The following is a 53,963-nucleotide window of genomic DNA, read 5'->3' as shown; positions in this document are numbered from 1 at the left end:
CCTGGCTGCCCGAGCCGTACCTCACCGAGTTCGGCGACACGGTCCCGGACACCGCGGACCGCGCCGTGCTCGCCGACACGGTCTCCCTCGCCGTCCTGGTCGTCCTGGAGTCCCTGTCGCCGCTGGAACGGGCCGTCTTCGTGCTCCGGGAGGCCTTCGGCTATCCGTACGCCGAGATCGCCACCCTGCTCGACCGCGGCGAGGCGGCGGTACGGCAACTCGCCGGGCGGGCCCGCCGGCACGTGGCCGAACGGCGACCGCGCTACGAGGTCGACCCGGCCCAGCGCCGAGACCTGACCGAACGTTTCCTCGCCGCCGCGGGCGACGGCGACCTGGAAGGGCTCATGTCCCTGCTCGCCCCGGACGTCCGCCTGGTCGGCGACAGCGGCGGCAAGGCCAAGGCGCCGGTGCGGACCCTCCACACCGCCGACAAGGTCGGCCGCTTCCTCGTCGGTGCCGCGCGTACCGCCCCGGCGCTGTCCTTCCGCTTCCTCGAGGTCAACGGCGGCCCCGCCGTGCTGGCGCTGGCCGGTGACAAGCCCGACAGCCTGTTCCAGGTGGACGTCGCCGACGGTCGCGTCAGCACCCTGTACGTCGTGCGCAACCCCGACAAGCTGCGGCATCTCGTCGAGCGCTGAGCCGCGCCCGCGAGCCCCCGTCGTACGACGGGGGCTTTGCCGCGATGTCACACACACCCTGCCGTACGAACGCCTCGTGAACGCTGTGCGGCAGGGCGGCTGTGCGTTGTCCAAGGGATCGAGGATTGGTCTTGACCAAGGGTCTCGGCAGCCCTATGGTCGCAGAGAAGTGCAACAACCTTTAATAAACAAGGGCGCTAAAAGCCGCCGGACCACGGCTCTTGCGGAGGAACAGGGTGGGGACCACGCAGCTGGAATCGGTGCCGGAACCGAAGTACTGGCATCTCAAGACCGTGCTCAGTGAGGCACTGGACTCCGAGTTCTCGGTCGGCGAGATCCTGCCCAACGAGCGCGACCTCGCCGCCCGCTTCGGCGTGGCCCGAGCCACGCTCCGCCAGGCCCTCGAACAGCTCGAGCTGGAGGGCCGGCTGCAGCGCCGGCGCGGCGTCGGCACCACCGTCGCACCCCCGCGCGTGGGCGTGGCCGTCGGCACCGAGCAGCATGCCTGGCCGGGGGCCCCGGGTGACGCCTGGCAGCCTGTCGACAGTGCCCTGGCGACCCCTCCGGCGGCCGTCGCCGCGGCTCTGGAGACCGGCTCGGACGAGCCCGTCCACATCGTCCGCCGCTCCCGCATGTCCCACGGCCAGCACGTCGCCACCGAACTGCTCTACGTCCCGGCGGGATCGGTGCCCGACCTCACCGCCATCGACGCCCCGTCCGGTGCGGCACGCGCGCGTGCGGTACTGCGCGAGGTGCAGCATCTCGAGCTGGAGGGCCAGGACCGCGCCGTCGAGCTGGGCTCCGCGCGCGCGGACGACGCCAAGGAACTCGACCGGCTCCCCGGCTCGCCCGTCCTCGTCGTCACCACCCGCTTCATCGCCCGGGGCCGTACGGCGGCCCTCTCCGTGGCCACCTACCGAGCCGACACCTGCCGGCTGACCTTCGGCGACTCGGCCGGAGTGGAGATACACCACGCCCCCGAGCGACAGGCCTCCTGACCCCAGGGCGGACCGCCGCACCCGGCGGGTGCCGAGCGCCCTGGCAGGCGAGCGGCGAGCGCCCCGAGCCCGTCCACCGGGTATCCCCGCACCGCACCCCTCGCGCCCCGGAACTCCACCGGGGCGCGCAGCGTTTCCCGGGTGACGGGTGACGGGTGACGGGTGACGGGTGACGGGTGACGGGTGACGGGTGACGGGTGACGGGTGACGCCGGCGATCACCGTTGTCGTAGGCGGGTGTCACTCGTGCCCCCGGGAGTGTCACTCACACCCCTAGGGGTGTCACTCGCGCCCCCGGCCGGATCAACGCCGGGCCGTCACCGTGCCGTCGACCGCGAACAGCTGCTCCTCGACATGGTCCAGGGCGAGTCGTAGCGCGCCCGTGGCCACGGCCGCCTCACCCAGCAGGGACAGCGCCACCTGGGGTGGCCGCAGGCAGTAGCGGGACAGTTCGCGGCGCAGCGGTTCCAGTACGCCGTCGAGACCGGCCGCCCAGCCGCCGATCACGACCAGTTCCGGATCGAGCGCCAGCACCAGCGCGGCCACGTCGTGCACGAGCCGCTGGATGAACCGCTCCACGGCCGCCCGCGCCCGCTGGTCGCCCTCGCGTGCCAGCGCGAACACCTCGGCGACCGCCTGCTCGTCCAGCGGATGCAGCGGCTCGTCGGTGGTGGACAGCAGCGTCTCCGGCGTCGCCTCCCGGCCCAGCAGGTGCAGCGCCCCGATCTCCCCGGCGGCCCCGCCGTAACCGCGGTGCAGCCGCCCGCCGATCAGCGAACCCGCCCCGGGGCTCAGCCCGGCCAGCACGAACACCACGTCGTCGGTCTCGGTCGCCGCGCCCTTCCAGTGCTCGGCGACGGCCGCCGCGTTGGCGTCGTTCTCCACCAGCACCGGGCACTTGAAGGAGCGGCTGAGCCGGTCACCGAGCTTCAGGCCCGTCCACTGCGGCAGGGCCGTGCTCAGCCGTACCGTGCCGTCGGCCTCCACGATGCCCGGCGTGCCCACGCCCACCGCCCGCAGCGAGCTGCGCGCGACCCCGGCCCGGCGCAGCAGCTCGGCGACCGCGCCGCGCAGCCGGTCGAGCCGCTCGTCCGCCGGGGCCGTCTCGTCCACCTCCTTGGGCTGCGCGCCCAGCACCCGCCCGTCCAGGTCGGACAGGAGTGCGGCGACCCGGTGCGGCCCGATCTCCAGGCCCAGCAGATGCCCGGCCTCCGCTCGGAACCGGAACCGGCGGGCGGGCCGCCCCTGACGGCGCGCGGTGCTCTCGTCGGCCGCCGTCTCCACGACGAGCCCGGCCTCGATGAGCCCTTCGACGACGCCCTCCACGGTCGGCCGGGACAGTCCCGTGACCCGGGTGACCTCGGTGAGCGTCGCGCAGTCCGTGGCACGCAGCGCGTGCAGCACCACCGCGGAATTGATCCTTCGCAGCAGCGAGGGATCGCCACCGGTCAGCTGCCCCACCGTCCGTCCTTCCAGCTCGCGGCCGTGTTGGGCGGATCGTACTCGGCCCGGCGCACCCCGGCGAGTGCCGGGTTCCGCCGGCCTGCGCGGGCCGCCGGGAAGCAGCACAGCGCGACAGCCCCGGCCGCGCGGGCCGCCGTGGTCAGCGGCAGTAGGGCACAGTGGGACGCATGGGGCGCCGCGGACGAGCGGCAGCGCGCCGCAGCCGGATGTACGGGCCGCCAGGACACGCAGTGGAACAGCCCCGGCCGCGCGGGCCGCCGTGGATCAGCGGCAGTAGGGCACGGCCGGATGCAGGGGGCGTCGCGTACAGCGGCAGCACGACACCCGGGACGAGCGGGCCGCCCTGAGGCGTGCCGTGTCACGGGTCGCGGTGCCGGACGCCCTTCGTCAGCGCGGCTCCACGAAGCCCGACTCGTACGCCGCGATCACCGCCTGGGTCCGGTCGCGTGCGCCGAGCTTGGCCAGTACGCCGCTCACGTGCGACTTCACCGTCTCGGTTCCCACGACCAGCCGCTCGGCGATCTCCGCGTTCGACAGCCCCCGCGCCATGAGGCGCAGCACCTCCGCCTCCCGTTCCGTCAGCCGGGCCCGGTCCAGCTCCGCACGTGCCGGGCGGTCGCCGTCGCCGTAGCGGGCGGCGAGGCGTCGTACGGAGGCGGGGAACAGCAACGACTCGCCCTCCGCCACCAGCCGTACCGCGTGCACGATCTCGGCCGGCCGGGCCCGCTTCAGCAGGAAACCGTCGGCACCCGCGCGCAGCGCCTCGTACACGAACTCGTCGTCCTCGAAGGTGGTCACCACGAGTATCTTGGGCGGCGCGTCGACGGTGCGCAGCACCGCGCGCGTGGCCTCGATCCCGTCCATCAGCGGCATACGGACGTCCATCGCGACCACGTCCGGGCGCAGTCGGCGCACCAGCGGGATGACCGCCGCGCCGTCGGCCGCCTCGCCCACCACCTCGATGTCGGGCTGCGCCTCCAGTACGGCGCGCAGGCCCGCGCGGACCAGGGGTTCGTCGTCGACGAGGAGAACGGTGACCGGCATCGGGTCAGCGTAGATCAGCCGAGCGGCAGCTCCGCGCGCACCCGCCAGTCGCCCTCGTCCGGCCCGGTACGGGCGCTGCCCCCGAGCAGAGCGGCGCGTTCCCGTATGCCGCGCAGCCCGCTGCCGCGCCCGGGCCCGGGTATCGGGGCCGGCAGCGGATTGCGGACCTCCAGGGTGAGCGTGCCGTCGGTGACGGCCATCCGGACCCGCACGGGGACGGCACCCGCGTGCCGCAGCACATTGGTGAGCGCCTCCTGAAGGATGCGATATCCCTCGCGGGAGACCGGCCCGGACACCGCCGACACGGGCCCGGTCACCTCGGCGTCGACCTTGGCCCCGGAGGCGCGGGCCGACTCCAGGAGCCGGTCGGCGTCGGCCAGCGTGGGTCGGGCGCTCACCGGCCGCTCCGACTCGCGCAGCACCCCGAGTACCCGTTCCAGATCCGCCAGGGCGGCCCGTCCGGTCTCCTCGATGGCGTCCAGCGCCCGGTCGGTGAACGCCGGATCGCCCGCCGCCCGCGCCGCGCCCGCCTGCACCACCGCCACCGTCAGGGCGTGCCCGATGGAGTCGTGCAACTCCCGGGCGATCCGCGTACGTTCGAGCAACCGCTCGGTGCGCTCCTCCAGGGCGGCCAGCCGCTCGGCTGCCGACGGCCCGAGCAGCCCGCGCGCGCAGGCCGTGACGAGCACGCCGAGTCCCACGACGGCCCCGTACAGGGCGAGCAGCGGCAGGGGCACCAGCAGGACGTAGGCCCGGTTCGCCGGCAGCCGGTCCAGCAGCGGAACACCGGAGGGTGCCTGTCCCCAGCCGCACTTCCCCAGCTCGTAGGCGACCATCAGCGGCCACACCGTCGCCATCGCGGTCACCCAGCCGAGCGCCATCCGCAGTTCCAGCCACAGCAGCGTACGCAGCCGGTCCCGCCAACTCGCCGATGGGGTCACGGAGATGCCCGGCTCCTCCGGGCCCGGTGTCAGCAGCAGCCGCGCCTGCACGCCCTCACCCCTCCGCACGGCGGGCACGAGACCGAGGGGGACGAGAAGCAGCGCCGGCACCCAGGGAGTCGACGTGTCGACGAAGAGCCACACGCTGACGATCAGCATGGGCACCCACAGATGCAGCAGGCGCGTGTACGTCGTCCCGCGCAGCAGCGGGCGCACGAAGCGGTCCATGGGGGCATCGTCGCAGGCGGCACCGACAACGGGCCTCCCCCGCACGGGGGAGACGATCTCCACCGGCGGGGGAGGAAGCGATGCGCGCGCCCGGCCAGGCTGATGCCATGACCAGCATCGATGTACGAGACCTCAGCAAGGAGTACGGCGGACGGCGAGCCGTGGACCGCCTCACCTTCAGCGTCCGGCCCGGCCGTGTCACCGGTTTCCTCGGACCCAACGGCGCCGGCAAGTCCACCACCATGCGGCTCGTCCTCGGCCTCGACCGGCCGACCTCCGGCACGGCCCTGATCGGCGGCCGCGCCTACGCCGAACTCCGTGAGCCCCTGCGCCGGGTGGGTGCCCTGCTGGACGCGGGCGCAGCGCACGGCTCACGCTCCGCGCAGGACCATCTGCGCGCCCTGGCGGTGAGCAACCGCATCCCCGTCGGCAGGGTCGACACCGTCCTGGAGGAGACCGGACTCGCCCCGGTGGCGCGACGCCGGGTGAAGACGTACTCCCTCGGCATGCGCCAGCGGCTCGGCATCGCCGCCGCGCTGCTCGGCGAGCCCGAGGTCGTCCTGCTCGACGAGCCCGCCAACGGCCTCGACCCCGAAGGCATCGTCTGGATCCGGACGCTGCTGCGCCGGCTCGCCGCGCAGGGCCGTACGGTCCTGGTCTCCAGCCACCTGATGAACGAGACCGCCGCCTTCGCCGACCACCTGGTGATCCTCGGCCGCGGGCGGCTGCTCGCCGACACACCGGTCCAGGACTTCATCCACGCGCGCGTACGGCCCCACGTCAGGATCCGCACCACCGAACCCGGCGCCCTCGGCGACCTCCTGGCCCGTCATGGCCACGACGCCTCCCGCGAGGAGGACGGGGCGTGGACCGTGCGGCACGGGCGCGTGGAGGATCTCGGCCGCCTGATGGCCGAAGCGGGCGTCGCCGTACTGGAACTCGCCGCACGGGAGGCCACCTTGGAGGAGGCCTACCTCGACCTGACGGCGGCCGAGGCCGAGTTCACCGCACAGTCCCAGGAGGTCTGACCATGCCCTTCGTGCCCGTGCTCCACGCCGAGTGGATCAAGATCCGTACCCTGCGCTCGCTGCTCGGCGGCCTCGCGGCGATGCTGGTGGTCACCGCCGCGTTCGCCGCACTCGCCGCGGCCGACGCCGACGGGGATGATGCCGACCCCCTGTTCTCGGTGTTCTTCGGTATCGGCTTCGGGCAGGTCGCCGCGATCGCCTTCGGCACGACGGCAATCGCGTCCGAATTCCGGGGCGGTGCGCTGGGGGTGACGCTGGCGGCGGTGCCCGACCGCCGGCGCTGGTTCACCGCGAAGGCGACGGCGATCGCCCTGCCCGTGCTGGCGGTCGGCCTGCTCACCGGTCTGGTGACCCTGCTGGTCGGCCGGACAGTCCTCGGAGACTCGGGTCCGACCTGGGCCGAGGGGCTGCGCGGTGCCGTCGGCTGCGCGCTGCACCTGACGCTGATGGCCCTGTTCGCCGCCGGACTCGCGGCCGTGCTGCGCAGCGGAGTGGCGACCCTCTCCCTGCTGATCCCGTTCCTGCTGATCGTGTCCTTCGTGGTCGGGGACCTGTCCGGCGGGGTGGCCGACTTCCTGCCCGACCGGGCCGGCCAAGTGGCCCTGCACAGCACCTGGAACGGCGCTCTCGGCCCGTGGAGCGGGCTCGCTGTCACCGCGCTGTGGACGGCGGCGGCCCTGCTCGCGGGTGCGTGGACCGTCGAGCGCAGGGACGCCTGACGGCCCGCCAATTGTCAGTGGGTCCCGCTTTACTGGATCGCATGGACATCGCGAACCACCTTGCTGTGATCGACCGGCTGTGCGCCCGGGACTTCCCGGCCGAGCGCGGCAGGACGGACGCCGGCACGGGCGGGCCGGGGTACCTGATAGCCGAGTTACAGAGCAGCGGCGACTTCTCGGAGGACGACGGCACCGAGCGGGAGGAGGCCGAGGTCCAGTACGAGGCCGACCGGGACGCGCTGGCGGAGCGGCTCACCGAGCGCTGGGGGCCACCGCGGTACTTCAGCCTGTACAGCGTCCTGGAGCGGACGATCGAGGGCGAGAACAGGGCGGAGCCGTGGGCCGGGCTGAGCGGTCATGTGCCCGACGTCCAGCTGTGGCGGGTGCCGGAGGCGAGCCGCTGGGTCGCCCTCGGGGTGTCCCGGTGGGGCGACCAGCTGCCGTTCCAGCTGCTGGCGGTGATCACGGACACGGACCCTCCCTGACCTCCCGGAGCGTCCCTCGAGCGGCCGGACCAGGGCTCAGCCCGCCGCCAGGCGCGCGGGCGCTCAGCCTGTGCCGCCCTGCACAGCCGTCCGCCACCGTGCGCTGTCGGCCTGGCGGCGCGCAGCCGGAGTTCAAGCGGCCACCGCACTGTCGGCCTCAGTGGCGGCAGCCGGAGTTCAGGCCTCGGCCGGGCTCAGTCGGCCTGGGGCGCGCGCAGCCGGCCTTCAATCCGCCACCGTGCGTCGCCGGTCGCAGTCGGCTCCAGCCGTGTGCAGCGGGGCGTGCAGGCTTCAGTGGCGCGTAGCGGAGTTCAGGCCTCGGCCGGGCTCAGTCGGCCTCGGTCGCAGCCGGCGTTCAAGCGGCCACCGCGGAGGAGGCCTCTGCGGTGCCCAGCCGGAGTTCAGGCCCCCGCGCGCCGCCGGGTGCTCAGGCCTGCGCCGCCATGCGTAGTCGGGCGAACTCCTCCGCCATCGTCGCCGCCGTCCAGTGCGCGTTCAGGCCGCTGGGATTGGGCAGCACCCACACCCGGGTGTCCCCGATGGTCCGCTCCTGGGGCCCGACCCGGGCGGTGCGGTCGCCGAAGGCGGCACGGTACGCGGTCACCCCGACCACGGCCAGCCATGTCGGCCTCAGCCGTGTCACCTTGGCGGTCAGCAGCCGCCCGCCCTCGAGGTATTCCTCGGCGGTCAGCTCGTCCGCGCGCGCGGTCGCCCGCGCCACCACGTTCGTGATGCCCAGCCCGTACGACAGCAGTTCCCGTTGCTCGGCCGGCTTCAGCAGCCTCGGTGTGAAGCCGGACAGGTGCAGCACCGGCCAGAACCGGTTGCCGGGGCGGGCGAAGTGGTGGCCCGTCGCCGCCGTCATCAGCCCCGGGTTGATGCCGCAGAACAGGACCTTGAGGCCGTCCGCGACCACGTCCGGGACGAGACGGTCGCGGGCGGCCTCCAGGTCCGCCTTCGTGAAGCGGGGGGAGCGGGTCAGAGGATCGCTCCGGGGGTGTATCCGGCGGCCTCCGGGTGCTGCTTGACGATCTCCTCGATCCGGCCGGCGACCACGCCGACCTGGTCGGCCGCGGCACCGGTGAAGGACAGCTTGTCGGCCATCAGCGCGGCCAGCTGCTCGCGGTCGAGCGGCAGCCGCTCGTCGGCGGCGAGCTTGTCGAGCAGGTCGTTGCGCTCGGCGCCCTGCTCGCGCATGGCGAGCGCGGTGGCGACGGCGTTCTCCTTGATCGCCTCGTGCGCGACCTCGCGGCCGACCCCGGCCCGCACGGCGCCCATCAGCACCTTCGTGGTGGCCAGGAACGGCAGGTAGCGGTCCAGCTCACGGGCGACGACGGCCGGGAAGGCACCGAACTCGTCGAGGACCGTCAGGAACGTCTCCAGCAGGCCGTCCAGCGCGAAGAACGCGTCCGGCAGCGCGACCCGGCGCACCACCGAGCAGGACACGTCGCCCTCGTTCCACTGGTCGCCGGCCAGCTCGCCGGTCATCGAGGCATAGCCGCGCAGGATGACCATGAGACCGTTGACGCGCTCGCAGGAGCGGGTGTTCATCTTGTGCGGCATCGCCGACGAGCCGACCTGCCCCGGCTTGAAGCCCTCGGTGACCAGCTCGTGCCCGGCCATCAGCCGGATGGTCTTGGCCAGCGAGGACGGCGCGGCCGCCAGCTGCACCAGCGCGGTGACGACCTCGTAGTCCAGCGAGCGCGGGTAGACCTGGCCGACGGAGGTGAAGGCCTGCGAGAAGCCCAGGTGGCCGGCGATCCGGTTCTCCAGGTCGGCGAGCTTGGAGGCGTCCCCGCCCAGCAGGTCCAGCATGTCCTGCGCCGTGCCGACCGGACCCTTGATGCCGCGCAGCGGGTAGCGGCCCAGCAGCTCCTCGACGCGGCCGTAGGCGACGAGCAGCTCGTCGGCGGCGGTCGCGAAACGCTTGCCGAGAGTGGTGGCCTGTGCGGCGACATTGTGGGAGCGGCCGGCCATGACCAGCTCGGCGTACTCACCGGCCAGCTTGCCGAGGCGGGCCAGCACGGCCACCGTACGGTCGCGCATCAGCTCCAGGGAGAGCCGGATCTGCAGCTGCTCGACGTTCTCGGTGAGGTCACGGGAGGTCATGCCCTTGTGCACGTGCTCGTGCCCGGCGAGGTCGTTGAACTCCTCGATCCGCGCCTTCACATCGTGCCGGGTGACCTTCTCGCGCTCGGCGATCGAGGCCAGGTCGACGGTGTCGAGGACACGCTCGTAGGCGGCGATCGCCTCGTCGGGCACCTCGATGCCGAGGTCCTTCTGGGCGCGCAGCACGGCGAGCCAGAGCTGCCGCTCCAGCTTCACCTTCTGCTCGGGGGACCAGAGCGTGGCGAGCTCGGCGGAGGCGTAGCGTCCGGCGAGGACGTTCGGGATGCGGGGCTTGGCGGGCGCAGAAGTCACGTGTCCAGATTCTACTGGCGGTTTGTGCAGGCCAGCGCCATGGGGTTGTTCGGCGGAAGCTACGAGACGCCGGTCACGGTCCGTCGGCCGGGCCGGTGGCGCCGCCCCTCGCCCTCGCCGTCCGCCGCCTAGTCCGCGTCGGTCGGCTCCGCCAGCACATCCGCGTGGCACGGCTGCGGCGCGCACCAGCAGGCCAGCGTCTTCCCGCGCAGCTCCGCCACCAGGTCCAGCAGCTCGGGCCGCTCCAGCAGGTAGGCCCGGTACATGGCCAGGACCTCGGCCCGGGTGCCGTACCGCTTCTTCTTCGGGGTGTCGTAGGCGAACGGGTTGTACAGCGGGTGCCGGGGCAGGTCCCAGCCTCCCATCGGCCAGCGGCGGCCGACGTAGACGACATCGGAAGGCGCGTGCTGCAGCCGGGGGCCGAACTCGTGGATCCGGCCCCGGACACCGATCACGCGCGTGGTCATGTCCGAGAGGCTACGCCGGACCCTCGTACGGCAGCAGCTCCGGACGCTTCGGCGGGCGCCCGTCGCCCGAGGAGCGGCCGGTCAGGCGCCGGCCTATCCACGGCAGCAGGTGCTGCCGGGCGAAGCGTGCGTCGGCCACCCGCCGGGTCATCCAGCCCGGCGGGAGCGTGGCCGCCATCGGCACGTGCCACTCGGTGTCCTCCGGCTCGTACCCGAGCGTCTGCCACACCGCCTCGGCGACCCGGCGGTGCCCCTCCGCCGTCAGATGCAGCCGGTCCACGTCCCACAGCCGGGGATCGGCCAGCGAGCGCGCCCCGTACAGGTCGACCACCACGGCGCCGTGCTTCTGGGCCAGCTCGTCCACGCAGGCGAACAGCTCCTCCATGCGCGGCCGGAACCGCTCCAGCACCGGCCCCTGGCGGCCCGGGCTGCGCATCAGCACCAGTTGCTTGCAGGACGGGGCCAGCCGCTCCACGGCCTCGGTCAGCAAGCCCTTCACGCGGCCCATGTCGCACTTGGGCCGCAGGGTGTCGTTGAGCCCGCCGACGAGGGTGACGACGTCGGCGTTCATGGCCGCGGCCGGCTCCACCTGCTCGTCGACGATCTGCCCGATCAGTTTGCCCCGCACGGCGAGGTTGGCGTACCGGAACCCGGGCGTGCGGGCCGCCATCCGCGCGGCGAGCAGATCGGCCCAGCCTCGGTAGGAGCCGTCGGGCAGCAGGTCCGACATGCCCTCGGTGAAGGAGTCGCCGACCGCGACGAGGCTGGTGTGCGTGGGAGAGGTGGGATTCGTGTGCATGGCGACAGCGATGGTATCCCGGCTCCATACCCACCGGTCGGTCGCCCTCGCCCCCGGAAGCCCCGTCGCCGAAGCCCCGCCGGTCGGTCGGAAGCCCCGTCGCCGAAGCCCCGCCGGTCGGTCGGAAGCCCCGCCGGTCGGTCGGAAGCCCCGCCGTCGCAAGCCCCGTCACCAGAAGGCGCACGCCCTCAGAAGCCCCGCCACCAGAAGACGCGCGCCTTCGAAAGCCCCGTCACTGGAAGACCCTCCGGCGGGAGATCCGCTCTCGGAAGCCCCGTCACCAGAGACGCGCGCCCCCGGAAGCCCGCCCGGACTCGCCCGCGCAGAACCGTGGGGGGCTCACGCAGGCTGACCGAACAGCTCCCGCAGCACGTCCTCCATGGTGACCAGCCCCGCGAGCCGGCCGTCCTCGCCGAGCACGGCCGCGAGGTGCGTTCGGCTGCGCCGCATCGCCGTGAGCACGTCGTCCAGCGGGGTCCGCTCGCGCACCCGCGGGATGGAGCGCATGTCCCGCGGCAGGAAGGGCACGTCCCGCGGCGAGGCGTCCAGCGCGTCCTTGACGTGCAGATAGCCCACGATCCGCCGTCCCGAGTCGACCACCGGGAAGCGGGAGAAGCCCGACTCCGCCGCCAGCCGCTCCAACTGCTCCGGGGTGACGCCCACGCGCGCGTAGACCACGCGCTCCAGCGGCACCACCACGTCCCGCACCGGCCGGCTGCCCAGCTCCAGGGCGTCGTGCAGCCGTTCCTGCGCCCGGTCGTCGATCAGGCCCGCCTCGCTGGCGTCCTTGACGATCTCGGCGAGTTCGGTGTCCGTGAAGGTCGCCGCGACCTCGCCCTTCGCCTCCACGCGCAGCAGCTTCAGCAGCCCGTTCGCGAAGGAGTTGACCGTGAAGATCACCGGACGCAGCGCCCGGGACAGCGCCACCAGTGGCGGGCCGAGCAGCAGCGCGCTGCGCACCGGCTCCGCGAGGGCGATGTTCTTCGGGACCATCTCGCCCAGCAGCATGTGCAGGTACGTCGCCAGAGTCAGCGCGATCACGAAGGACACGGCGTGGCCCGCGCTCACGGGCACGCCCAGGGCATGGAACACCGGCTCCAGCAGATGCGCGATCGCCGGTTCGGCGACCACACCGAGGACCAGCGTGCACAGCGTGATGCCGAGCTGGGCGGCGGCCAGCAGCGCCGACACGTGTTCCAGGCCCCACAGCACGCTCTTCGCGCGCCGGTCACCCTCCTGGGCGAGCGGCTCGACCTGCGAGCGGCGCACGGAGATCAGCGCGAACTCGGCGCCCACGAAGAAGGCGTTGACGACGAGGGTCGCCAGACCGATCAGCAGCTGTACGGCGGTCATCGCGCCCCCTCCGGCGTCTCGTCGGCCTTCTCGTCGTCCAGCGGCGCGTGCAGCAGTACCCGGGCCGCCCGGCGGCCCGAGTCGTCCACCACGTCCAGCCGCCAGCCGGCGACCTCGACGGTGTCACCGTTCTCCGGTATCCGGCCCAGCTCGGTGGCGACCAGGCCGGCCAGGGTCTCGTACGGCCCCTCGGGTGCGCGCAGGCCCACGCGCGCGAGCTGGTCGGTGCGGGCGGCGCCGTCGGCCGAGTACAAGGCCCGGCCCTCGGTGTCCGCCCCGGCGGGAGCGAGGTCGGGCGTCTCGTGCGGATCGTGTTCGTCCCGTACCTCGCCGACGACCTCCTCGACGATGTCCTCCAGCGTCGCCACGCCGGCCGTGCCGCCGTACTCGTCGATGACGACGGCCATGGTGCGGCGGCCGGAGAGCCGGTCCAGCAGCCGGTCCACGGTCAGGGACTCGGGTACCAGCAGCGGTTCGCGCATCACCTGGGAGACGCGGCGGTGGCGCCGCTGCTCGGCGGGGACGGCCAGCACGTCCTTGATGTGGGCGATGCCGACCACCGAGTCCAGGCTGCCCTGGTAGACCGGGAACCGGGACAGGCCGGTGGCCCGGGTCGCGTTGGCCACGTCCGCGCAGGTGGCCTGGGTGTCGAGGGCGATGACCTGGACGCGCGGGGTCATGACGTTCTCCGCCGTCAGGTCGGCCAGGTTCAGCGTCCGGACGAACAGCTCGGCGGTGTCCGCCTCCAGCGCGCCCTCCTTCGCGGAGTGCCGGGCGAGGGCGGCCAGCTCCTGCGGCCCGCGCGCGGAGGCCAGCTCCTCGGCCGGTTCGATGCCGAGCCGGCGCACCAGACGGTTGGCCGTGTTGTTCAGGTGCGTGATGAAGGGCCGGAAGGCCGCGCTGAACCAGCTCTGCGCGGTGCCCACGCGCTTCGCCACGGCCAGGGGCGAGGAGATCGCCCAGTTCTTCGGCACCAGCTCGCCGACGACCATCAGGAACACCGTCGACAGGGCCGTGCCCAGCACCAGAGCGACCGAACTCGCCGTGGTCGGCGACAGCCCCATCGCCTGGAACGGCCCGGCGAGCAGCTTGGCGATCGACGGCTCGGCGAGCATGCCGACCACCAGGTTGGTGACGGTGATGCCGAGCTGGGCGCCGGACAGCTGGAAGGTCAGGTTCCGTACGGCCCTCAGGGCGCCCGGGGCGCCGCGCTCGCCGCGCGAGGCAGCCCGCTCCAGCTCGCCGCGCTCGACCGTGGTCAGCGAGAACTCCGCCGCCACGAAGGCGCCACAGGCGAGCGACAGCAGGATCGCCACCAGAAGGAGCAGCACTTCGGTCATCGGGTCACCCCCGTCCCATGATCGGACAGGGCAGGGCGGAACGCGCGGTATCGCGGACTGGGAGGCTCGCCCATGGGCGGACGCTCACAACCTTTCATAGAGGGCCGAGTGCTCCGTCAAGGGTAAAGGATGGGCAAAGAGAGCCTTTGATCTCAGTCCGTCAGCGGTTTCACCCAGCGCCGCCAGTGCTCCTCCGGCCGATACCCGGCGGCCCGCCAGGCGTGGTGCGCGGTCGCGTTGCGGACCAGCACCATCGCGTCCGCCCGCCGACCGCCGAGCCGCGCGAAGCGCTCCTCGGCGGCGGCCAGCAGTGCCGAGCCGATGCCCTGCCGCCGCCGCTGCGGATGCACGGCGAGCCGGTAAAGGTGGCACCGCCAGCCGTCGAAGCCGGCGATCACCGTGCCGACCAGTTCGCCCGCCGACTCGGCGAGGATCAGCGCCTCCGGGTCGCGGGCGACCAGCCGCTCCACCCCGGCGCGGTCGTCGCTGATGCTCGTGCCCTCGGCGGCCGTCTTCCAGAAGGCGAGGACGGCGTCGAGGTCGTCGGGGACGGCAGGGCGTATACGGGGCTCAGTCATGCGACCATCGGACCACCGCCGGGGTGCCCGGCCCCGGGAATTCCATCATGCGGACTCCTCCCGCAGCCGTTCCATCACCGGCGCGAACGCCTCCAGGGACGGTTCCAGGACGGTCAGGTACGAGAAGCCGAACCGCTCGCGCTGCGCCCGCACCTTCGCGACGATGTCGTCCAGGGGGCCGACCAGCACGATGGGCAGGGCCAGTGCCTGCTCCAGGGTCAACCGCGGCTGCCGTTCCAGCAACGGCTCGAGCACGGGCCCGGGGTCGTCGGTGACGGCGACGAGCTGGATCAGCAGGTTCAGCTCGGCGGCTGCCGGGCGGTCCGCCGCCAGCTCGCGGTAGCGGGCCACCCGGTCGTCCAGTTCCTCGGCGGTCAGCGGGTCCAGCGACCCCGGCGTGTCTCCCGGCCGGGCCCCGGTGAAGGCCGCGATGTCCGCGTGCTCGGCGGCCAGGCGCAGCATCCGGTCGCCGTTGGCCCCGATCAGCAGCGGCACCCGGGACCGGGTCGGCCCGGGCCTGTCGGTCCCCGCGCTCGAGCCGAGCCGGGAGTGGGGGAGGTCCTCCGAGCCGAGCAGCCGGTCCAGTTCCCCGACCGTGCGCCGGAGGTGGTCCACCCGCTCCCGCGGCGAACCGAACGGCAGCCCGGCCGCCTCGTGCTCCGCAGGGACGTACCCGGTGCCGAGGCCGAGTTCGAGGCGCCCGCCGGTCAGCGCGTCCGTGGTCGCGACCTCGCGCGCCAGCAGCGCCGGGTTCCAGAAGCCCGCGTTGAGCACGAACGTGCCCAGCCGGGGCCGTTCGGTCGCCTCGGCCGCGGCGACCAGCGCCGGGAACGGTGCGGCCATGCCGAGGTGGTCGGGGACGAGGATCACGTCGTACCCCAGCTCCTCGGCCCTACGGCATGTGGCGCGCCACTCGGCGGCGGGCGCGGGCGTGAGCAGGTTGACCCCGAAGCGGAACGGACGCTGCATGAACTCTCCCCGTGAGTACGTGACCTGAGCCTGGTCCCGTGATTCCATCACGCCCGCGGCACGCTGAAGACGGCCACCCGAGCCACGCCCGCGGCACGCTCGAGGAGCATGCCGCGGCATGCTCGAGACGACGGTGCCGTCACTCGTGCGCGATCGCCGCCAGCACGTTCATCCGCGACGCCCGCAACGCCGGCAGCAGCGCCGCCACGACGCCCACCACCGCCGAGCCGATCACGACCGCCACGATCGTGCCCCAGGGGATCGAGAGCGCCGTCAGCCCGCGCAGTGCCAGCACCCGCTGCATGCAGACGCCCCACACCAGCCCCAACGCCAGCCCCAGGACCGCGCCGAACACCGCGATCACCACCGACTCCAGCCGGATCATCCGGCGCAGCTGCCGCCGCCCCAGCCCGATCGCGCGCAGCAGCCCGATCTCCCGGGTGCGCTCCACCACCGACAGCGCGAGGGTGTTGACCACACCGAGCACGGCGATGACGATCGCCAGCGCGAGCAGCGCGTACACGAGGTACAGGAGCACGGCGATCTGGTCGTGGACCAGCTTCTTGTAGTCGGCCTGATTGCGCACCTGGACCTGCGGGAACGGCTTCAGGGCCCGCTCCAGACGGGGCCGCAGGTCCTCCGCCCTCGTCCCGGGGGCCGCGTTGACGTACAGCGTGGAGTCCTGCCCGTTCGGCACGTACTTCTCGAGCGTCCTGAGGCCGAAGAAGATGCCGCCCTGGGTGCCGAAGCCCTCGGCCGTCCCCTGGTCGGTGAGCGCCCCGACCGTCAGCCCGGCCCGGCGCCCGCCGGGGAACTCGACCGGGAGCACGCTGCCGACCCGCACACCGTGGTCCTTCGCGAATCCGGCGTCCAGGGCGAGGCGCCCGTCCGCCAGCGCGGCCGCCGAACCGCCGCGCGTGTAGGTGATGTGCACGACGTCATCGAGCCGGGGGCCGTATCCGGCGGCGTTCGTCCTGACCCGATCGCCGTCCGGCAACCGTACGGCGACGGCGCTGAGCCGCTGCCGTACGACGAGCCCGACACCGCGCGTCGCGCCCACGGTGTCCCTGACTTCCTTGGTGTACGGCATGAAGTTGGCGTTCTGGACGATGAAGTCGGCGCCCAGCGTCCTGTCGATCTGCCGGTCGAACGACGCGGACAGGGAGGCGCTCGCCACCGACATCCCGCCGACGAGGGCCAGCCCCACCATCAGCGCGGCGGCCGTGGCGCCGGTACGGCGTGGATTGCGCAGGGCGTTGCGCTGGCTCATCCGTCCGACCGGACCGAACAGCGCGGGGAACGCCCCGCCCAGCACCCGGATCACCGGCCGTACCAGCAGCGGTCCGGCGACCACGGTCGCGACGAGCGTGAGGACCACGCCGAGCCCCAGCAGCGAGGCCGCCTGCGCGGTCCTCGTGGCCACCGCGCACCCGGCCAGCGCGGCCGCACCGGCCGCCCCGACCACCGCCCCGCTGATCGCCCGCGCCTTCAACGGCTTGCCCGTACCGGCCACTTCGGCGTCCGCGAGCGCCGCCATCGGGGAAACGGCCGCCGCGCGCCGGGCGGGCAGATAGGCGGCCACGAAGGTGACGCCGAGACCGACGACGTACGCGGTGACGGGCGTCCCCCAGCCGATGACCATCTCCGTCGCCTTCAGCTTCATCCCGAACGCGCTCATCAGCCGGATCAGCCCGAAGGCCAGCCCGATCCCGGCGGTGAGTCCGAGCGTGGCGCCGACCAGCCCCAGCAGCAGCGCTTCCGTCTGCACCGACCGCCGCACCTGCCGCCGGTCCGCGCCGAGCGCCCGCAGCAGACCCAGTTCCCGGGTGCGCTGGGCGATGAGCATGGAGAAGGTGTTGACGATGAGGAACACGCCCACGAGCAGCGCGACGCCGGCGAAGCCCAGCATCACGTACTTGATCACGTCGAGGAAGGCGCCGAGGTCGGCCGCGGCCGACTTGGCCTGTTCGTTCGCGGTCTTCAGGTCGTAGGTCCCGGTGCCGATCGCCGCACCGATCCGGCGCTCGAGTTCCGCGTCGGACACGCCCTTCGCCGCGTCCACCGAGATGCTGGTCGCCTTCGCGGCGGAGCCGAGCAGCTCCCGGCCGGCCACCGCCGGGTCCAGATAGACCAGGGCGGAGCCCGGGTTGGTCGTGGTGAACGTGGCGATGCCGACGACCCGGACCCGGAAGGTGCCCGGCTGCGCCTGCACGGTCAGCCTGTCCCCGATCCGTACGTGCCTCTCGGCAGCCGTGTCGGAGTCCAGCAGCGCCTCGCCCGCACCGTGCGGCGCGTGGCCGGAGGTCAGCCGTACCGGGCTGCGGTGGGTGACGTTCCAGGAACCGGCGACGGTGGGGGCGCCGGTGGTCGGGCCGACGGATGCGCCGCGGCTGTCGACCACCACGACGTTCCGCACCGACACGTTCGCGCGGGCGGCCGCGACCCCGGGGACCTTCGCCACCCGGTCCCGCAGCGCGGCGGGCACGGTCCCCACCACTCCGGACGACCGGGCCGACCCCAGGTCCTCCTTCGGCCGCACCGTCACATCGGCGGCGGTGGAGGCGAACAGCCGGTCGAAGGTGCGGGTGACGGTGTCGGAGAAGATCAGGCTGCCCGAGACGAACGCCACGGACAGGATCACGGCCAGCGCGGACAGGGCCAGCCGCCCCTTGTGCGCGAGGAAACTCCTCAGGGTCGCCTTGAGCACGGCATCAGTCCTTCTGGAGGGTGACGTCGTCGCCGAGCCGGCCGCGGACCACGTCGAACCGCTTCATGCGTTCGAGCACCGCGTCCGCCGTGGGCCGTTCCCTCTCGTCCACGATCCGCCCGTCGGCGAGGAACAGCACCAGGTCGGAGTGGGCGGCGGCGCCCGGGTCGTGCGTGACCATGACGACGGTCCGGCCGAGATCGTCGACGGCGCTGCGCAGGAAGCCCAGCACCTCGAGACCCGCCCGCGAGTCCAGGTTGCCGGTCGGCTCGTCGGCGAAGATCAGCTCGGGCCGGGAGGCCAGCGCACGCGCGCACGCGACGCGCTGCTGCTGGCCGCCGGAGAGCTGCGCGGGCCGGTGTGTCAGGCGCCCGCGCAGGCCGAGCGTGTCGATGACCTGGTCCAGCCACTCCTGGTCGGGTTTGCGGCCCGCGATGTCCATCGGCAGGGTGATGTTCTCGGCGGCGGTCAGGGTCGGGATGAGGTTGAACGACTGGAACATGAACCCGATCCGGTCCCGCCTGAGCCGGGTCAGTTCCCGTTCCTTGAGCCTCGTGATCTCGGTGTCGCCGAGCCACACCTGACCGGCCGACACGGTGTCGAGGCCCGCCAGGCAGTGCATGAGCGTGGACTTTCCGGATCCCGACGGGCCCATCACGGCGGTGAAGCGGCCGCGCGCGATGTTCACGTCCACCGAGTCCAGGGCGACCACGGCCGTCTCGCCGGAGCCGTAGGCCTTGGTCAGCGCGCGGGCGCGGGCCGCGACACCGGTGTCCGGCGCGCGTCCCGGGGCGTGCTCCGCAGCAGGTGTGGACAAGACCGCCTCCCGGTCGCCTCGACGTCCCGACTCTTCGGTCCGGGCTGAGCCTAGTGTGACCCGTCCCACAGCCGAAGCGCCCGCGCGGGCCCGCGTGCGGGGGAACCCACCCGGGTCCCCTTGCCGTTGCTAGCACCCCGGCGCTAGCGTCGAGGCATGGCCAAGACCCAGCTGAACGTGCGCGTGGACGAGGGCACCGCCCGCGCGGCCCGCGAACGCGCCCTGGCACGCGGGATGAGCGTCAACCGCTACATCGAAGAGCTGGTCAGACAGGACACCGGGGAAGCCGGCCGCACGTTCGTCGAGGCGGCCGCCGACTTCATGAAGCAGTACGAGTCCGTGTTCGCCGAGGAATTCGCCGAGACCCGCGGCACCGACGCGGGTGAACGCCGTCGCTGATCCCTTGGACGAACTGACTGTCGACCTCGCCTGGCTGCTCATGCTCGCCGAGCGGAAGACGCCCGGCGACCCGCAGGTCACCGACTGGGGCGCGCTGGTCGCCGCCGTCGCCCGGCACCGGGCGGAGATATTCGGCGTGCCCGTGTACGACACCCCGCACGCCCGCGCGGCGTCCCTGCTCCAGCTCCTCATCCACGTACCGGCACTGGAACGCTCCAACGCGCTGTTCGCCTCGGCGGTCGCCTACGCCTATCTGGTCGCCGGCGGCGCCAAGGTCGTCACCACACCCGAGCAGGTCCGCGACCTCGCCCGGCTGGTCAAGGACGGCGTGGCGAGCGTCGACGACATCGCGCGGGAGCTGCGCCGCTGGACCGGCTGATCAGCGTGCGTCCGGCTCGTCCGGCCGCCAGGCGACCCCCAGCGCGCAGTACGAGGCCGGCAGCGCCGGTCCCTTCTCCGGCAGCAGCATCCGCCGGAGCGGGCCGAGCCGGAACCCGGCCTCGCGCAGGGCGGCGACCGGCTCCCGGGACAAGTGACAGCCGCCGCTCAGTGCGGGCCACAGGGTACGGTCCAGAGCCTGCTGGGTCAGCGTCATCGCCGGGCCGCCGCCCCGCCCGTGCTCGAAGAACCGCACTTCGCCACCCGGCCGGAGCACCCGCCGTACCTCGCCCAGCGCCCGCGCCACGTCCCGCACGCTGCACAGCACCAGCGACAGCACCACGGCGTCGAAGGCCTCGCTCTTGACGGGCAGCGCCTCCGCCGCACCCGGCACCACGTCCACCGGAACCTGCGCCCGCAGCGCGGACTCCAGTGCCAACCGCCGCAGGTGCGGCTCCGGTTCGATCGCGACCACCTCCGCGACAGCGCCGGGATAGTGCGCGAAGTTCAGCCCGTTGCCCGCGCCGATCTCGAGCACCCGCCCGGACAGTCCGGCGAGCAGCCGCTCCCGCACCCCGGCCATGCCCAGCCGCGTCTCGGCGCCGACGCTGAGCCGGGCGTAGCAGCGGGCGAACAGCGGGTGGTGGACGGGACCCCGCGCCACCTTCCCGGAGCCGGTGGACAAAAGTCGCATGGCAACCTCCCGGAGCGGACGGGCCTACGAGGAGTGTCCCCCGAGAACCGCCGCCGCACCCCCGCCGAAGCGGCTCGGCTCGGCCCGGGGACGGCCGGCGGCCGCCCGCACCCCGGTCGACGGCGCGGGCGGCACCGGGCGTACGGCCGTCTCCGGCGGTTTCTCCCCCCGGCCCGCGTCGCTCTCACCGAGGCCCTGGCAGCGGGTGAGGGTCTCGACCCCGCGACGCCAGAACGCCACCCAGGCTGGGACGCCACCCTGGGCTGGGACGGCACCCGGGCTAACGCGCCACCCGGACTGGGACGCCACCTGGGCTGGGACGCCACCCGGGCTACGCGCCACCCGGGCTGGGACGCAACGGGCTGAGGCGCCACCCGGGCTACGCGCCACCCGGACTGGGACGCAACGGCTGAGGCGCCACCTGGGCTGAGGCGCCACCCAGGCTGGTAGGCCACCCGGGCTAGCGCGCCACCCGGACTGGGACGCAACGGCTGAGGCGCCACCTGGGCTGAGGCGCCACCTGGGCTGGGAGGCCACCCGGGCTAGCGCGCCACCCGGACTGGGACGCAACGGCTGAGGCGCCACCTGGGCTGAGGCGCCACCTGGGCTGGGAGGCCACCCGGGCTAGCGCGCCACCCGGACTGGGACGCAACGGCTGAGGCGCCACCTGGGCTGGGACGCCGACCTGGGCTGGGACGGCACCAGGGTTAAGACGCCACCTGGGTCAAGACGCCGCCTGGGTCAAGACGCCGCCCGGAGCTGGAAAGCCGCCGCGTCCCACGTTCCGTCCAGCCGAGGCGCGAGCCAGGCCGGCGCTGCCGTACGGAAGTCGGCCGGGGGGAGGGAACCCGCTCCGGCCGGTAGGGCGCCGAGCAGCGGGGCGTCGGCCACCTCCGGCAGGTCGGCCACGTTGCAGCGGGCGGCGAGGTCGGGGGCGCCGGGCCAGCTGCCGATGACCACACCTGCCAACTCCAGCTTGCGCCGCCGCAGTTCGCGGGCGGTCAGCTCGGTTGCGTTCAGGGTGCCCAGGCCGGCCTGGGCGACGACCAGGACCGGCGCGTTCAGCAGCCGGGCCGCGTCGGCCAGCGTGCCGCCCGCCGCGTCGAACCGGACGAGCAGCCCGCCCGCCCCCTCGACCAGCACCAGGTCGTGCTCCGTGGCCAGCTTGGCGGCCCGGTCGGCCACCTCGTGCGGGTGTACCGGCGCCATGCCCGCCCGCCGGGCCGCCGTACCCGGCGCCAACGGCTCGGGATAGCGGGCCAGTTCGGTGGCCGTGACCGGCCCCGCGAGCCGCGCGACCTCGTCGGCGTCCCCGCGCTCGTCCGGCCGTACACCCGTCTGGGCGGGCTTCAGCACGGCCACCGAGCGCCCGGCCGCGAGGGCCGCGGCGGCGACGGCGGCGGTGGTGACGGTCTTGCCGACCTCCGTGCCCGTTCCCGTGATCACCAGTACCGGCATCTCATCCCTCCCGCGCCGCGGCGCACACCGCGCGCGTGATCCGTGCCACGTCCTCGTCCGAGGTGACGTACGGCGGCATCGTGTAGACCAGATCGCGGAACGGGCGCAGCCACACGCCCGCCCGCACGGCCGCCCGGGTCGCGGCGGCCATGTCGACCTCGTGGTCGAGCTGGACGACCCCGATGGCGCCCAGCACCCGGACGTCCCGCACCCCGGGCAGATCCGCGGCCGGTGCCAGCCCCTGGCGCAGTCCCGCCTCGATCCGCTTGACCTCCGACAGCCAGTCCTGACCCAGCAGCAGGTCGAGCGAGGCGCAGGCCACGGCCGCCGCCAGCGGGTTGCCCATGAACGTCGGGCCGTGCGCGAGCACCGGCACCGCGCCCCGCGAGATCCCGTCGGCGACCCGCGCGGTGCACAGCGTGGCGGCCATCGTCAGATAACCGCCGGTCAGCGCCTTGCCGACGCACATCACATCAGGCGTGACGGCCGCGTGGTCCGCCGCGAACAGCGCACCGGTGCGGCCGAAGCCGGTGGCGATCTCGTCGAACACCAGCAGCACGTCGTGCGCGTCGCACGCCTCACGCAGCACCCGCAGATAGCCGGGGGAGTGGAAGCGCATGCCGCCCGCGCCCTGCACCACCGGCTCCACGATCACCGCGGCCACCTCGTCCGCGTGCTCCGCGATCAACGCCCGCAGACGCTCCGCGTACGACTCCTCGAACTCCGTCGGCGGCGCGTCCGCGAAGACCTGGCGCGGAAGCACGCCGGTCCACAGCTCGTGCATCCCGCCCTCGGGGTCGCACACCGACATCGGGTTCCAGGTGTCGCCGTGGTAGCCGCCGCGCCAGGTCAGCAGCCGCTGCTTGCCCGGCCGGCCGAGTGAACGCCAGTACTGCAGGCACATCTTCACGGCGACCTCGACCGACACCGACCCGGAGTCGGCCAGGAAGACGTGCTCCAGCCCGTCGGGCGACATGTCGACAAGGAGCTTCGCGAGCCGTACGGCGGGCTCGTGCGTGAGCCCGCCGAACATCACGTGACTCATCCGGCCCAGCTGCGAGCGCACGGCCTCGTTGAGGACCGGGTGGTTGTAGCCGTGGATGGCCGACCACCATGACGACATCCCGTCGACCAGCTCGCCGGAGCCGTCCGCGAGCCGCAGCCGGACCCCGCTCGCCGACTCCACGACGAGCGGTTCGGCGCGTCCGGGCATCGGCCCGTAGGGATGCCAGACGTGCCGCCGGTCCAGCTCCAGCAGTTCGGTCACGCCCAGGTGGGGCAGGTCAGGCATTGGGCGCGACGTCCGTTCCGGCGCCCCGGCGGCGGACGGCGACGAGGTCGGTGCGCGGCTCCTGGGCGGCCGGCACGGTCGCCGTACCGCACGCGTCCCCGCCCTCGTGCGAGCCGCAGACGGAGCCGCAGCCACCCGCGGCCTCCGCCCGGTGCTCGGGCAGCGTCACCTGGTCGGCGCCCTCCACCTCGAACCCGGCGTCCGCGATCATCTCCAGGTCGGCCTTGCCGGCCTGGCCCTCGCTGGTCAGGTAGTCGCCGAGGAAGATGGAGTTGGCCAGGTGCAGCGCGAGCGGCTGCATCGTGCGCAGATGGACCTCGCGGCCGCCCGCGATGCGGACCTCCACGTCCGGGCAGACGAAGCGGACCATCGCGAGGATGCGCAGGCAGCGCTGGGGGGTGAGGTTCCACTCCTTGGCCAGCGGGGTGCCCTCGAACGGGATCAGGAAGTTCACCGGCACCGAGTCCGGGTCCAGTTCACGCAGCGAGAAGACGACGTCGACCAGGTCCTCGTCGCTCTCGCCCATGCCCGCGATCAGACCGGAGCAGGCGGACAGACCGGCCGCGTGCGCCTTCTGCACCGTGTCCACCCGATCGGCGTACGTGTGGGTGGTCGTGATGTCCCCGTACGTCCCCTCGGACGTGTTGAGGTTGTGGTTGTAGGCGTCCGCGCCGGCCTCGCGCAGCCGTTCGGCCTGACCGTCGGAGAGCAGACCGAGGCAGGCGCACACCTCGACGCCCTCGTTCTGCTCCTTGATCGCCTTGATGGTCTCCGAGACCCGGTCCACGTCCCGGTCCGTCGGGCCGCGCCCGCTGGCCACCAGGCAGACGCGCTTGGCGCCTCCCGCCAGACCGGCGGCGGCCGCCTCGGAGGCCTGGTCGGGCTTGAGCCAGGTGTACTTCAGGATGTCGGCCTTCGAGCCGAGCCGCTGTGAGCAGTAGGAGCAGTCCTCCGGGCACAGGCCGGACTTGAGGTTGACCAGATAGTTGAGTTTCACCCGGCGCCCGAACCAGTGCCGGCGTACCTTCCCGGCCGCGGCCACCACATCGAGCAGGTCGTCGTCGGAGGTGGCCAGAACGGCGAGTGCTTCCTCGCGGGTCGGCAGCTCGCGCCGAAGCCCCTTGTCCACCAGCGTGTTCAGCAGGTCCATGAGGTCCGATCCTGTCCTACGGGACGGCTCCGGGCCAAGGAGAGATCGGACAACGGAGCCGGTTCACCGTGTGGGTATTGCCACACCCTGGGTGGCTGGTCGTGCCGCTAGGGTCTGTCCGCTACCTACAAAAGCACCGGAGGACCCATGGCGTTCGGCTGGATCGACGAGCAGGCCGAGGCGCGCCGGCGCGCCGGACTCGTACGCACCCTGCGTCCGCGCCCCGCCGACTCGCCGCTGCTGGACCTGGCGAGCAACGACTACCTGGGCCTCGCCCACCACCCCGAGGTCACCGAAGGGGCGGCCCGGGCCGCCCGGACCTGGGGCGGCGGCTCCACCGGCTCCCGGCTGGTCACCGGCACCACCGAGCTGCACACCGAGCTGGAGCGCGAACTGGCCGCCTTCTGCGGCTTCGAGGCCGCCCTGGTCTTCTCCTCCGGTTACGCCGCCAACCTGGCGGCGGTCACCGCGCTCGGCCCGCACGGCTCCCTGATCGTCTCCGACGCGGGCAACCACGCCTCGCTCATCGACGGCTGCCGGCTCGCCCGGGGCGAGACGCAGGTCGTCGGGCACGCCGATCCGGAGGCCGTGCGCAAGGCCCTGGCCGCGCACGCGGGAGCCGCGATCGTCGTCTCCGACACGGTGTTCTCCGTCGACGGGGACCGGGCGCCGCTGGCCGCTCTGGCCGAGGCGTGCCGGGAGCACGGCGCGGGACTGGTCGTGGACGACGCCCACGGACTCGGCGTGCTGGGCGACGGCGGACGGGGCGCGCCGTACGCGGCCGGGCTCGCGGGCGCCGCCGACGTGGTCGCCACGGCCACCCTGTCCAAGTCGCTCGGCAGCCAGGGCGGGGTGGTGCTCGGCCCGGCCCGGGTGATCGACCATCTGGTCAACGCGGCCCGCACCTTCATCTTCGACACCGGCCTGGCTCCGGCGGCGGCCGGGGCCGCCTCGGCCGCGCTGCGGCTGCTCGTCCGCGAACCGCAACGGGCGGCACGGGCCCGCGAGGTGGCCGCGGAGCTGCACGCACGGCTGACCGCCGCGGGCCTGGAGGCGGTGCGTCCGGACGCCGCGGTGGTCTCCGTGCGGGCTCCGTCCCCGGAGCAGGCGGTGCGCTGGGCGGCCGACTGCCGTACGGCAGGGCTGGCCGTGGGCTGCTTCCGTCCTCCCTCCGTGCCCGACGGCATCTCACGGCTGAGGCTGACCGCCCGAGCGGACCTGAGCGGGGCCGAGATCGAACGCGCTGTACGTGTGATCGGCGAGACGCGACCGTGAGTCGGCGTGACACGGCCGTGCGTCGCCGTGAACGGGTGTGATCAGAGGGGGACGTGGTGGTTGCGGGTCACCGGAGCGCGGCCATGAACCCGGTCCAGCTCTCCGGGGTGAAGAGCAGCGCGGGTCCGGCCGGGTTCTTCGAGTCGCGCACGGCGAGCAGTCCGGCCGAGGGGCCGGAGCGCGGCCGGGCCGTCTCCACGCAGTTGTTGGCTCCCGTGCTGTAGCTGCTGCGCAGCCAGCGCACGTCGTGCAGGTCGGTACTGGCAGGGACGTTCCGAGGCAGTGCTGACATGGTGCCTCCTTACGCGCCGTCACCTATTCCGGCGATGTAGTCCAAGGAGTCCTCGGGGGAAAGGGCGTGCATCTGAAGGGTGTTGAAGGCCTCGGAGTAGGCCAACAGGTCTTCTTTCCGTTCCAGGTAGAGGCTACTCGTCAACTGGTCGAGAACAACTACGTCCAGATCAGAAGTGCTCGGAAATGAGAAGATAACGAAAGGCCCCGTGAGGCCGACATGCGCTCCCGCCCTGAACGGCAGAACCTGCAGCCGTACCTGGGGCAGCCGGGCGGCGTCCAGCAGCCGCTCCAGCTGCCGGGCCATCACCTCCGGACCGCCGACCTCGCGCCGCAGCACCGCCTCGTCGAGCACGGCGCACAGCTTCAGCGGCGGGTCCGAACGCAGCACGTCCTGCCGGGCCAGCCGCACCTCCACCAGCGCGTCCAGGCGTTCCTCGTCCAGGCCCTTCACGGCCGCCCGGGTCACCGCGCGGGCGTACTCGGCCGTCTGCAGCAGGCCGGGCACGACCGTGGTCTCCAGGGTGCGCATCGCGCTCGCCTGCGACTCCAGGCTGATGAAATCCCGGTACGTGGGCGGCAGCACCCCCCGGTAGGCGTGCCACCAGCGGTTCCGGCCGCCGGCGTCCTCGGACCCCGCCAGCATCAGCAGCAACTCGCGCAGGTGGCCGTCCCGCACCCCGTAGGCGTCCAGCAGCAACCGCAGATCCGCCGGTTTCACGCCGCTGGCGCCGGTCTCGATGCGGCTGACCTTCGACTGGTGCCAGCCGACCAGCCGGGCCGCCTCGCCGCTCGTGAGCGCAGCACCGGTACGCAGCACGCGCAGTTCGGCACCCAGTTTGCGACGGCGCACCGCCGGCCCGTTCTGCATGGGCTCCTCCTTACTCCTGAAGGGCCGCTCACATACGGTCTCGCGTCGCAGAGTTCACCGCTTCGAGCGACAGATATATGCACATCTCGGTGGATCGCTCCCCGTGACCGGCCCGGTGATGGCAGTCTGGCGACGAGCACCAGTCCGGGACCGTACTCGAACCATCCGCTCCATGTCGGACTGCGGTCCCGTGGGAAAGGGACGACCTCGCCATGGCAGACCATCTGGAAGCATCCGTCACTCTGCCGAGCGATCCCGCCTCGGTCTCCGCCGCCCGCACCTACGTCGTGGGAACCCTGGCGGAGTGGGGCCTGCCGTCGGACACCGACGTGGCCGACACCGTGCGGCTCATCGTCTCCGAACTCGCCACCAACGCCGTACAGCACACCTTCGGACAGTCACCCACCTTCACGGTCGACATCGCGCTGGACCGTGACGAGCACCTGCGCATCGGCGTCACGGACAGTCATCCCCGCTTCCCCAAGAGACTGCCCGCCGCCGTTCAGCAGGACAACGGGCGCGGCATGGTCATCATCCGCTGTCTCACCGCGGAGTGCGGCGGCAGACTCCGTATCCGCCCCACCCGTGAGGGCGGCAAGACGGTCTCCATCGAACTGCCCTGGACGATCCCGGCCGAGCCGGTCACGGCGGCGGGGCAGCAGGACCCCTAGGGCCTGTCTGACCACTCGCGTCGTTGCCCGAAGGGCGGCCGTGCGGCGTCAGGTGCGTGCTCTCGCCGTGCCGGCCCCAGGCCCTCGTACTGGACGTACTTGGGTCTGGGGGCGGTGCCGCGAGAGTGCGTGCATGGCGTCGCGCGGCAGACGGGAATGGTCAGACAGGCCCTGGCCCCGGGCACACCGTCCCGGTCCTCAGGTTCCCGTACTCCGACCCGCCCGGCCGAACGCCCCCCGCAGCAGGGCCCGGAAGGCATCCGCGGCCGGAGCGGTCTCGTCGGCGCGGTGGGCCACCGAGATCGTGCGGCGCAGGCGGCCCTCCGCCAAGGGACGCACGCCGACCGGTGTGGTCGCGGTGCGCGCCACCATCTCCGGTACGACGGCCACCCCGAGCCCGGCGCTGACGAGCGCGCACACCACGGCGTACCCGGGGGTGGGCACCAGCAGCGCCGGCGTGGCCCCGGCCTCGGCCAGCAGGGCCTCGATCTCCCGCCGGGCCGGGTGGTGCGGCGCCATGCTGATCAGCGGCTGCCCGGCCAGCTCCGCGAGCGGCAGCCGGGAGGAGGCGCTGCTCAGGGCGTGCCCCGGCGCGGTCACCAGGACCAGTTCCTCCACCAGGACCGGCTCCAGACGCACCGCGGACGGCACGGGAACGGGCTCGGCCGGGTGATAGGTGTGGGTCAGCGCCAGGTCCACCTCGCCGCCCGCCACCGCCGCGACCCCGGCCGGCGGATCGTAGTCCGCGACCGACAGCGTCACGTCCGGATGCGCCCGGCGGAACGCGCTCAGCACCGGCGGCAGCAGGTGCACCCCCGCCGTCGGGAAGGTGCCGAGCCGCAGTGCGCCGCCGGTGAGCCCGGTCAGCCGCGCGAGTTCGTGCCGGGCCTGCTCCAGTTCGTCGAGCACCCGGCGGGCCCGTGCCACCAGCACCTCGCCGGCCTCCGTCAGCCGGGCCCCGCGGTGGTGGCGCACCAGCAGTGCCGTGCCCGCCTCCCGCTCCAGCTTGGCCAGCTGCTGGGAGAGGGCGGGCGGCGTGTAGCCGAGCCGGTCGGCGGCCCGGGTGATCGAGCCGGCCTCCGCGACCGCCACGAGCGCGGCCAGCCGAGTGGGGTCGTACATGGTGCCAGCCTAAAGCAACGCTTAAGGCAGACCTCGCTCATTCGACATACCTGCTGAAGGCTCGGGGAAGGCAGTCTGGCGGCATGGACGGACAGCTCATCGCCTTCACCGGGATCGCCGCCGGACTGGTGGCCATGCCCGGCGCCGACTTCACCGTGGTCGTCCGCAACGCGCTCGTCTCCCGCCGCGCGGGCGCGGTCTGCGGGCTCGGCATCGCGGGCGGACTGCTGGTGCACACCACCCTGGCGGTGGCCGGGGTCGCGGCCGTGCTGGTCGCCGTACCGGCGCTGTTCCGGGCGCTGCAGCTGCTCGGCGGCGCCTATGTGCTGCAGCTCGGGGTGCGCACCCTGTGGGCGCTGCGGCGGCCCGACGGTCCGGCGCAGGAGGCCGCGGTCGAGGCGGCGCACCCGCTGCGGCAGGGCTTCGTCACCAACGTCCTCAATCCGAAGGCGTCGCTGACCTTCCTCAGCCTGCTGCCGCAGTTCGTGCCCGCGGGGAGCCCCGCCCTGCCCAGGACGCTGCTGCTCGCGCTGATCGTGTGCGCGCTGGCCCTCGTGTGGTTCCAGGCGGTGGCCCTGCTGGTGGACCGGCTCGGCCGGTGGCTGCGCCGACCCCGGGCCGCCCGTGGGCTCCAGGCGGGCACCGGGGTGGCGCTGACGGTGCTGGGAGCGGCCCTGCTGCTGGAGCCGCTCCTGCCCTGACCGCGGGTCAGCTGACCCGGCCGTACCAGACGCTCCTGGTCCAGATCTTCTGCAGCCTCACCACATCACCGGTCTTGGGGGCGTGCCAGATCTTGTTGTGGCCGGCGTAGATGCCGACGTGGTAGACGCTGGAACCCGAGTGGAAGAAGACCAGGTCGCCCGCCTTGCGGCTCCTGGCGGAGATGTGGTGCGTCTTGTTGTACTGCTGGGCGGCGGTGCGCGGCAGTTTCTTGCCCGCCTTCTTGAACGAGTAGAGCGTGAGCCCCGAGCAGTCGAACCTGCGCGGTCCGGTGGCGCCCCACGCGTACGGAGCGCCCTTCTTGGAGGCCGCGATCTGGAGTGCTTTCGTCGCCGTGGTCGCGGCCGAGGCATCGGTGGCGAGACCGGGTACCGCGATCGAGCCGCCCACGGCGGCGAGGGTGAGTGCCGAGGCCGTGCCGGCCCGGGCCATCAGCGACGGGACACGATTGAGCGCAGTCATGCGCAACCCTTCGTCAGCCGCCTGTGAAGGATGACCTGTCGGATTCGGGCTGGCGAAGTTGCCCGGCCGCGTTGCCGCGGCTTCACCCCAAGGGCTGCTCGGTACTTCCGGCCGTCTGCGACGTGCAGACGAACATCCGTTCCGGCGACCCGTCTTGCTTGGGTCCTCCACTCCTGCCGATCCACTCCTGTCGACCGGTCATCCGGGCGGCGGCAGGACTCGGCGTCCGCCCGGACCGCCCCGCCGCGGTGGCGGGGGCTTGTCGTCAGTCAGGGATCTTCACCCACAGCTGTCCGAAAATCCCAACGGAACCGGGGATTTGTGGCGTTACTCACCACTCACCCGTTCGGGTGGACAGTGCTGTGTTCGAGCCCCCGTCAGATCCCGGACGTAGCCCCGGACCTGCGGCGGAGTAGGTCCGGGTGAGCCTCGGACCTGTCGTGCGCGCAACTCGGGAGGCCCGGAAAACGATCTGGATATACACCGGTCGGCGGTACGTCGTTCGGGCCGTTTCAACTCCGGCCCGAACGACGCGTCGACACGCGGGCCCCGCCGGGCCGGACTTGCGTCCGGGTCAGCCGACGCCGTCGGGCGGGAGCGCGACGCGCGCAGTACGGCGCTCACCGTCCAGCACCCGCAAGGCGCGTGCCAGCGTGTCCCCGTGCAGCTCCGTCTCGCCCCGCTGATGCATCAGCGCGAGCGCGTCACGCAACTGAGCCGCCTTGCGCACCAGGGCCTGCGCCGCACGCAGACCGCGGTAGGTGTCCCCGTGCAGTGCCGGGTTGATGCGGCCCAGCAGGTCGGCCGCCTCCAGGTAACGGTCGATCAGCTCGCCCTCGGCGCGCGTCAGCGCCGGCAGCGGCGGCAGTTCCGGCAGCATCCCGGGCTCACCCCGCATCCGGTGCGCCGGGCGTGGTCCGGCGGCTGGGCACGACACCGTCCACCAGGCCGTAGGCGAGCGCCGCGGGCGCGTCCAGGACGAGGTCCCGCTCCAGATCCCGGTGCACCTGCTCCGCCGTGCGCCCCGTGTGCCGTACGAGCATCTTCTCGGTCAGCGAGCGGGTGCGGGCCAGCTCCTCGGCCTGGATCACCAGGTCGCCGGGCCGGCCGTGCACCGGTTCGGGCAGCGCGGGCTGCCGGAGCACCATGCGCGCGCCCGGCAGCGTGAACCGCTTGCCCGGGGTGCCCGCCGCGAGCAGCACCGCGGCGACGGACACGGCCTGTCCCAGGCAGTACGTGACCACGTCGCACCCGACGTACCGCATCGTGTCGTAGATCGCGGTCAGCGCGTCGAAGGAACCGCCCGGGGAGTTGATGTACAGCGTGATGTCCCGGTCGGGGGCGGCGTGTTCGAGGTACATGAACTGCGCCGTGACGTCACTCGCGGCGGCGTCGTCGACCGGCGTCCCGAGGAAGACGACCCGGTCCTCGAAGAGCTTTTCGTACGGATCCAGCGTGCGCGCCGCCGTCCCACCGCGCTCGGTGAACTCGGGCAGGACATGACGGGCGGACGGTCGGGACATGGGCATACCCCTCCTCATGGCGCGGCCTCTCAGGGCTCGACTTCTGTACAGAATGTACAGGACGTACCTGACGTTATGATGGGGGCATGGCTTATGAGATTCCGGTGACGCAAGCCAGGGCCGAACTCGCCGACCTGATCAACCGGGTGGTGTACGGCGGTGAGCGCGTCGTCGTGACGCGGCACGGCAAGCCGCTGGTCGCGCTGGTCTCGGCCGCCGATCTGGAGCGGCTCGACGCGCTCGACGAGTCGGCCGAGGAGCAGATCGTCAGCACGGTGTCGGGTGTTGGCGAGGCCGGTTCCGCCCCGCGGGAACAGCGGCGGTTCGGGATCGCGGCCGAACATCGCAGGCCCGGCGCGTCCTGAGCCGCGCCGCCGGTATGGGGGAGCCCATCGCACGGTCATGCCGGTACCAAGGTCTGGTTAACGTCGCTGAAACTCCGGCGCTCTAGCCTGCCGATCCACGCCACCAGGGGTTTTTCCGCCCAGGATCGACGACGATCCGGGGATTTGTCTGTGTGCTACACCTGTCCCCGTCGCGGTGGCTGCGGCAACCGGACCCCGCACGGTCCGGAGCAAGGACGGTGAGGTGGGACGTGCAACTGACCCCGCACGAGCAAGAGAGGCTGCTGATCCACGTGGCGGCCGACGTGGCCGAGAAGCGCAGGGCCCGCGGGCTCAGGCTCAACCACCCGGAAGCGGTCGCCCTCATCACGTCGCACATCCTCGAGGGCGCGCGTGACGGCCGCACCGTCGCCGAGCTGATGTCCTCCGGTCGCAAGCTCCTCACCAGGGACGACGTCATGGACGGGGTCCCGGAGATGATCCACGACGTCCAGGTGGAGGCCACCTTCCCGGACGGCACCAAGCTCGTCACCGTCCACGAGCCGATCATCTAGGGGGCCCGCCGATGATTCCCGGAGAGATCCTGTTCGCGGACGGCCCCGTCGTCGTCAACGAGGGCCGCGAGGTCACCCGCCTGACCGTCCTCAACGCCGCCGACCGGCCCGTCCAGGTCGGCTCCCACTACCACTTCGCCGAGGCCAACCCCGGCCTGGAGTTCGACCGGGCCGCCGCGCGCGGCAAGCGGCTGAACGTCGCCGCCGGCACCGCCGTCCGCTTCGAGCCCGGTGTCCCCGCCGAGGTCGAACTCGTGCCCCTGGCCGGCGCCCGGATCGTGCCCGGCCTGCGCGGGGAGACCGGAGGCGCCCTCGATGCCTGAGATCTCCCGCGGCGCCTACGCCGACCTGTTCGGCCCGACCACCGGCGACCGCATCCGGCTCGCCGACACCGATCTGCTGATCGAGATCGAGGAGGACCGCTCCGGCGGCCCCGGGGCCTGCGGGGACGAGGCGGTCTTCGGCGGCGGCAAGGTCATCCGCGAGTCCATGGGCCAGTCCCGGGCCACCCGCGCCGAAGGCACCCCCGACACCGTGATCACCGGTGTCGTCGTCGTCGACCACTGGGGCATCGTCAAGGCCGACGTCGGCATCCGCGACGGTCGGATCACCGCCCTCGGCAAGGCCGGCAATCCCGACACCATGAACGGCGTCCACCCCGACCTGGTCATCGGCCCGGAGACCGAGATCATCGCGGGCAACGGGCGGATCCTCACCGCCGGTGCGATCGACGCGCACGTCCACTTCATCTGCCCCCAGGTCGCCGACGAGGCGCTGGCCTCCGGGATCACCACCCTGGTCGGCGGCGGCACCGGCCCCGCCGAAGGGTCCAAGGCGACCACCGTGACGCCCGGACCCTGGCACCTGGCCCGGATGCTGGAGGCGATGGAGGCCTACCCGGTCAACGTCGGCTTCCTCGGCAAGGGCAACACCGTCTCGCACGAGGCGATGCTCTCCCAGATCCGCGGCGGCGCCGTCGGCCTGAAGCTGCACGAGGACTGGGGCTCCACCCCGGCCGTCATCGACGCCGCGCTCACCGTCGCCGACCGCACCGGCATCCAGGTCGCCATCCACACCGACACGCTGAACGAGGCCGGGTTCGTCGGGGACACCCTCGCCGCGATCGCGGGCCGGGGCATCCACTCGTACCACACCGAGGGCGCGGGCGGCGGGCACGCGCCGGACATCATGACCGTGGTCTCCCGGCCGAACGTGCTGCCCAGCTCCACCAACCCGACCCGGCCGTTCACCGTCAACACCGCCGAGGAACACCTCGACATGCTGATGGTCTGCCACCACCTCAACCCGGCGGTCCCGGAGGACCTCGCCTTCGCCGAGTCCCGCATCCGGCCGTCCACCATCGGCGCGGAGGACATCCTCCACGACCTCGGCGCGATCTCGATCATCTCCTCCGACTCCCAGGCCATGGGCCGCGTCGGCGAGGTCGTCCTGCGCACCTGGCAGACGGCCCATGTGATGAAGGGCCGCCGGGGGGCGCTGCCGGGTGACGGCCGGGCGGACAACCACCGGGTGCGGCGCTACGTCGCCAAGTACACGATCAACCCGGCGCTCGCCCAGGGCCTCGCCGCCGAGATCGGCTCCGTCGAGACCGGCAAGCTGGCCGACCTGGTGCTGTGGGAGCCCGCGTTCTTCGGCGTCAAGCCGCTCCTCGTGATCAAGGGCGGCCAGATCGCGTACGCGCAGATGGGTGACGCCAACGCCTCCATCCCCACCCCGCAGCCGATCCTGCCCCGCCCGATGTACGGCGCGATCGGCAGGGCCCCGGCCGCCAACTCCGTCAACTTCGTCGCCCCCCTGGCGATCGAGGACGGGCTGCCGGAGCGGCTGCGCCTCGGCAAGCGGTTCGTGGCGATCGAGTCGACGCGCGCGGTCAGCAAGGGCGACATGCGGGAGAACGACGCCCTGCCGGACGTCCGGATCGACCCCGACAGCTTCGCCGTGCACATCGACGGTGAGCTGGTTGAGGCGACCCCGGCGGCCGAACTGCCCATGGCCCAGCGCTACTTCCTGTTCTGACGGGGTCGTGATGTCACGGGCAGCACTTCTCGTCCTGGCCGACGGCCGCTTCCCCGCCGGAGGGCACGCGCACTCCGGCGGGGCGGAGGCCGCCGTCAAGGCGGGCCGCATCACGTCCGCCGCGAGCCTGGAGGACTTCTGCCGGGGGCGGGCGCACACCGCCGGGCTGGTCGCGGGGGCGCTGGCGGCCGCCGCCGTGCTCGGCGCGGAGCCGGTCGAGCTGGACGCGGCGGCCGACGCGCGCACGCCGTCGCCCGCGCTGCGCGCCGCCGCGCGCCGGCTCGGGCGCCAGCTGCTGCGGGCGGCACGGGCGAGCTGGCCGTCCGCCGAACTCGAAGCCCTGGCAGCGAAGTTCCCCAAGGGGGCCCACCAGCCCGTGGTGCTCGGGCTCGCCGCGCGGGCGGCCGGGCTGGGGCCCGCGGACGCGGCGTACTGCGCGGTCCACGAGAGCGTGAGCGGGCCCGCGACGGCCACCGTGCGCCTGCTGAGCCTCGACCCGTTCGAGGCGACCGGTGTGCTGGCCCGGCTGGCGCCGGAGCTGGATCGCGTCGCGGACGCGGCGGTGGAGGCGGCGCGGCGGGTGGCCGACGAGGGCGTCGATGCCCTGCCCGCGGCTTCCGGGCCCCTGCTGGAGATCGGCGCGGAGTGGCACGCGGCCTGGCCGGTACGACTCTTCGCTTCCTGACCCGGGGGCCGCGCCCCCACACCCCCGTCGGCCTGAACGGCCTCGTCCTCGAACGCCGAACGGGCCGACCGATGCCGGACCCGGCTGAAACGGAGCCGCCGTTATGCACCTCGACCACACCCACCCCGGCCTCGCCGCCATCGGCGCGGACGCCCACCGGCCCGACGGAACCCGGCGTGCCCTGCGCATCGGGCTCGGCGGGCCCGTCGGATCGGGCAAGACCGCCACCGTCGCCGCGCTCTGCCGGGCGCTGCGCGAGCAGTTGTCCCTCGCGGTCGTCACCAACGACATCTACACCCGTGAGGACGCCGAGTTCCTGCTCCGGGAGGCCGTGCTGCCGCCCGAGCGGATCGCCGCCGTGGAGACCGGCGCCTGCCCGCACACCGCGATCCGCGACGACATCTCGGCCAACCTCGAGGCCGTCGAGGACCTGGAGGACGCGGTGGGGCCGCTGGACCTGATCCTCGTCGAGTCCGGCGGCGACAACCTGACCGCGACCTTCTCCAAGGGGCTCGTGGACGCGCAGATCTTCGTGATCGACGTGGCCGGCGGCGACGACATCCCGCGCAAGGGCGGGCCCGGTGTCACCACCGCCGATCTGCTCGTCGTCAACAAGACCGACCTCGCCCCGTACGTCGGCTCCGACCTCGCCCGGATGGCCGCCGACGCCAAGGCACAGCGGGCCGAACTCCCGGTCGTGCTCCAGTCGCTGCGCAGTGACACCGGGGTCGCCGAGGTGGCCGCGTGGGTCCGTGGGCGGCTCGCCGCGTGGACGGCGTGACGGCCACCGGGGTCCGGGCGAGCGCGCGGATCGTCGCCCGTGCCGACGGCCGCGGCGGTACGGCGCTGCCGGTGCTGGACGGCGAGGGGCCGCTGGCGCTGCGCCGCACCCGGGCGCACGGCGCCGAGGCGAGGGTCATGGTCGTCGGCGCGATGAGCGGCCCGCTCGGCGGCGACCGCTTCTCGGTGGCCGCGCGGGTGGAGGAAGGCGCCCGGCTGCACGTCGGGTCGGCCGCCGCCACCATCGCACTGCCGGGCCAGGCCAAGGGCGAGGCCCGGTACGAGGTACGGCTCGACGTGGCCGACGGCGGCGAACTGCACTGGCTGCCCGAGCAGTTGATCTCGGCCGCCGGCAGTGACCTGCGCGTCACCACGCGGGCCGAACTCGGGGCCGGGGCGCGGCTCGTGCTGCGCGAGGAGCAGGTGCTCGGGCGGACCGGGGAGGAACCCGGGCGGCTCACCAGCCGGTTGACCGTACGGGTCGCCGGACGGGCCGTGCTGGACCAGGAGCTGGCCTGCGGCTCCGGTGCACCGGGCGGCTGGGACGGACCGGCCGGGCTCGCGGGGCACCGGGCGGTGGGCCAGATCGTGCTCGTGCGGCCGGAGTTCGCCGGGCATGCGGTCCGGGCACAGGCTCTGGGGGAGTGTGCCGCGCTGGTGCCGCTGGCCGGTCCGGCCGCCCTCGTCAGCGCGGTGGCCCCGGACGCGCTGCGGCTACGACGGCTCCTGGACGAGGCGCTGACGAGGCTCGGCTGAAACGCGCCCCGAAGGGCCCGGAGACCTCAACCACGGCGAAGCCGCGGGCAACGGACGGCCCGTCACGGCCCGACCCCGTGGTAGCGCTTCGCTCAGCGGGACATGATCGTCCGGTTATCGGATTGGTAAAGAAAAGGTGGTGCCCCCTGTTCTCAGGTGGTTCACAGCCGAGAGGATCCCCGCCTGACCACTCGCAGCGAGGAACGGGGAGGGGCCCCTTTGAGGGAGAACAGACCGAAGAGCCGCCTGCTGGCGCTCGGTTCGGCCGGAGCACTCGTCACCGCCACCCTGATCGCCGGCGCGATAGCGGCTCCCGCCGCCAGCGCCGACAGCCGGCACGGCCAGGACCGGGAGGCCAAAGGCGCCGAGACAGCCGCCGCCCGAGCCGCCAAGGCGGGCATCGACTGGCAGGACTGCCCGGCCGACTGGGGGCTGGAGAAGCCCATCCAGTGCGGCTGGGTCACCGTGCCGCTCGACTACGCCCACCCCTACGGCAAGCAGATCAAGCTCGCCGTGGACCGCATCGGCAACACCGGCACCAAGAAGGAGCGCCAGGGCGCCCTCATCTACAACCCCGGTGGCCCCGGCGGCTCCGGACTGCGCTTCCCGCGCCGGGTCACCACCAAGAACGCCGTCTGGGCGAACGTCGCCAAGGCCTACGACTTCGTCGGCTTCGACCCGCGTGGCGTCGGCCACTCCGCGCCCATCTCCTGTATCGACCCGCAGGAGTTCGTCAAGGCGCCCAAGGCCGACCCGGTGCCCGACACCGAGGCCGACAAGACCGCGCAGCGCAAGCTGGCCCGCGAGTACGCCGAGGGCTGCGCCGAGCGCAGCGGCGCGATGCTGCCGCACATGACCACACCGAACACCGCCCGCGACCTGGACGTCATCCGCGCCGCGCTGGGCGAGAAGAAGCTCAACTACCTCGGCGTCTCCTACGGCACCTACCTCGGCGCCGTCTACGGCACCCTCTTCCCGGGCCACCTGCGCCGCATGGTCGTGGACAGCGTGGTCAACCCGTCCCGCGAGAAGATCTGGTACCAGGCCAACCTGGACCAGGACATCGCCTTCGAGGGCCGCTGGAAGGACTGGGAGGACTGGGTCGCCGCGAACGACGCCGCCTTCCACCTCGGCACCACCCGTGCCGCCGTCCAGGACAAGTGGCTCCGGCTGCGCGCCACCGCCAAGAAGAACCCCGTCGGCGGGGTCGTCGGCCCGGCCGAGCTGATCTCCTTCTTCCAGAGCGCGCCGTACTACGACTCCTCGTGGGTGCCGGTCGCGTCGGTCTTCGCCAAGTACTACGCCGGTGACACCCAGGCGCTCGTCGACGCGGCCGCACCGGACCTGTCGGACACCGCGGGCAACATCGCCTCGGAGAACGGCAACGCGGTCTACACGGCCGTCGAGTGCACCGACGCCAAGTGGCCCACCAGCTGGCGGAAGTGGGACCGGGACAACACCCGGCTCAACAAGGACTACCCGTTCATGACCTGGGCCAACGCCTGGATGAACCTGCCGTGCGCCACCTGGCCCGCCAAGCAGCAGACCCCGGTCGAGGTCAGGACCCACCAGGGCCTGCCCAAGGTGCTGATCGTGCAGTCCACCCGGGACGCCGCCACCCCGTACGCGGGTGCCGTCGAACTGCACAAGCGTTTCAAGGGCTCCCGCCTGATCACCGAGAAGAACGCGGGCTCCCACGGCGTGACCAGCCTGGTCAACTCCTGCATCAACCAGCGCGTCGACGCCTACCTGCTCGACGGCGAGCTGGACGGCAAGGACGTGACCTGCGCGCCGCACGCCACGCCCCAGCCGTAACCCCTTCCCGTACGACGACGAGGGGCGGCCGGACTCCCCGGCCGCCCCTCGCTCATGTCCGCAGCCAGGCGTCCTCCGCCGCGTAGTCGAACAGGTCGCCGTAGGCCTGGACCATCTCCGGGTACGCGGCGCGCCAGTCCCGTCCGGCCAGCAGACGTTCGATCCACGCGACGGTCTCCGGCAGGGAGTCCGCGTACCCGACCACCGGGCGGTACCCCAGTTCGCGTTCCGCCGCCGACATGTCGACCACGACCGGGTACGGCACCGACCACGGCGTATCGCCCACCCCGGGCGCCGGGGGAGGGCCGTCGACCAGGACGGTCTCGTTCTCCACGCCCATCACGGCGTCGATCGCCGCGGCGATCCCGGCGACCGTGGGCGCGTCGGCGTCACAGGCGTTCAGGACCCGCGAGCCGGGCCGCGCCGCCGCCAGACGGATCAGCTCCGCGAGGTTGTGCACACTCGCCGGATGGAAACGGCTCTCGCCGCCGTACGCGAGGACGCGCCTGCCCCGGCCGTCCAGGTTCCGCTTGACGAAGTACAGCTCGCGAGGGCTGCGGCAGTACGGTCCGTGGATCGCGCCCGCCCGCAGCAGGGTGGCCGGCAACCGGTCGCCCGCCGCGAGGAGTTCACGCTCCAGCGCGGCCTTGCGGGTGCTGTACGTGGCCTCGCCGGGAGCCACCGTCGGCTGGGTCTCCGGCAGCGGTACCGGGTACTCCGGGAAACCGTCCGGCCGGTCCTGCGTGTCGAAGCCGCGGCCCTTGCCGTCCTCGTACACCGACACGCTGGAGACCACCACGGCCGATCCGATCCGGTCGGCGAGGGACGTCAGCTGCCGGGCGTGGGCGATCCCGTGGGCGACGATGTCGACCAGGACGTCACAGCCGTCGCCGACCACCTCCGCCAGCGCCCGCCCGTCCTCCCGGTCGAGCCGCACCGCCCGCACCCGCGCGGGCCAGCTCTCGTCCCGGCCTCCACCGTGCGAGGCGGCCGTCACCTCCCAGCCGTCCCGCGCCAGCGCGTTCACCGCCGGCCGCCCGATCTGCCCGGTCGCCCCGATCACCACAGCTCGCTTCATGCCGCGACCGTACGGCCGCGGGGACGCTTCTGCCACGGCGTTCTGCCGACGGCAGACGTGGTCAACCGAGCGGCGCCCGTGGGAACCTGCGCCCCTTGTCGCCCTTCTCCGTCGTCTGCCGCTCCTTGACGACGGCCGCGTACTCGTCGACGTACTCCTGCTCGGACAGCGTCAGGATCGCGTACATGATCTCGTCGGTGACGGCCCGCAGGACCGCCTTCTCGTTCTCCATCCCGGCATAGCGGGAGAAGTCGAGCGCCTTGCCGAAGCGGATGGTGACCGGGTGGATCCGCGGGATCACCCTGCCGGGCGGCTGCGCCTCGAACGTGCCGATCATCGCGCAGGGCACGACCGGGACGCCCGCCTTCAGCGCCATCACCGCGACACCGACCTTGCCCTTGTACAGCCGACCGTCGTGCGAGCGGGTGCCCTCCGGATAGACGCCGAGCAGCTCGCCCCTGGCCAGCACCCCGAGTCCCTCGCGGATCGCGGCCTGCCCCGCCTCCTTGCCGGAACGGTCCACCGGGATCTGCCCGGCGCTGCGGAAGAAGAACGCGGTGAGCCGTCCCTTGACACCCGGTCCGGTGAAGTACTCCGCTTTGGCGAGGAAGGTGATGCGACGTCTGAGCATCGCCGGCATCAGGAAGTGGTCGGAGAAGGACAGGTGATTGCCGGCGACGATCGCCGGACCCTCCGCCGGGACGTTCGCCAGGCCTTCGATCCGGGGCCGGAAGACCAGTCTGAGCAGGGGCCCCAGCAGCACGTACTTGAGCAGGTAGTAGAACACGGCTCGCTCCTCACGTCACCCAGCTCCCCCTCGGGACTGGCGTTTCCCCAGGCCAGGAAAAGGGCCACGGGAATGGGCCGATGTGCACCCGTGGTCATCTGTAGCCATGTTCAGCCAGTCTCATGCTGACGCTTCGCCGAGTCTATTGACGGTCGGTCAGCCATGGGGGGGGCGCCGGAGAGTCGTCGACGGTGGGGACGGGAGGGTCTGGTGCCGGTACGCCGCGGTCGACCGACTTCCGGTGGGGGGCCATGCGCCTGCGCACCGGGGCGTACACGGCCGCGGCCCGGGGGCCACCTCGAGGGCAGACAGCGGGCTGACGTCCACGGAGGTCGAGTGGTACGCACGTGGCGGAAACCCGAGCCTGCCGAGCCCGTCCGAGCCCGGCCCCGGCTCGTCGGCCGGCAGAGGCGGGGCGCCTACCGCTTGGGCGCGGGTTGCTCTCCCGAGCCTCGGACGATCAGGCGGGTCGGGACGGTGACGGTGCGGGCCCGGGAGCGGTCGCCGTCGAGGCGGGCCAGGGCGGTGGCGGCGGCAGCGCGGCCGATCTCCTCGGGATCCTGGGCCACGACGGTCAGGGCCGGTTCCAGCGCCTCGGCGAGCGACACGTCGTCGAAGGCGACGAGGGCCACGTCCTTGCGCTTGCTGCGGGCGAGCTCGGCGACGATCCCCAGCGCCATGATGTTGTTGCCGGCGAACAGGGCTGTAGGGGGATCGGCCAGGTCGAGCAGCTTCGAGGCCGCGGCCTCGGCCCCCTGCTGGTCGTGCGCGCCGGCGACGAGCGAACGGTCGTAGGGGAGGTCCGCCTCCCGCAGGGCTTCGCGGTATCCGGCGAAACGTTCGCGGCGGGTGTAGAGCCTGGTGGGCAGGTCGCCGACGAAGCCGATGCGCCGGTGCCCGTGGGCGATGAGGTGGGCGACGCCGTGGTGGGCGCCTGCTCGGTTGGAGCTGACAATGCTGTCCGTGGCCAGGCCGATACCGGGTCGGTCGAGAAAGACCACGGGCAGCCCCGCCGTGCGGTGAGGCTTGAGATGGGAGTGGTCGGCACCGACGGACGGCACCACGATCAGGATGCTCACACGCCGGGCGAGGAACTTGTCCGTCAGCGCGCGTTCCCGGTGGGCGTCGTCCGCGGAGGAGCCCATGAGCAGGGTCAGGCCCCGGTCGCGGACCGTGTCCTCGATGGCGCGGGCCACGGCTCCGAAGAAGGGGTTGCCCAGGTCGGGGATGACCAGGCCGACGGTGGTGTCCGGGCCGCCGACGCGGATGTTGCGTGCCATGAGGTTCGGCTGGAAGCCGAGCTTGGCCACTGCGGCGAGCACCTGCTCCCTGGTGTCCGCCGAGACGGGTCCGTCCTCGTTGAGGACGCGGGAGACCGTCTTGGCGCTGACGCCCACTTCTCGGGCGACGTCGGCCAGGGTGGGGCGGCGGTTCGCTGCCATGGGGCAAACATCTCCTGTGCTCGTCGGTTCCGGCCGCGGCCTCGGCCGGAAAGCGCGAGAGCTGGGTTGTGCTGTCAGGTGGCCCGGACTCCGGCAGCCTTCGCGGCACCCGAATCCGCGACGACAGTACCTCCGGCATCGTCCAGAGTGAGCGCGCCGGTCATGATGGCGACGACCTCCGCCATGGAGTAGTCCGACGGCTTGATCAGTGCGGCCCGCCGACCCAGCCGGTGGACGTGGATCCGGTCGGCGATCTCGAAGACGTGCGGCATGTTGTGGCTGATCAGGACGACCGGCATGCCCTTGTCGCGGACGCGGCGGATGAGGTCCAGCACCTGACCGGACTCCTTGACTCCGAGGGCGGCGGTGGGTTCGTCCATGACGACGACACTGCGTGCCCAGGCGACGGAGCGGGCCACCGCCACGGCCTGCCGCTGCCCGCCGGACAGGGTCTCCACCGCCTGCGACAGCGAACGCAGCCCGATCTTCAGGTCGGCCATGTGCTCGGCGGCCTCCTGACGCATGCGCTTCTTGTCGAGCATGCGGAAGACCTGGCCGAGGACGCCCGGGCGGCGCAGCTCGCGCCCGAGGAACATGTTCGAGGCGATGTCCATGGAGGCTGCCACGGCGAGGTCCTGGTACACCGTCTCGATCCCATGGGCGCGTGCGCTCTGCGGGCCGGAGAAGGTGATGGGCTCTCCGTTCAGGCGTATCTCGCCCGCGTCCGGCACCAGAGCCCCGGTGAGGGCCTTGATCAGGCTGGTCTTGCCGGCTCCGTTGTCGCCGATGACGGCGAGCACCTCGCCGGGCAGCAGGTCGAAGTCGGCGCCGTCGATGGCGGTGACGTGGCCGTAGCGCTTGACCAGACCGCGGGCCTGCAGGACAGGGGTGGGGGAAGTGGTGGCGGTCATCGGGCCTTCTTCCGGGAGATCTGGTCGACGGTCACTGCGAGGATCACCAGCACGCCGGTGATCAGCGTCTGGTAGATGGAGGCGACGCCCATCAGCTGCAGGCCGTTGCGGAAGACGCCGACGATGAGGACACCGATGAAGGTGCCCAGGACCGATCCGCGTCCGCCGAAGAGGCTGGTGCCGCCGAGGACCACGGCGGTGATGCTGTCGAGGTTCTCGGTCTGGCCCGCCTGCGGGTCGCCGACTCCGGTGCGGGAGATGAGCAGCAGGGCCGCGATGCCGTACAGCAGGCCGGCCACCGTGTAGATGCCGATGGTCAGGCGGGATGTGCGGATGCCGTTGAGCCGCGCCGCCTCCTGGCTGTTGCCCAGGGCGTAGACGTGCCGGCCCCAGCCGGTGCCGCTCAGCGCGTACGCGAGGAGGAGGAACAGGGCGATGGTGACGAGGGAGCCGTAGGTGATGTCGGTGTGGCCGAGCGGGAAGGTCTGCCCCAGGGCCGTCAGTGGCCCGGGCAGGCTGGTGACGGTCTGCTCCTTGGAGTAGATGTGGGTCAGCGCGAAGGCCACATTGAGCATGCCGAGGGTGACGATGAACGGCGGCAGCGGGATCTTCTGCACCAGCAGCCCGTTGAGCAGGCCGAAGCCGCCGCAGACCGCCAGGCCCAGCGCGATGGCCAGGAGCGGGGGCAGGGTTCCCTCGGCCGCCGCCCTGGCCATCATGATGCTGCCGAAGGCCATCACGGCACCGCACGACAGGTCGATGCCCGCGGTGAGGATGATCAGGGTCTGACCGATGGCGAGGGTGCCGACGACCATGACCTGCTGCACGATCAGCGAGAAGTTGCCGCCCGTGAGGAACTGGTCGGTCGAGAGCGAGAAGAAGGCACAGGCCAGGAGAAGGGCGACCAGTGGGCCGGTGGTCGGCGCCGTGAGCAGTCTGCGGGCCGTGGTCGGCGCTTTGAGCTCGGCGTACGGCGTTGTGGTCGTGGCTGTCATACGGGGTCCTTGTCGGAAGGCGGATGTCCTTGTCCGTCCTCGTGGCAGAGGCGAAGGACAAGGAGACGAGGGGGCGGTCCTTCCTGGTCGGGGAGGAGGGGCCGGCCGCCCCGCTGAGGGGGAGAGGCGGGATCGTGCGGTCCTGCGGGGCGGCTCAGCCCCAGCAGTTCTGCAGGCCGAACGCGGTGTCCTTGGAGGTGACTCCGGCCTGCGCCTTGTCGGTGACCAGGTTGACGCCCGTGTCGGTGTAACCGGACGCCTTCTTGCCGTTCTTGGCGTACGTCACCACGGCCTTGACGCCCTCGACGGCCATCTTCAGCGGGTACTGCTGTGAAGTGGCGGCGATCTTCCCGTCCTTGACCGCCTGGGTTCCGGTGCAGCCGCCGTCGACCGAGACGATCAGGACGTCCTTCTCCCGGCCCTTGGCCTTCAGCGCGGTGTAGGCGCCCAGGGCGGCCGGTTCGTTGATCGTGTAGACGAGGTTGATGTCGGGGTCCTTCTGGAGGCAGTTCTCCATCGCCGTCTGGCCCTTGGCCTGGTCGCCGCCGGTGTCCTGGGCGCAGGCGATGTCCTTGTCGGTGGCGCCGAAGCCCTTCAGGAACCCGTTGTGCCGCTGCACGCCCACGGAGACGCCCGGCGCGAGGTCGAGGGTGGCCATCTTCGCCGTCCTGCCCTTCATGGCGGCCTTCGCGTACTCGCCGATCAGCTCGCCGGCATGGAGGTTGTCGGTGGCGAAGAGGGCGTCGACCGCGCTCTGCGGTTCGGTCGGGGTGTCCAGGGCGATGACCAGGACGCCCTTGGCGCGGGCCTTCTGGACCGCGGGCACGATCGCCTTGGAGTCGCTCGGGGTGATGAGGATGCCCTTCACCCCGGCGGCCACCATGTTCTCGATGGCGGTGACCTGACCGGCGTTGTCACCGTCGAACTTGCCCGCGGCGGTCATCAGTTGGACGCCGTCCGCCTTGGCGGCCTTCTCCGCGCCCTCCTTCATCTTCACGAAGAACGGGTTGGTGTCCGTCTTGGTGATCAGACCGACCTTGACGTCGCCCGAGCCGGAGCTCGAGGAGCCGGATCCGGAGCCGGACCCGCAGGCCGTCAGGGTGAGGGCCGCGACGCCTGTGACCGCGGCGGCTCTGAGCAGGGAGGAGGACAGACGAGTGGTGCGAGGCATGATCGACTCCTGTGGGATAGCGAGCGGCACGGGGTTGGGTCCAGGGCATGTCGCCCTGTGGTGTCAGTGTCATCGTTGACTTATGTCATCGTTGACACTGCCTGGCGAGGATGATGGACTCCGGATCCCGGCAACGTCAATGACTTCCACTCGTCACAGATCGGCAACGCCCGTGACCGCCGGCCGGCCTCTTCGCCGAGAACGGCTCGGTGAAGCTGCGGCAGGCCCGCGTCCGGCACCCGAACTCCTGCCGCGACCGACCCCGACCACGGAGGACACACCGTGAACACGACACTGCTCGCCGAGTTCACCGCCCGCGAGGGGCGGGAGGACGAGGTCGCCCGCCTGATCCTGGACTACGCCGAGAAGGTGCGCGAGGAGGACGGCAACCTCGCCTTCGACGTCTACACCAAGGCGTCCCACCCGCGCGCTTATCGGATCTTCGAGGTGTACCGGGACGAGGACGCCTTCCAGGCGCACCTGAAGGCCCCGTACGGCGGCCCGTTCAATGCCGCACTGGCCCCGCTGATCGAGGAGGACGCCTCGGTGCTCACCTTCCTGGATCCCGTGAGCTGACGTCCCTGCTTCTGCGACCTGACATCGGCCGGGCCCGCTTTCGTCGGCCCGGCCCGGCACCGGTGTGCGCCCGCCACGATCCCGCCGGCGACCGCTGTGCCGGGCCCGGCGTGCCCGGACGGCGAGCCCCGGAGCGTCGGCGGCGACCGCCCCCGTACGATGTCCCCGATGTCCAGCACCCGACCGCACGCCCCGCGCCCGCCCCGGCGGCGGCACCGCGCGCTGCTCGTGCTGACGGTGCTGGCCGGGCTGCTGGGCATGCACGCCCTGGCACCCGGCGGGGGCATGGGACACCCGGAGCACACCCGCACCGCGCACGCGGCCGTCGCCGTCAGCGTGCACGACGACTGTCCCGGCGGTGACGGCCACTGCGGTGGCCACGCCCTGCACCACGCCGACCCCACCTGCGCGTCGGGCGCGGTGAACGGCGGCCCGCAGCCGCCCGCGCTGCTCCCGGACCCCGTCGCCGCACCCGTACCGGCGCACCTCGCACGCTCCCGTACGGCCACGGCACCGGAAGGCGCCCGCGCCCCGCCCTCCCTGGCCGAACTCCAACTCCTGCGGATCTAGAGGCCGCCACGGCCCCGGACAGTCCTTCCTTTCGGCGGAGCGTCCGCGGCCGTGCTCACGCGTGCCCGAAGACATCCGCGACCAGCAGGAGTTCCAGCATGACCACCCGTACCCTGACGCGCCGTGCCGCCCTCGTCGCGGCCGCCGCGAGCGCCTCCCTCGTCCTGTCCGCCTGCGGGGGCGACAAGGCCGACCACGGCAGCCACGCGCCCTCGCATCCGAGCGCGTCCGCCACCGCCACGGCCACCGCCCACAACGCCCAGGACGTCGCCTTCGCGCAGGGCATGGTCCCGCATCACCAGCAGGCCCTGGAGATGGCGCGGCTCGCCGCCGACCGGGCCTCCTCGGCCCGGGTGCAGGATCTCGCCGCCCGCATCGAGAAGGCACAGGGCCCCGAGATCCGCACCATGACCGGCTGGCTCGAGGCCTGGGGCGAGCAGCTCCCCATGTCCGGCATGGACCACTCGGGCCACGCCGGCATGTCCGGGATGATGAGCGACGGTGACATGGCGGCCCTGAAGAAGGCCACCGGCAAGGAATTCGACACACGGTTCCTGTCCCTGATGGTCGAACACCACCAGGGCGCCGTCGAGATGGCCGGCACGGAGCGGGACAAGGGCGCCTACGGGCCCGCCAAGCGCATGGCGGGCGACATCGTCACCGCGCAGAACGCCGAGATCAAGGAGATGAAGCAGCTCCTCGGCACGAGCTGACGAACGCGGGCGGGGGCCGGCGCCCACGGCACCGGCCCCCGCCCGTGGAACCCTCAGGCCAGCACCTTCTCCAGTGCGGTCAGCGCGGAGCGCAGTTCCTCCGCCGTGACGGTCAGCGGGGGCGCCAGCCGGATCGTGGAGCCATGGGTGTCCTTGACCAGGACGCCCTCCCGCATGAGGCGCTCGCTGACCTCGCGGCCGGTGCCGATCGCCGGGTCGACGTCGACGCCGGCCCACAGCCCGCGGGCGCGGAAGCCGAGCACACCCTTGCCGACCAGCTCGGTCAGTCCGTCCCGCAGGATCACGCCCAGCTCGGCGGCCCGGCGCTGGAACTCCCCGGTCTCCAGCAGTTCGACCACGGCCGTGCCCACCGCGGCGGCGAGCGGGTTGCCGCCGAACGTCGAGCCGTGCTCGCCCGGGTGCAGCACGCCGAGCACCTCACGCCGGGCCACCACCGCCGAGACCGGCACGATGCCGCCGCCGAGCGCTTTGCCGAGCAGCAGCACGTCCGGGACGACGTCCTCGTGCTCCACGGCGAGGGTACGGCCGGTGCGGCCGAGGCCCGACTGGATCTCGTCGGCGATGAAGAGGCAGCCCTTGCGCGTGGTCAGCTCGCGCACCCCGGCGAGGTAGCCGTCGTCCGGGATGATCACACCCGCCTCGCCCTGGACGGGCTCGATCAGCACCGCGGCCGTCGTGTCGTCGACCGCGGCCTCCAGCGCGGCCAGGTCGTTGTACGGCACGATCCTGAAGCCGGGCGTGAACGGGCCGAACCCCGCCCGGGCCGTCTCGTCGGTGGAGAAGCTGACGATGGTCGTCGTCCGGCCGTGGAAGTTCTCCGCGGCGACGACGATCGTCGCCCGGTCGGCCGGCACGCCCTTGACGTCGTACGCCCATTTGCGGGCCACCTTGATGCCGCTCTCCACCGCCTCCGCGCCGGTGTTCATCGGCAGCACCATGTCCAGCCCGGTCAGCTCCGCGAGCCGCTCGGCGAACTCGGCGAGCCGGTCGTTGTGGAAGGCGCGGGAGGTGAGCGTCAGCAGATCCAGCTGGCGGTGCGCGGCCTCGATCAGCGCCGGGTGCCGGTGGCCGAAGTTGAGCGCCGAGTACCCGGCGAGCATGTCGAGGTAGCGGTTGCCCTCGACGTCCTCCACCCACGTGCCCTCGGCCCGGGCCACCACCACGGGCAGCGGGTGGTAGTTGTGCGCGAGTACGGGCTCCTCCGCACGGATCAGGTCGGCGGACGTACGCGTGCGCGCGGGTGCGGTCATCAGCGGATCTCCTGGGTGCAGCACTTGATGCCACCGCCGGCCTTGTGGAACTCGGACAGGTCGACGGGGACGGGGACGTAGCCGTGGTCGGCGAGGCGTTCGGCGAGGGCCTCGGCGCGGGGCGCGATGAAGACGTTGCGGCCGTCGGACACGGAGTTCAGGCCGAACGCCATCGCGTCCTCCCGGGTGGCGAGCACCGCGTCGGGGTACAGCCGCCGCAGCACCTCCCGGCTGCCCGCCGAGAACGCCTCCGGGTAGTAGCAGAGGTTGTCGTCGTCCAGCACGAACAGCGCCGTGTCCAGGTGGTAGAAGTACGGGTCCACCAGGGTCAGGCCGATCACCGGGTGGCCGAGGAACTCCTGCGCCTCCCGGTGCGCCTCGCGGGTGGTGCGGAACCCGGTGCCGGCGAGCACGTACCGGCCCGTCCACACCAGGTCGCCCTCGCCCTCGGACACCGACTCGGGGCGGTACACGTCGTAGCCCGCCGCCTTGAACCAGGTGTCGTAGTGCAGGGACTCCGGGCGCCGCTCCGGCGCGTGGAAGAGCGAGCCAAAGACCCGGCCGCCGACCACGAACGCCGCGTTCGCGGAGAAGACCATGTCCGGCAGGCCGGGGACCGGCTCGACCGACTCGACGGTGTGACCGTGCGAGCGGTAGGCGCGGATCAGCGCCTGCCACTGCTCCTGGGCGAGATCCACGTCCACGGGTCGGTCGGGATGCATCCAGGGGTTGATCGCGTACTGCACCGCGAAATGTCTGGGTTCACAGACGAGGAAGCGCCGAGGGCGCGGCACACGGCTTTCGGACACAGAGGGTTTCCTCCGGTTTCCTGTGTGTCACTGAGGGGTGACACCACGGTAGGAAGGGAGGGAGACGGACGACAAGCGAGAAAGGCTGCGTGGATGCGCAGCATCGCTGCGTCTTCACGGACAGACACGCACGAGGCGTGCGCATAGAAGGCGTCATTCCGGTGCCGCGTGGGTGGCACCGGCTTCCGGGCTTTCCGGGAGGAGATGGGACAGTACCATCACGCTGATCGTCTTCCGGATGAACGGCTCGGCGCGAATACGCTCCAGCACCTCCTCGAAGTGCTCCACGTCTCGCGCCCGCACATGCAGCAGCGCGTCGGCGCCGCCGGTCACCGTCATGGCCGCCGTGATCTCCGGATGGTTGCGGACGACCTCCGCCAGGCGCCGGGGCGGGGCCGCGCCCTCGCAGTAGACCTCCACGTACGCCTCGGTGCGCCAGCCGAGCGCGGAGGGCTTCACCGTCGCCGTGAACCCGGTGACCACCCCGGTCTCCCGCAGCCGGTCCACCCGGCGCTTGACCGCGGTCGCGGACAGCCCGATCGACGCACCGATCTCGGCGAAGCTGGTCCGGGCGTTCGCCATCAGCGCTGTGATGATCTTGCGGTCGAGGTCGTCGAACGAGGGCGTCCTGCTGTTCATGCGGGCACTGTAGTCAGCGGCGCCCCGCGGACGGACTCACGACCGGGTGACGATCATGCCGAGTGTCAGCAGGCCCAGCACCACCCAGCCGAACCACAGCCAGCCGTTGCTGCCGAGCGCGACCGTGTAGGCGGTCACGACGACGAGCCCGCCGACCGTGAGCGCCCCCATCGTCTTGGTGGAACCGTTCGTGGAACCGGGCATCGCGACACCCTCCTCATGGTCCGTCCATGACCATGGTGCCTCGGTTCCCGCCCGAACGGCATACCGCGGACTCAGCCCTCCCGCGCGTTCAGCGAGGCCAGATAGGCGTTGTACGCCTCCAGCTCCTTGTCGCCGTCCCGGTCGGCGGCCCGGTCCTTGCGCTTCGCCTGCCGCTGCTCGGAGCCGTACCACTGGAACAGCAGTGCGATCAGCACCAGCACGGACGGGATCTCGCTGAACGCCCAGGCGATGCCGCCGGCCGCGTTCTGGTCGGACAGCGCGTCGATGCCGAGGGAGGCGGGCGGATTCTCGAACGTCTTGACCATCGGCGTCGACGCCATCATCAGCGCGATGCCGAAGAACGCGTGGAACGGCATGCCCGCGAACAGCTCCAGCATCCGCAACAGGTGCCCCGGCCGGTGCGGACCCGGGTCCACGCCGATGATCGGCCAGAAGAACACGACGCCGACCGCGAGGAAATGCACCATCATCGCGAGGTGACCGGCCCTGGACCCCATCAGGAAGTCGAAGATCGGGGTGAAGTACAGGGCGTACAGGCTCGCGATGAACAGCGGGATGGTGAACGCCGGGTGTGTGATGACCCGCATGTACCGGCTGTGCAGCATCGCCAGCAGCAGCTCGCGCGGACCCTTGCGGCCCTTCCCGGCGGCCGGCAGCGCGCGCAGCGCCAGGGTCACCGGGGCGCCGAGCAGGATCAGGATCGGCGACAGCATGCTGATCACCATGTGCTGCACCATGTGCACGCTGAACATGACCATGCCGTAGTCGTTCAGCCTGGTGCACATCACCAGTGCGACGGTGAGCACACCGACGACGTACGAGACGGTACGGCTCACCGGCCAGGCGTCCCCGCGCCGCCGCAGCCGTACGACGCCCCAGCCGTACAGACCGAGCCCCACCAGGCAGCCGACCAGGAAGAACGGGTCGGCGGACCACTCGAGACCCCGCCCCAGCGTGAACGGCGGCAGATCCATGGTCATGCCGTGCCCGCTGTGATCCATCCGACGGCTCCTGATTCGTGGAGGTTGTGCGTGTTGTCCGCCCCCAGAGTAGAACCGCCCCCGGTCACGTCCGTGACCGGGGGCGGTATGTCCTCGGCCGGACTACAGGACGCACTCCGCCTCGTCGTACCGCTCGGAGGGCACCGTCTTCAGCGTCTGAACGGCCTCCGCCAGCGACACCATCACGATGTCGGTCCCGCGCAGCGCCGTCATCATGCCGAACTCACCCCGGTGCACGGCCTCCACCGCATGCCACCCGAACCGCGTGGCGAGCACCCGGTCGTACGCCGTCGGCGTGCCACCCCGCTGCACATGGCCGAGGATCACCGGCCGTGCCTCCTTGCCCAGCCGCTGCTCCAGCTCGATCGACAGCTGCCGCGCGATCCCCGCGAAGCGCTCGTGGCCGTAGACGTCCTTGCCGCCCTCGTCGAACTCCATGGAGCCCGGACGCGGCTTGGCCCCCTCCGCGGCGACCACGATGGCGAACCGCTTGCCCGCCTCGAACCGCTCACCGACCTTCTTCGTCAACTCGTCGATGTCGAAGGGCCGTTCCGGTACCACGACGGCGTGGGCGCCGGCCGCCATGCCGGAGTGCAGCGCGATCCAGCCGGTGTGGCGGCCCATGACCTCCACGATCAGCACACGCTGGTGCGACTCGGCGGTCGTCTTCAGCCGGTCGAGCGCCTCCGTCGCCACGGTCACCGCGGTGTCGAAGCCGAAGGTGACGTCCGTGACGGCGATGTCGTTGTCGATGGTCTTGGGCACGCCCACGATCGGCAGCCCGTTGTCCGACAGCAGCCGGGCCGCCTTCAGCGTGCCCTCGCCGCCGATCGGGATGATCGCGTCCAGACCGAGTTCCGCGACATGGCCCCTGGCCCGCTCCACGCCGTCCCGCAGATGCTCCGGGCGGACCCGCGAGGAGCCGAGAATGGTGCCGCCGCGAGCCAGGATGCCACCCACGGCGTCCAGGTCGAGCTTGAGGTAGTCGCACTCCAGGAGGCCCTTCCAGCCGTCCCGGAAACCGATGACCTCGTCGCCGTGGTCGGCGACGGCACGGTGCACGACGGACCGGATGACGGCGTTCAGGCCGGGGCAGTCGCCGCCGGACGTGAGGACACCAATGCGCATAGCCCGATTTACCTTCTCAACGTGGGCCGGGAAACCGGACCACGTTGTCCGGCGGATTCCCGGCCACCCTACCGGCGTGACCGGGTGGCTCCGTAGCGGGCGTCCGCCTGCTGGACGCGCCCGCACATGTGAGCGGACGGCCTGTCAGGCGGGCCCGCGACGGAGCCTGCCGGAAGGCGCTGCAGAACCCCTCCAGCGCCACTGGAAGCACCCCTGTGCACGCTGCTGAGCAGCAACGTTCACGCGCGCTGCTGCGCAGCAGTGTTCACGCGGGCTGCTGCGCAGCAGTGTTCACGCGGGCTGCTGCGCAGCAGCGATGCGCTCGTTGCGAAGCGCCTCGTACCAGCGGTCGTCGATCGGCGGCAGCGCGTTGACGTCGAGTGCGAGCTTGAGCAGCAGGTCGGCGATCTGCGGGTTGCGGGCGAGGACCGGCCCGTGCATGTACGTACCGAAGACGGTCCCGTTGTACGCGCCCTCCGTGCCGTCCCCGGTGCCGTTGCCCTTGCCGATCTGCACCCGGGCGAAGGGGCGGGCGGTGGCACCGAGGTGGGTGACGCCCTGGTGGTTCTCGAAGCCGGTCAGCGGGGGCAGGCCCAGCTGCGGGTCGATGTCCGCGAGCACGTCGCCGACGCAGCGCTCGCCCTCGCCGCGCACCGACACCACGTCGAGCAGGCCGAGGCCCGGCTCCCGCTGGCCGAGGTCGTTGATGAACTCGTGGCCGAGGATCTGGTAGCCGGCGCAGACGGAGAAGACGATCGCGCCGTTCTGCACCGCCCGGTGCAGATGGCCGTCCCGGCGCAGCCGCTCGGCCGCGAGCCGCTGCGGCCGGTCCTCGCCGCCGCCGATCAGGTAGATGTCGCCGGAGGTCGGGATCGGCTGGTCGCTGCGCACGTCCAGCCGGGCCACGTCCAGGCCGCGCTGCCGGGCCCGGCGCTCCACGACGAGGGCGTTGCCCTGGTCGCCATAGGTGCTCAGCAGGTCCGGGTAGATCCACACCAGCCGCAGTTGGTTGTCGCTCATGAGGTGATCGCCCTTCGAAGATCAGTTGCCGACGCGGCGGCGCAGGTCCTGGAACGCGGTGTAGTTCGCGATGACCTCGATCCGGCCCGGCGGGCACATCTGCACGGCCTGGTCGAGGTTCTCGCAGACCTGGAAGTGCTGGTTCGCGACCTCCAGGCGGACGGCGAGGTCCAGCTTCCGGTCGCCGATGACGAAGATCGGGTGGCCGGTCAGCCGCGTGTAGTCGACGTCCCACAGCCAGGAGGTGTCGGTGCCGTCGGCCCCACGCGCGTTCACGGACAGGATCACCGGGGCGGGCGGCGGGTCGATCAGGGAGAACGTCTCCAGCCAGCCGGCCGGGTTCTTCGCCAGCAGCAGGCGCAGGTCCCGGTTCTGGAACTGGACGACGTCGTACCGTCCGGCCACGGCCTGCACCTGGTACATCCGCTCCAGGGCGACCTGCGGCGGCACCCCGAAGACGGCGGCCACGGCCGCGGAGGAGGCCGCGTTCGCCTTGTTGGCACGGCCCGGCAGCTGCAGGTGGATGGGCCAGGCGGACCCGTGCGGGTCCAGTACGTGGTCCCCGGACAGCGCCCAGGTCGGCGTGGGCCGCCGGAACCCGCACTCACCGCAGAACCAGTCGTCACCCGGGCGCTGCATCACGCCACCGCACGACGGGCAGGACCAGGCGTCGTCCTTCCACATCTGCCCGGCCGCGACCCAGATCACGTTCGGGGAGGAGGACGCGGCCCACACCACCAGCGGGTCGTCGCAGTTGGCGACGATCACGGCCTTGGACCCGGCCAGACCCTCGCGCCAGTTCTCGGCGAGCATGCGGGTCTCGGCGGCGCGGTCCAGCTGGTCGCGGGAGAGGTTCAGCAGGGCGATGCACTTGGGGCCGGTGTCACGGGCCACACCGGCCAGGTACTTCTCGTCGACCTCGATGACACCGAACTTCGCGTCCGAGCCGCCCGCGAGCGCGGAGGTGATACCGGCCGGCATGTTGGCGCCGAGCGCGTTCGACACGACAGGGCCCGCGGCGCGCAGCGCCTCCGCGATGAGCCGGGTGGTCGTGGTCTTGCCGTTGGTCGCGGACACCAGGACGACGTCCAGGTTCTGGGCGAGCCGCCCGAGCAGGTCGGGGTCGAGTTTCAGCGCGACCCGGCCACCGATCACCGACCCGCTGCCGCGCCCCGCGGCGCGCGATGCCGCAGCGACCGCCTTGCCCGCGGTCACGGCCAGCTTGGCCCGCGGCGAGAGCGGGTCCGAGTTGCCTGCCATCAGTTCTCGATCCTCCTTGCGTACGCGCCGCGCCTGGGGCCATCCGGCAACGTGGTGTGGACCTCAGCCTATCGAGATCCATTCGCACACCCGAAT

General features: G+C 72.3%; 59 protein-coding genes and 1 riboswitch (1 of these 60 cut by a window edge). Of the genes, 21 read left to right on the top strand and 38 right to left on the bottom strand.

The window, feature by feature from the left end:
• Both ACGFRF_RS03920 and ACGFRF_RS03915 read left to right on the top strand, forming a co-directional pair.
• Positions 1–638: the 3' portion of an RNA polymerase sigma-70 factor gene (locus ACGFRF_RS03920; protein WP_393736915.1), read on the top strand. Its footprint begins 244 nt before the window's first position; the window shows 638 of its 882 coding nt (coding positions 245–882); its start codon lies off the left edge, out of view; the stop codon is at positions 636–638.
• 236 nt (positions 639–874) lie between these two features.
• Positions 875–1,636, top strand: a complete 762-nt coding sequence (locus ACGFRF_RS03915) for a GntR family transcriptional regulator (protein WP_393736913.1) — start codon at positions 875–877, stop codon at positions 1,634–1,636.
• A gap of 302 nt (positions 1,637–1,938) precedes the next feature.
• On the opposite strand, the gene ACGFRF_RS03910 is transcribed toward ACGFRF_RS03915, so the two are convergent.
• The 3 genes from ACGFRF_RS03910 to ACGFRF_RS03900 all read right to left on the bottom strand — a co-directional run bounded on the left by ACGFRF_RS03910 (position 1,939) and on the right by ACGFRF_RS03900 (position 5,312).
• On the bottom strand, positions 1,939–3,096 hold the full coding sequence (locus ACGFRF_RS03910; RefSeq protein ID WP_393736911.1) for an ROK family transcriptional regulator: 1,158 nt from the start codon (positions 3,094–3,096) through the stop codon (positions 1,939–1,941).
• Positions 3,097–3,486: 390 nt separating this feature from the next.
• On the bottom strand, positions 3,487–4,143 hold the full coding sequence (locus ACGFRF_RS03905; protein WP_393736909.1) for a response regulator: 657 nt from the start codon (positions 4,141–4,143) through the stop codon (positions 3,487–3,489).
• A 14-nt stretch (positions 4,144–4,157) separates the two neighbouring features.
• Positions 4,158–5,312 carry a sensor histidine kinase gene (locus tag ACGFRF_RS03900; RefSeq protein WP_393736907.1) on the bottom strand — a complete coding sequence of 385 codons (1,155 nt, stop codon included), beginning with the start codon at positions 5,310–5,312 and terminating at the stop codon, positions 4,158–4,160.
• 107 nt (positions 5,313–5,419) lie between these two features.
• Between ACGFRF_RS03900 and ACGFRF_RS03895 the strand changes: the two genes are divergently transcribed.
• Genes ACGFRF_RS03895 through ACGFRF_RS03885 form a run of 3 tightly spaced genes read left to right on the top strand, consistent with a single transcriptional unit; the run spans position 5,420 to position 7,544 of the window.
• Positions 5,420–6,340, top strand: a complete 921-nt coding sequence (locus ACGFRF_RS03895; protein WP_393736905.1) for an ATP-binding cassette domain-containing protein — start codon at positions 5,420–5,422, stop codon at positions 6,338–6,340.
• 2 nt (positions 6,341–6,342) lie between these two features.
• Entirely contained in the window at positions 6,343–7,059 is a 717-nt protein-coding gene (locus tag ACGFRF_RS03890) for an ABC transporter permease (protein WP_393736903.1), read from the top strand.
• A 41-nt stretch (positions 7,060–7,100) separates the two neighbouring features.
• A complete protein-coding gene (locus ACGFRF_RS03885) occupies positions 7,101–7,544 on the top strand; it encodes a hypothetical protein (RefSeq protein ID WP_393736901.1) in 444 nt (147 codons plus the stop codon).
• A gap of 427 nt (positions 7,545–7,971) precedes the next feature.
• Here the strand turns inward: ACGFRF_RS03885 and mug are convergent, their stop codons facing one another.
• From mug to ACGFRF_RS03835, 10 genes are all read right to left on the bottom strand, one after another.
• On the bottom strand, positions 7,972–8,460 hold the full coding sequence (gene mug, locus ACGFRF_RS03880; protein ID WP_393736900.1) for a G/U mismatch-specific DNA glycosylase: 489 nt from the start codon (positions 8,458–8,460) through the stop codon (positions 7,972–7,974).
• A gap of 62 nt (positions 8,461–8,522) precedes the next feature.
• Positions 8,523–9,965, bottom strand: coding sequence for an adenylosuccinate lyase (purB, locus tag ACGFRF_RS03875; protein ID WP_393736899.1), 1,443 nt, complete (start codon positions 9,963–9,965; stop codon positions 8,523–8,525).
• Between the two features lie 128 nt (positions 9,966–10,093).
• The gene (locus tag ACGFRF_RS03870) at positions 10,094–10,432 is read right to left on the bottom strand and encodes a DUF4326 domain-containing protein (RefSeq protein WP_393736897.1); all 339 of its coding nucleotides are present in this window, start codon (positions 10,430–10,432) and stop codon (positions 10,094–10,096) included.
• 10 nt (positions 10,433–10,442) lie between these two features.
• A complete protein-coding gene (locus ACGFRF_RS03865; RefSeq protein ID WP_393736895.1) occupies positions 10,443–11,231 on the bottom strand; it encodes an SGNH/GDSL hydrolase family protein in 789 nt (262 codons plus the stop codon).
• Between the two features lie 339 nt (positions 11,232–11,570).
• The gene (locus ACGFRF_RS03860; protein WP_393736893.1) at positions 11,571–12,584 is read right to left on the bottom strand and encodes a hemolysin family protein; all 1,014 of its coding nucleotides are present in this window, start codon (positions 12,582–12,584) and stop codon (positions 11,571–11,573) included.
• Positions 12,581–13,924, bottom strand: coding sequence for a hemolysin family protein (locus ACGFRF_RS03855; protein WP_393736891.1), 1,344 nt, complete (start codon positions 13,922–13,924; stop codon positions 12,581–12,583). The genes ACGFRF_RS03860 and ACGFRF_RS03855 overlap by 4 nt, the downstream gene beginning before the upstream one ends.
• 152 nt (positions 13,925–14,076) lie before the next feature.
• The gene (locus tag ACGFRF_RS03850) at positions 14,077–14,502 is read right to left on the bottom strand and encodes a GNAT family N-acetyltransferase (protein WP_393736889.1); all 426 of its coding nucleotides are present in this window, start codon (positions 14,500–14,502) and stop codon (positions 14,077–14,079) included.
• Between the two features lie 45 nt (positions 14,503–14,547).
• Positions 14,548–15,471, bottom strand: a complete 924-nt coding sequence (locus ACGFRF_RS03845) for an LLM class F420-dependent oxidoreductase (protein WP_393736887.1) — start codon at positions 15,469–15,471, stop codon at positions 14,548–14,550.
• Positions 15,472–15,610: 139 nt separating this feature from the next.
• Positions 15,611–18,178, bottom strand: a complete 2,568-nt coding sequence (locus tag ACGFRF_RS03840; RefSeq protein WP_393736885.1) for an ABC transporter permease — start codon at positions 18,176–18,178, stop codon at positions 15,611–15,613.
• Between the two features lie 4 nt (positions 18,179–18,182).
• Positions 18,183–18,995 carry an ABC transporter ATP-binding protein gene (locus ACGFRF_RS03835; RefSeq protein ID WP_393736883.1) on the bottom strand — a complete coding sequence of 271 codons (813 nt, stop codon included), beginning with the start codon at positions 18,993–18,995 and terminating at the stop codon, positions 18,183–18,185.
• A gap of 156 nt (positions 18,996–19,151) precedes the next feature.
• On the opposite strand from ACGFRF_RS03835, the gene ACGFRF_RS03830 reads away from it, so the two are divergent.
• Positions 19,152–19,394, top strand: a complete 243-nt coding sequence (locus tag ACGFRF_RS03830; RefSeq protein ID WP_393736881.1) for a toxin-antitoxin system HicB family antitoxin — start codon at positions 19,152–19,154, stop codon at positions 19,392–19,394.
• A 40-nt stretch (positions 19,395–19,434) separates the two neighbouring features.
• Entirely contained in the window at positions 19,435–19,773 is a 339-nt protein-coding gene (locus ACGFRF_RS03825; protein ID WP_393737101.1) for a fic family toxin-antitoxin system, toxin component, read from the top strand.
• Here ACGFRF_RS03825 and ACGFRF_RS03820 read toward each other — a convergent pair whose 3' ends face one another.
• The 5 genes from ACGFRF_RS03820 to bioB all read right to left on the bottom strand — a co-directional run bounded on the left by ACGFRF_RS03820 (position 19,774) and on the right by bioB (position 24,365).
• A complete protein-coding gene (locus tag ACGFRF_RS03820; RefSeq protein WP_393736879.1) occupies positions 19,774–20,466 on the bottom strand; it encodes a class I SAM-dependent methyltransferase in 693 nt (230 codons plus the stop codon).
• 24 nt (positions 20,467–20,490) lie between these two features.
• Positions 20,491–20,706 (bottom strand): hypothetical protein, encoded by a 216-nt coding sequence (locus ACGFRF_RS03815; protein WP_393736877.1) that lies wholly within the window; start codon positions 20,704–20,706, stop codon positions 20,491–20,493.
• 501 nt (positions 20,707–21,207) lie between these two features.
• Positions 21,208–21,924 (bottom strand): dethiobiotin synthase, encoded by a 717-nt coding sequence (gene bioD, locus ACGFRF_RS03810; RefSeq protein WP_393736875.1) that lies wholly within the window; start codon positions 21,922–21,924, stop codon positions 21,208–21,210.
• A gap of 1 nt (position 21,925) precedes the next feature.
• Complete coding sequence (locus ACGFRF_RS03805; protein WP_393736873.1) at positions 21,926–23,215, bottom strand: adenosylmethionine--8-amino-7-oxononanoate transaminase; 1,290 nt, start codon at positions 23,213–23,215, stop codon at positions 21,926–21,928.
• Positions 23,208–24,365 (bottom strand): biotin synthase BioB, encoded by a 1,158-nt coding sequence (bioB, locus tag ACGFRF_RS03800; RefSeq protein WP_393736871.1) that lies wholly within the window; start codon positions 24,363–24,365, stop codon positions 23,208–23,210. The genes ACGFRF_RS03805 and bioB overlap by 8 nt, the downstream gene beginning before the upstream one ends.
• 147 nt (positions 24,366–24,512) lie before the next feature.
• On the opposite strand from bioB, the gene ACGFRF_RS03795 reads away from it, so the two are divergent.
• On the top strand, positions 24,513–25,640 hold the full coding sequence (locus ACGFRF_RS03795; protein ID WP_393736869.1) for an 8-amino-7-oxononanoate synthase: 1,128 nt from the start codon (positions 24,513–24,515) through the stop codon (positions 25,638–25,640).
• A gap of 67 nt (positions 25,641–25,707) precedes the next feature.
• Here ACGFRF_RS03795 and ACGFRF_RS03790 read toward each other — a convergent pair whose 3' ends face one another.
• Both ACGFRF_RS03790 and ACGFRF_RS03785 read right to left on the bottom strand, forming a co-directional pair.
• Positions 25,708–25,932, bottom strand: coding sequence for a DUF397 domain-containing protein (locus tag ACGFRF_RS03790; RefSeq protein WP_393736867.1), 225 nt, complete (start codon positions 25,930–25,932; stop codon positions 25,708–25,710).
• 9 nt (positions 25,933–25,941) lie between these two features.
• Entirely contained in the window at positions 25,942–26,802 is an 861-nt protein-coding gene (locus ACGFRF_RS03785) for a helix-turn-helix domain-containing protein (protein ID WP_393736865.1), read from the bottom strand.
• 212 nt (positions 26,803–27,014) lie between these two features.
• Between ACGFRF_RS03785 and ACGFRF_RS03780 the strand changes: the two genes are divergently transcribed.
• Complete coding sequence (locus ACGFRF_RS03780) at positions 27,015–27,473, top strand: ATP-binding protein (protein ID WP_393736863.1); 459 nt, start codon at positions 27,015–27,017, stop codon at positions 27,471–27,473.
• 198 nt (positions 27,474–27,671) lie between these two features.
• Here ACGFRF_RS03780 and ACGFRF_RS03775 read toward each other — a convergent pair whose 3' ends face one another.
• Complete coding sequence (locus ACGFRF_RS03775) at positions 27,672–28,595, bottom strand: LysR family transcriptional regulator (protein ID WP_393736861.1); 924 nt, start codon at positions 28,593–28,595, stop codon at positions 27,672–27,674.
• A gap of 83 nt (positions 28,596–28,678) precedes the next feature.
• On the opposite strand from ACGFRF_RS03775, the gene ACGFRF_RS03770 reads away from it, so the two are divergent.
• Positions 28,679–29,296, top strand: coding sequence for a LysE family translocator (locus ACGFRF_RS03770; protein ID WP_393736859.1), 618 nt, complete (start codon positions 28,679–28,681; stop codon positions 29,294–29,296).
• A 7-nt stretch (positions 29,297–29,303) separates the two neighbouring features.
• Here the strand turns inward: ACGFRF_RS03770 and ACGFRF_RS03765 are convergent, their stop codons facing one another.
• The 3 genes from ACGFRF_RS03765 to ACGFRF_RS03755 all read right to left on the bottom strand — a co-directional run bounded on the left by ACGFRF_RS03765 (position 29,304) and on the right by ACGFRF_RS03755 (position 31,300).
• Positions 29,304–29,777 (bottom strand): C40 family peptidase, encoded by a 474-nt coding sequence (locus ACGFRF_RS03765; RefSeq protein ID WP_393736857.1) that lies wholly within the window; start codon positions 29,775–29,777, stop codon positions 29,304–29,306.
• A 3-nt stretch (positions 29,778–29,780) separates the two neighbouring features.
• A riboswitch (cyclic di-AMP (ydaO/yuaA leader) is annotated at positions 29,781–30,002 on the bottom strand.
• Positions 30,003–30,351: 349 nt separating this feature from the next.
• A complete protein-coding gene (locus ACGFRF_RS03760) occupies positions 30,352–30,657 on the bottom strand; it encodes a hypothetical protein (protein WP_393736855.1) in 306 nt (101 codons plus the stop codon).
• A gap of 7 nt (positions 30,658–30,664) precedes the next feature.
• Positions 30,665–31,300, bottom strand: coding sequence for an ATP-dependent Clp protease proteolytic subunit (locus tag ACGFRF_RS03755; protein ID WP_393736853.1), 636 nt, complete (start codon positions 31,298–31,300; stop codon positions 30,665–30,667).
• Between the two features lie 86 nt (positions 31,301–31,386).
• On the opposite strand from ACGFRF_RS03755, the gene ACGFRF_RS03750 reads away from it, so the two are divergent.
• From ACGFRF_RS03750 to ACGFRF_RS03715, 8 genes are all read left to right on the top strand, one after another.
• Positions 31,387–31,665 carry a type II toxin-antitoxin system Phd/YefM family antitoxin gene (locus ACGFRF_RS03750; RefSeq protein WP_393736851.1) on the top strand — a complete coding sequence of 93 codons (279 nt, stop codon included), beginning with the start codon at positions 31,387–31,389 and terminating at the stop codon, positions 31,663–31,665.
• Positions 31,666–31,895: 230 nt separating this feature from the next.
• A complete protein-coding gene (locus ACGFRF_RS03745; protein WP_093479411.1) occupies positions 31,896–32,198 on the top strand; it encodes an urease subunit gamma in 303 nt (100 codons plus the stop codon).
• 11 nt (positions 32,199–32,209) lie between these two features.
• Positions 32,210–32,521, top strand: a complete 312-nt coding sequence (locus ACGFRF_RS03740) for an urease subunit beta (protein ID WP_393736849.1) — start codon at positions 32,210–32,212, stop codon at positions 32,519–32,521.
• Positions 32,514–34,235, top strand: coding sequence for an urease subunit alpha (locus tag ACGFRF_RS03735; protein WP_393736847.1), 1,722 nt, complete (start codon positions 32,514–32,516; stop codon positions 34,233–34,235). Before ACGFRF_RS03740 ends, ACGFRF_RS03735 begins: the two co-directional genes overlap by 8 nt.
• A 10-nt stretch (positions 34,236–34,245) precedes the next feature.
• The gene (locus ACGFRF_RS03730) at positions 34,246–34,920 is read left to right on the top strand and encodes an urease accessory protein UreF (RefSeq protein ID WP_393736845.1); all 675 of its coding nucleotides are present in this window, start codon (positions 34,246–34,248) and stop codon (positions 34,918–34,920) included.
• A gap of 103 nt (positions 34,921–35,023) precedes the next feature.
• Entirely contained in the window at positions 35,024–35,701 is a 678-nt protein-coding gene (gene ureG, locus ACGFRF_RS03725) for an urease accessory protein UreG (RefSeq protein ID WP_393736843.1), read from the top strand.
• The gene (locus ACGFRF_RS03720; RefSeq protein WP_393736841.1) at positions 35,689–36,456 is read left to right on the top strand and encodes an urease accessory protein UreD; all 768 of its coding nucleotides are present in this window, start codon (positions 35,689–35,691) and stop codon (positions 36,454–36,456) included. The genes ureG and ACGFRF_RS03720 overlap by 13 nt, the downstream gene beginning before the upstream one ends.
• Before the next feature lie 219 nt (positions 36,457–36,675).
• Positions 36,676–38,271, top strand: coding sequence for an alpha/beta hydrolase (locus ACGFRF_RS03715; protein WP_393736839.1), 1,596 nt, complete (start codon positions 36,676–36,678; stop codon positions 38,269–38,271).
• 52 nt (positions 38,272–38,323) lie between these two features.
• On the opposite strand, the gene ACGFRF_RS03710 is transcribed toward ACGFRF_RS03715, so the two are convergent.
• From ACGFRF_RS03710 to ACGFRF_RS03685, 6 genes are all read right to left on the bottom strand, one after another.
• On the bottom strand, positions 38,324–39,349 hold the full coding sequence (locus ACGFRF_RS03710) for an NAD-dependent epimerase/dehydratase family protein (RefSeq protein ID WP_393736837.1): 1,026 nt from the start codon (positions 39,347–39,349) through the stop codon (positions 38,324–38,326).
• Between the two features lie 61 nt (positions 39,350–39,410).
• Complete coding sequence (locus tag ACGFRF_RS03705) at positions 39,411–40,136, bottom strand: lysophospholipid acyltransferase family protein (RefSeq protein ID WP_393736835.1); 726 nt, start codon at positions 40,134–40,136, stop codon at positions 39,411–39,413.
• A gap of 419 nt (positions 40,137–40,555) precedes the next feature.
• Positions 40,556–41,578 (bottom strand): LacI family DNA-binding transcriptional regulator, encoded by a 1,023-nt coding sequence (locus ACGFRF_RS03700; protein ID WP_393736833.1) that lies wholly within the window; start codon positions 41,576–41,578, stop codon positions 40,556–40,558.
• Positions 41,579–41,652: 74 nt separating this feature from the next.
• Positions 41,653–42,489: an ATP-binding cassette domain-containing protein gene (locus ACGFRF_RS03695; RefSeq protein WP_393736831.1), complete on the bottom strand. Its 837-nt coding sequence runs from the start codon at positions 42,487–42,489 to the stop codon at positions 41,653–41,655.
• Positions 42,486–43,484, bottom strand: a complete 999-nt coding sequence (locus ACGFRF_RS03690) for an ABC transporter permease (protein WP_393736829.1) — start codon at positions 43,482–43,484, stop codon at positions 42,486–42,488. The genes ACGFRF_RS03695 and ACGFRF_RS03690 overlap by 4 nt, the downstream gene beginning before the upstream one ends.
• Positions 43,485–43,638: 154 nt before the next feature.
• Positions 43,639–44,655: a sugar ABC transporter substrate-binding protein gene (locus tag ACGFRF_RS03685; RefSeq protein ID WP_393736827.1), complete on the bottom strand. Its 1,017-nt coding sequence runs from the start codon at positions 44,653–44,655 to the stop codon at positions 43,639–43,641.
• A 282-nt stretch (positions 44,656–44,937) separates the two neighbouring features.
• Between ACGFRF_RS03685 and ACGFRF_RS03680 the strand changes: the two genes are divergently transcribed.
• The 3 genes from ACGFRF_RS03680 to ACGFRF_RS03670 all read left to right on the top strand — a co-directional run bounded on the left by ACGFRF_RS03680 (position 44,938) and on the right by ACGFRF_RS03670 (position 46,514).
• On the top strand, positions 44,938–45,231 hold the full coding sequence (locus tag ACGFRF_RS03680; RefSeq protein ID WP_393736825.1) for a putative quinol monooxygenase: 294 nt from the start codon (positions 44,938–44,940) through the stop codon (positions 45,229–45,231).
• 168 nt (positions 45,232–45,399) lie between these two features.
• Positions 45,400–45,801 carry a DUF6153 family protein gene (locus ACGFRF_RS03675; protein WP_393736823.1) on the top strand — a complete coding sequence of 134 codons (402 nt, stop codon included), beginning with the start codon at positions 45,400–45,402 and terminating at the stop codon, positions 45,799–45,801.
• Positions 45,802–45,899: 98 nt separating this feature from the next.
• Complete coding sequence (locus tag ACGFRF_RS03670; RefSeq protein ID WP_393736821.1) at positions 45,900–46,514, top strand: DUF305 domain-containing protein; 615 nt, start codon at positions 45,900–45,902, stop codon at positions 46,512–46,514.
• Between the two features lie 53 nt (positions 46,515–46,567).
• Here the strand turns inward: ACGFRF_RS03670 and rocD are convergent, their stop codons facing one another.
• The 8 genes from rocD to ACGFRF_RS03630 form a co-directional block, all read right to left on the bottom strand.
• Positions 46,568–47,785 (bottom strand): ornithine--oxo-acid transaminase, encoded by a 1,218-nt coding sequence (gene rocD / locus ACGFRF_RS03665; protein WP_393736819.1) that lies wholly within the window; start codon positions 47,783–47,785, stop codon positions 46,568–46,570.
• Positions 47,785–48,594, bottom strand: a complete 810-nt coding sequence (gene ddaH / locus ACGFRF_RS03660; protein WP_393736817.1) for a dimethylargininase — start codon at positions 48,592–48,594, stop codon at positions 47,785–47,787. Before ddaH ends, rocD begins: the two co-directional genes overlap by 1 nt.
• A gap of 153 nt (positions 48,595–48,747) precedes the next feature.
• On the bottom strand, positions 48,748–49,233 hold the full coding sequence (locus ACGFRF_RS03655; protein WP_393736815.1) for an Lrp/AsnC family transcriptional regulator: 486 nt from the start codon (positions 49,231–49,233) through the stop codon (positions 48,748–48,750).
• Positions 49,234–49,269: 36 nt separating this feature from the next.
• Positions 49,270–49,437, bottom strand: coding sequence for a hypothetical protein (locus ACGFRF_RS03650; RefSeq protein WP_393736813.1), 168 nt, complete (start codon positions 49,435–49,437; stop codon positions 49,270–49,272).
• A 71-nt stretch (positions 49,438–49,508) separates the two neighbouring features.
• Entirely contained in the window at positions 49,509–50,459 is a 951-nt protein-coding gene (locus ACGFRF_RS03645; RefSeq protein WP_393736811.1) for a cytochrome c oxidase assembly protein, read from the bottom strand.
• A gap of 102 nt (positions 50,460–50,561) precedes the next feature.
• Positions 50,562–51,587 (bottom strand): 6-phosphofructokinase, encoded by a 1,026-nt coding sequence (locus ACGFRF_RS03640; RefSeq protein ID WP_393736809.1) that lies wholly within the window; start codon positions 51,585–51,587, stop codon positions 50,562–50,564.
• A 291-nt stretch (positions 51,588–51,878) separates the two neighbouring features.
• Entirely contained in the window at positions 51,879–52,607 is a 729-nt protein-coding gene (locus tag ACGFRF_RS03635; RefSeq protein ID WP_393736807.1) for a type 1 glutamine amidotransferase, read from the bottom strand.
• A gap of 21 nt (positions 52,608–52,628) precedes the next feature.
• Entirely contained in the window at positions 52,629–53,867 is a 1,239-nt protein-coding gene (locus ACGFRF_RS03630; RefSeq protein WP_393736805.1) for a MurT ligase domain-containing protein, read from the bottom strand.
• Between the last annotated feature and the right edge of the window lie 96 nt (positions 53,868–53,963).

It is taken from the genome of Streptomyces sp. NPDC048521 (genome assembly GCF_043199855.1).
Lineage (GTDB): Bacteria > Actinomycetota > Actinomycetes > Streptomycetales > Streptomycetaceae > Streptomyces.
Note: the sequence above shows the minus strand (reverse complement) of the source record. Positions and strands in the feature narration are given on the sequence as shown.

Bases quoted from the DNA above. Each gene is read 5' to 3' on its own strand.
- ACGFRF_RS03905 (WP_393736909.1), bottom strand. From the start codon at position 4,143: ATGCCGGTCACCGTTCTCCTCGTCGACGACGAACCCCTGGTCCGCGCG.
- ACGFRF_RS03900 (WP_393736907.1), bottom strand. From the start codon at position 5,312: ATGGACCGCTTCGTGCGCCCGCTGCTGCGCGGGACGACGTACACGCGC.
- ACGFRF_RS03895 (WP_393736905.1), top strand. From the start codon at position 5,420: ATGACCAGCATCGATGTACGAGACCTCAGCAAGGAGTACGGCGGACGG.
- ACGFRF_RS03890 (WP_393736903.1), top strand. From the start codon at position 6,343: ATGCCCTTCGTGCCCGTGCTCCACGCCGAGTGGATCAAGATCCGTACC.
- ACGFRF_RS03885 (WP_393736901.1), top strand. From the start codon at position 7,101: ATGGACATCGCGAACCACCTTGCTGTGATCGACCGGCTGTGCGCCCGG.
- ACGFRF_RS03870 (WP_393736897.1), bottom strand. From the start codon at position 10,432: ATGACCACGCGCGTGATCGGTGTCCGGGGCCGGATCCACGAGTTCGGC.
- ACGFRF_RS03865 (WP_393736895.1), bottom strand. From the start codon at position 11,231: ATGCACACGAATCCCACCTCTCCCACGCACACCAGCCTCGTCGCGGTC.
- ACGFRF_RS03860 (WP_393736893.1), bottom strand. From the start codon at position 12,584: ATGACCGCCGTACAGCTGCTGATCGGTCTGGCGACCCTCGTCGTCAAC.
- ACGFRF_RS03855 (WP_393736891.1), bottom strand. From the start codon at position 13,924: ATGACCGAAGTGCTGCTCCTTCTGGTGGCGATCCTGCTGTCGCTCGCC.
- ACGFRF_RS03850 (WP_393736889.1), bottom strand. From the start codon at position 14,502: ATGACTGAGCCCCGTATACGCCCTGCCGTCCCCGACGACCTCGACGCC.
- ACGFRF_RS03845 (WP_393736887.1), bottom strand. From the start codon at position 15,471: ATGCAGCGTCCGTTCCGCTTCGGGGTCAACCTGCTCACGCCCGCGCCC.
- ACGFRF_RS03830 (WP_393736881.1), top strand. From the start codon at position 19,152: ATGGCCAAGACCCAGCTGAACGTGCGCGTGGACGAGGGCACCGCCCGC.
- ACGFRF_RS03825 (WP_393737101.1), top strand. From the start codon at position 19,435: ATGCTCGCCGAGCGGAAGACGCCCGGCGACCCGCAGGTCACCGACTGG.
- ACGFRF_RS03820 (WP_393736879.1), bottom strand. From the start codon at position 20,466: ATGCGACTTTTGTCCACCGGCTCCGGGAAGGTGGCGCGGGGTCCCGTC.
- bioD (WP_393736875.1), bottom strand. From the start codon at position 21,924: ATGCCGGTACTGGTGATCACGGGAACGGGCACGGAGGTCGGCAAGACC.
- ACGFRF_RS03805 (WP_393736873.1), bottom strand. From the start codon at position 23,215: ATGCCTGACCTGCCCCACCTGGGCGTGACCGAACTGCTGGAGCTGGAC.
- bioB (WP_393736871.1), bottom strand. From the start codon at position 24,365: ATGGACCTGCTGAACACGCTGGTGGACAAGGGGCTTCGGCGCGAGCTG.
- ACGFRF_RS03795 (WP_393736869.1), top strand. From the start codon at position 24,513: ATGGCGTTCGGCTGGATCGACGAGCAGGCCGAGGCGCGCCGGCGCGCC.
- ACGFRF_RS03790 (WP_393736867.1), bottom strand. From the start codon at position 25,932: ATGTCAGCACTGCCTCGGAACGTCCCTGCCAGTACCGACCTGCACGAC.
- ACGFRF_RS03785 (WP_393736865.1), bottom strand. From the start codon at position 26,802: ATGCAGAACGGGCCGGCGGTGCGCCGTCGCAAACTGGGTGCCGAACTG.
- ACGFRF_RS03780 (WP_393736863.1), top strand. From the start codon at position 27,015: ATGGCAGACCATCTGGAAGCATCCGTCACTCTGCCGAGCGATCCCGCC.
- ACGFRF_RS03775 (WP_393736861.1), bottom strand. From the start codon at position 28,595: ATGTACGACCCCACTCGGCTGGCCGCGCTCGTGGCGGTCGCGGAGGCC.
- ACGFRF_RS03770 (WP_393736859.1), top strand. From the start codon at position 28,679: ATGGACGGACAGCTCATCGCCTTCACCGGGATCGCCGCCGGACTGGTG.
- ACGFRF_RS03765 (WP_393736857.1), bottom strand. From the start codon at position 29,777: ATGACTGCGCTCAATCGTGTCCCGTCGCTGATGGCCCGGGCCGGCACG.
- ACGFRF_RS03760 (WP_393736855.1), bottom strand. From the start codon at position 30,657: ATGCTGCCGGAACTGCCGCCGCTGCCGGCGCTGACGCGCGCCGAGGGC.
- ACGFRF_RS03755 (WP_393736853.1), bottom strand. From the start codon at position 31,300: ATGTCCCGACCGTCCGCCCGTCATGTCCTGCCCGAGTTCACCGAGCGC.
- ACGFRF_RS03750 (WP_393736851.1), top strand. From the start codon at position 31,387: ATGGCTTATGAGATTCCGGTGACGCAAGCCAGGGCCGAACTCGCCGAC.
- ACGFRF_RS03740 (WP_393736849.1), top strand. From the start codon at position 32,210: ATGATTCCCGGAGAGATCCTGTTCGCGGACGGCCCCGTCGTCGTCAAC.
- ACGFRF_RS03735 (WP_393736847.1), top strand. From the start codon at position 32,514: ATGCCTGAGATCTCCCGCGGCGCCTACGCCGACCTGTTCGGCCCGACC.
- ACGFRF_RS03730 (WP_393736845.1), top strand. From the start codon at position 34,246: ATGTCACGGGCAGCACTTCTCGTCCTGGCCGACGGCCGCTTCCCCGCC.
- ureG (WP_393736843.1), top strand. From the start codon at position 35,024: ATGCACCTCGACCACACCCACCCCGGCCTCGCCGCCATCGGCGCGGAC.
- ACGFRF_RS03710 (WP_393736837.1), bottom strand. From the start codon at position 39,349: ATGAAGCGAGCTGTGGTGATCGGGGCGACCGGGCAGATCGGGCGGCCG.
- ACGFRF_RS03700 (WP_393736833.1), bottom strand. From the start codon at position 41,578: ATGGCAGCGAACCGCCGCCCCACCCTGGCCGACGTCGCCCGAGAAGTG.
- ACGFRF_RS03695 (WP_393736831.1), bottom strand. From the start codon at position 42,489: ATGACCGCCACCACTTCCCCCACCCCTGTCCTGCAGGCCCGCGGTCTG.
- ACGFRF_RS03690 (WP_393736829.1), bottom strand. From the start codon at position 43,484: ATGACAGCCACGACCACAACGCCGTACGCCGAGCTCAAAGCGCCGACC.
- ACGFRF_RS03685 (WP_393736827.1), bottom strand. From the start codon at position 44,655: ATGCCTCGCACCACTCGTCTGTCCTCCTCCCTGCTCAGAGCCGCCGCG.
- ACGFRF_RS03675 (WP_393736823.1), top strand. From the start codon at position 45,400: ATGTCCAGCACCCGACCGCACGCCCCGCGCCCGCCCCGGCGGCGGCAC.
- ACGFRF_RS03670 (WP_393736821.1), top strand. From the start codon at position 45,900: ATGACCACCCGTACCCTGACGCGCCGTGCCGCCCTCGTCGCGGCCGCC.
- rocD (WP_393736819.1), bottom strand. From the start codon at position 47,785: ATGACCGCACCCGCGCGCACGCGTACGTCCGCCGACCTGATCCGTGCG.
- ACGFRF_RS03655 (WP_393736815.1), bottom strand. From the start codon at position 49,233: ATGAACAGCAGGACGCCCTCGTTCGACGACCTCGACCGCAAGATCATC.
- ACGFRF_RS03650 (WP_393736813.1), bottom strand. From the start codon at position 49,437: ATGCCCGGTTCCACGAACGGTTCCACCAAGACGATGGGGGCGCTCACG.
- ACGFRF_RS03645 (WP_393736811.1), bottom strand. From the start codon at position 50,459: ATGGATCACAGCGGGCACGGCATGACCATGGATCTGCCGCCGTTCACG.
- ACGFRF_RS03640 (WP_393736809.1), bottom strand. From the start codon at position 51,587: ATGCGCATTGGTGTCCTCACGTCCGGCGGCGACTGCCCCGGCCTGAAC.
- ACGFRF_RS03635 (WP_393736807.1), bottom strand. From the start codon at position 52,607: ATGAGCGACAACCAACTGCGGCTGGTGTGGATCTACCCGGACCTGCTG.
- ACGFRF_RS03630 (WP_393736805.1), bottom strand. From the start codon at position 53,867: ATGGCAGGCAACTCGGACCCGCTCTCGCCGCGGGCCAAGCTGGCCGTG.